Annotated in this window: 59 protein-coding genes, 1 tRNA gene and 1 pseudogene (1 of these 61 cut by a window edge); 28 read left to right on the top strand and 33 right to left on the bottom strand. The window is 64.4% G+C overall.

Annotated elements, in window-relative coordinates:
* The 4 genes from htpG to E4487_RS05355 all read right to left on the bottom strand — a co-directional run.
* Nucleotides 1–384, bottom strand: the 5' end (the start) of a protein-coding gene (gene htpG / locus E4487_RS05370) for a molecular chaperone HtpG (RefSeq protein WP_150609440.1). It extends 1,515 nt beyond the left edge of the window; 384 of the gene's 1,899 nt are visible here — the first part of the coding sequence; the start codon lies at nt 382–384; its stop codon lies off the left edge, out of view.
* Between the two features lie 85 nt (nt 385–469).
* Nucleotides 470–1,717, bottom strand: coding sequence for an MFS transporter (locus E4487_RS05365; RefSeq protein WP_175252861.1), 1,248 nt, complete (start codon nt 1,715–1,717; stop codon nt 470–472).
* A 74-nt stretch (nt 1,718–1,791) separates the two neighbouring features.
* The gene (locus E4487_RS05360; RefSeq protein WP_037051907.1) at nt 1,792–2,238 is read right to left on the bottom strand and encodes a PaaI family thioesterase; all 447 of its coding nucleotides are present in this window, start codon (nt 2,236–2,238) and stop codon (nt 1,792–1,794) included.
* On the bottom strand, nt 2,235–2,714 hold the full coding sequence (locus tag E4487_RS05355; RefSeq protein ID WP_037051900.1) for a PaaI family thioesterase: 480 nt from the start codon (nt 2,712–2,714) through the stop codon (nt 2,235–2,237). Before E4487_RS05355 ends, E4487_RS05360 begins: the two co-directional genes overlap by 4 nt.
* 303 nt (nt 2,715–3,017) lie before the next feature.
* On the opposite strand from E4487_RS05355, the gene E4487_RS05350 reads away from it, so the two are divergent.
* Nucleotides 3,018–3,314 (top strand): hypothetical protein, encoded by a 297-nt coding sequence (locus tag E4487_RS05350; RefSeq protein ID WP_134675933.1) that lies wholly within the window; start codon nt 3,018–3,020, stop codon nt 3,312–3,314.
* A 42-nt stretch (nt 3,315–3,356) separates the two neighbouring features.
* Here the strand turns inward: E4487_RS05350 and E4487_RS05345 are convergent, their stop codons facing one another.
* From E4487_RS05345 to sdhC, 12 genes are all read right to left on the bottom strand, one after another.
* Complete coding sequence (locus E4487_RS05345; RefSeq protein ID WP_037051896.1) at nt 3,357–3,752, bottom strand: MAPEG family protein; 396 nt, start codon at nt 3,750–3,752, stop codon at nt 3,357–3,359.
* Nucleotides 3,749–4,483, bottom strand: a complete 735-nt coding sequence (locus E4487_RS05340; RefSeq protein ID WP_037051894.1) for a DUF599 domain-containing protein — start codon at nt 4,481–4,483, stop codon at nt 3,749–3,751. Before E4487_RS05340 ends, E4487_RS05345 begins: the two co-directional genes overlap by 4 nt.
* A gap of 107 nt (nt 4,484–4,590) precedes the next feature.
* Entirely contained in the window at nt 4,591–5,904 is a 1,314-nt protein-coding gene (gene brnQ, locus E4487_RS05335; protein ID WP_037051891.1) for a branched-chain amino acid transport system II carrier protein, read from the bottom strand.
* Between the two features lie 328 nt (nt 5,905–6,232).
* Entirely contained in the window at nt 6,233–7,120 is an 888-nt protein-coding gene (sucD, locus tag E4487_RS05330; protein WP_037051890.1) for a succinate--CoA ligase subunit alpha, read from the bottom strand.
* Nucleotides 7,120–8,286 (bottom strand): ADP-forming succinate--CoA ligase subunit beta, encoded by a 1,167-nt coding sequence (gene sucC, locus E4487_RS05325; protein WP_037051889.1) that lies wholly within the window; start codon nt 8,284–8,286, stop codon nt 7,120–7,122. The genes sucD and sucC overlap by 1 nt, the downstream gene beginning before the upstream one ends.
* 242 nt (nt 8,287–8,528) lie before the next feature.
* On the bottom strand, nt 8,529–9,965 hold the full coding sequence (lpdA, locus tag E4487_RS05320; protein ID WP_037051888.1) for a dihydrolipoyl dehydrogenase: 1,437 nt from the start codon (nt 9,963–9,965) through the stop codon (nt 8,529–8,531).
* 66 nt (nt 9,966–10,031) lie between these two features.
* Entirely contained in the window at nt 10,032–11,261 is a 1,230-nt protein-coding gene (odhB, locus tag E4487_RS05315) for a 2-oxoglutarate dehydrogenase complex dihydrolipoyllysine-residue succinyltransferase (RefSeq protein ID WP_037051887.1), read from the bottom strand.
* Between the two features lie 65 nt (nt 11,262–11,326).
* Nucleotides 11,327–14,158 carry a 2-oxoglutarate dehydrogenase E1 component gene (locus tag E4487_RS05310; RefSeq protein WP_175252860.1) on the bottom strand — a complete coding sequence of 944 codons (2,832 nt, stop codon included), beginning with the start codon at nt 14,156–14,158 and terminating at the stop codon, nt 11,327–11,329.
* Nucleotides 14,159–14,408: 250 nt separating this feature from the next.
* Complete coding sequence (locus E4487_RS05305; RefSeq protein WP_037051885.1) at nt 14,409–15,116, bottom strand: succinate dehydrogenase iron-sulfur subunit; 708 nt, start codon at nt 15,114–15,116, stop codon at nt 14,409–14,411.
* 11 nt (nt 15,117–15,127) lie between these two features.
* Nucleotides 15,128–16,900 (bottom strand): succinate dehydrogenase flavoprotein subunit, encoded by a 1,773-nt coding sequence (gene sdhA / locus E4487_RS05300; RefSeq protein ID WP_037051884.1) that lies wholly within the window; start codon nt 16,898–16,900, stop codon nt 15,128–15,130.
* Nucleotides 16,901–16,903: 3 nt separating this feature from the next.
* Nucleotides 16,904–17,272, bottom strand: coding sequence for a succinate dehydrogenase, hydrophobic membrane anchor protein (sdhD, locus tag E4487_RS05295; protein WP_037051883.1), 369 nt, complete (start codon nt 17,270–17,272; stop codon nt 16,904–16,906).
* On the bottom strand, nt 17,266–17,640 hold the full coding sequence (sdhC, locus tag E4487_RS05290; RefSeq protein ID WP_037051882.1) for a succinate dehydrogenase, cytochrome b556 subunit: 375 nt from the start codon (nt 17,638–17,640) through the stop codon (nt 17,266–17,268). The genes sdhD and sdhC overlap by 7 nt, the downstream gene beginning before the upstream one ends.
* A 362-nt stretch (nt 17,641–18,002) precedes the next feature.
* Here sdhC and gltA point away from each other — a divergent pair, with 362 nt between their 5' ends.
* The gene (gltA, locus tag E4487_RS05285; protein WP_037051881.1) at nt 18,003–19,283 is read left to right on the top strand and encodes a citrate synthase; all 1,281 of its coding nucleotides are present in this window, start codon (nt 18,003–18,005) and stop codon (nt 19,281–19,283) included.
* 58 nt (nt 19,284–19,341) lie between these two features.
* Here gltA and E4487_RS05280 read toward each other — a convergent pair whose 3' ends face one another.
* The 3 genes from E4487_RS05280 to E4487_RS05270 form a co-directional block, all read right to left on the bottom strand.
* Complete coding sequence (locus E4487_RS05280) at nt 19,342–19,941, bottom strand: START domain-containing protein (RefSeq protein ID WP_175252859.1); 600 nt, start codon at nt 19,939–19,941, stop codon at nt 19,342–19,344.
* Between the two features lie 65 nt (nt 19,942–20,006).
* Nucleotides 20,007–20,258 carry a YkgJ family cysteine cluster protein gene (locus tag E4487_RS05275; RefSeq protein ID WP_037051879.1) on the bottom strand — a complete coding sequence of 84 codons (252 nt, stop codon included), beginning with the start codon at nt 20,256–20,258 and terminating at the stop codon, nt 20,007–20,009.
* A 74-nt stretch (nt 20,259–20,332) separates the two neighbouring features.
* Nucleotides 20,333–21,205, bottom strand: coding sequence for an NAD(P)-dependent oxidoreductase (locus E4487_RS05270; protein WP_037051878.1), 873 nt, complete (start codon nt 21,203–21,205; stop codon nt 20,333–20,335).
* A gap of 118 nt (nt 21,206–21,323) precedes the next feature.
* Between E4487_RS05270 and E4487_RS05265 the strand changes: the two genes are divergently transcribed.
* The 3 genes from E4487_RS05265 (at nt 21,324) to rhtA (ending at nt 23,215) form a co-directional block, all read left to right on the top strand.
* Nucleotides 21,324–21,872 (top strand): exonuclease domain-containing protein, encoded by a 549-nt coding sequence (locus E4487_RS05265; protein ID WP_037051877.1) that lies wholly within the window; start codon nt 21,324–21,326, stop codon nt 21,870–21,872.
* Between the two features lie 139 nt (nt 21,873–22,011).
* Nucleotides 22,012–22,293: a pyrimidine/purine nucleoside phosphorylase gene (locus tag E4487_RS05260; RefSeq protein ID WP_037051876.1), complete on the top strand. Its 282-nt coding sequence runs from the start codon at nt 22,012–22,014 to the stop codon at nt 22,291–22,293.
* A gap of 70 nt (nt 22,294–22,363) precedes the next feature.
* A complete protein-coding gene (gene rhtA / locus E4487_RS05255; protein WP_175252858.1) occupies nt 22,364–23,215 on the top strand; it encodes a threonine/homoserine exporter RhtA in 852 nt (283 codons plus the stop codon).
* On the opposite strand, the gene E4487_RS05250 is transcribed toward rhtA, so the two are convergent.
* The 5 genes and pseudogenes from E4487_RS05250 to E4487_RS05230 all read right to left on the bottom strand — a co-directional run bounded on the left by E4487_RS05250 (nt 23,212) and on the right by E4487_RS05230 (nt 27,507).
* Nucleotides 23,212–24,969, bottom strand: a complete 1,758-nt coding sequence (locus tag E4487_RS05250) for an ABC transporter transmembrane domain-containing protein (protein WP_175252857.1) — start codon at nt 24,967–24,969, stop codon at nt 23,212–23,214. The genes rhtA and E4487_RS05250 overlap by 4 nt on opposite strands.
* An 8-nt stretch (nt 24,970–24,977) precedes the next feature.
* Nucleotides 24,978–25,342: pseudogene (locus E4487_RS05245) on the bottom strand (DoxX-like family protein).
* A gap of 21 nt (nt 25,343–25,363) precedes the next feature.
* Nucleotides 25,364–25,798: a thiol-disulfide oxidoreductase DCC family protein gene (locus E4487_RS05240; RefSeq protein ID WP_047584302.1), complete on the bottom strand. Its 435-nt coding sequence runs from the start codon at nt 25,796–25,798 to the stop codon at nt 25,364–25,366.
* Complete coding sequence (locus E4487_RS05235) at nt 25,795–26,382, bottom strand: DUF1287 domain-containing protein (protein ID WP_175252856.1); 588 nt, start codon at nt 26,380–26,382, stop codon at nt 25,795–25,797. Before E4487_RS05235 ends, E4487_RS05240 begins: the two co-directional genes overlap by 4 nt.
* A 9-nt stretch (nt 26,383–26,391) precedes the next feature.
* Nucleotides 26,392–27,507: an ATP-NAD kinase family protein gene (locus E4487_RS05230; protein WP_175252855.1), complete on the bottom strand. Its 1,116-nt coding sequence runs from the start codon at nt 27,505–27,507 to the stop codon at nt 26,392–26,394.
* Nucleotides 27,508–27,654: 147 nt separating this feature from the next.
* On the opposite strand from E4487_RS05230, the gene E4487_RS05225 reads away from it, so the two are divergent.
* Entirely contained in the window at nt 27,655–27,828 is a 174-nt protein-coding gene (locus E4487_RS05225) for a PA1571 family protein (protein ID WP_175252854.1), read from the top strand.
* A gap of 37 nt (nt 27,829–27,865) precedes the next feature.
* Here E4487_RS05225 and msrB read toward each other — a convergent pair whose 3' ends face one another.
* Nucleotides 27,866–28,261, bottom strand: a complete 396-nt coding sequence (gene msrB / locus E4487_RS05220) for a peptide-methionine (R)-S-oxide reductase MsrB (RefSeq protein ID WP_037051870.1) — start codon at nt 28,259–28,261, stop codon at nt 27,866–27,868.
* 280 nt (nt 28,262–28,541) lie between these two features.
* Between msrB and E4487_RS05215 the strand changes: the two genes are divergently transcribed.
* The 3 genes from E4487_RS05215 to htpX all read left to right on the top strand — a co-directional run bounded on the left by E4487_RS05215 (nt 28,542) and on the right by htpX (nt 31,172).
* Entirely contained in the window at nt 28,542–29,753 is a 1,212-nt protein-coding gene (locus E4487_RS05215) for a pyridoxal phosphate-dependent aminotransferase (RefSeq protein WP_037051869.1), read from the top strand.
* A 6-nt stretch (nt 29,754–29,759) separates the two neighbouring features.
* Nucleotides 29,760–30,206 carry a hypothetical protein gene (locus tag E4487_RS05210; protein WP_037051868.1) on the top strand — a complete coding sequence of 149 codons (447 nt, stop codon included), beginning with the start codon at nt 29,760–29,762 and terminating at the stop codon, nt 30,204–30,206.
* Nucleotides 30,207–30,299: 93 nt separating this feature from the next.
* A complete protein-coding gene (gene htpX / locus E4487_RS05205; protein ID WP_037051867.1) occupies nt 30,300–31,172 on the top strand; it encodes a protease HtpX in 873 nt (290 codons plus the stop codon).
* A gap of 58 nt (nt 31,173–31,230) precedes the next feature.
* On the opposite strand, the gene E4487_RS05200 is transcribed toward htpX, so the two are convergent.
* Complete coding sequence (locus E4487_RS05200) at nt 31,231–31,887, bottom strand: thiopurine S-methyltransferase (protein ID WP_175252853.1); 657 nt, start codon at nt 31,885–31,887, stop codon at nt 31,231–31,233.
* Nucleotides 31,888–31,992: 105 nt separating this feature from the next.
* On the opposite strand from E4487_RS05200, the gene E4487_RS05195 reads away from it, so the two are divergent.
* Nucleotides 31,993–32,760: a class III extradiol ring-cleavage dioxygenase gene (locus E4487_RS05195; protein WP_175252852.1), complete on the top strand. Its 768-nt coding sequence runs from the start codon at nt 31,993–31,995 to the stop codon at nt 32,758–32,760.
* Here the strand turns inward: E4487_RS05195 and E4487_RS05190 are convergent.
* Nucleotides 32,757–33,341, bottom strand: coding sequence for a TetR/AcrR family transcriptional regulator (locus E4487_RS05190; protein ID WP_037051864.1), 585 nt, complete (start codon nt 33,339–33,341; stop codon nt 32,757–32,759). The two genes, E4487_RS05195 and E4487_RS05190, sit on opposite strands and share 4 nt — an antisense overlap.
* A 104-nt stretch (nt 33,342–33,445) precedes the next feature.
* On the opposite strand from E4487_RS05190, the gene E4487_RS05185 reads away from it, so the two are divergent.
* Nucleotides 33,446–33,883 (top strand): hotdog fold domain-containing protein, encoded by a 438-nt coding sequence (locus E4487_RS05185; RefSeq protein WP_134675943.1) that lies wholly within the window; start codon nt 33,446–33,448, stop codon nt 33,881–33,883.
* Nucleotides 33,884–33,922: 39 nt separating this feature from the next.
* Here the strand turns inward: E4487_RS05185 and E4487_RS05180 are convergent, their stop codons facing one another.
* A complete protein-coding gene (locus E4487_RS05180) occupies nt 33,923–34,912 on the bottom strand; it encodes a YhdH/YhfP family quinone oxidoreductase (protein ID WP_175252851.1) in 990 nt (329 codons plus the stop codon).
* Nucleotides 34,913–34,960: 48 nt separating this feature from the next.
* A complete protein-coding gene (gene sohB / locus E4487_RS05175) occupies nt 34,961–35,980 on the bottom strand; it encodes a protease SohB (RefSeq protein ID WP_037051861.1) in 1,020 nt (339 codons plus the stop codon).
* A 199-nt stretch (nt 35,981–36,179) separates the two neighbouring features.
* Between sohB and E4487_RS05170 the strand changes: the two genes are divergently transcribed.
* The 4 genes from E4487_RS05170 (at nt 36,180) to E4487_RS05155 (ending at nt 39,384) form a co-directional block, all read left to right on the top strand.
* Nucleotides 36,180–36,878 (top strand): histidine phosphatase family protein, encoded by a 699-nt coding sequence (locus E4487_RS05170; RefSeq protein ID WP_047589314.1) that lies wholly within the window; start codon nt 36,180–36,182, stop codon nt 36,876–36,878.
* Between the two features lie 57 nt (nt 36,879–36,935).
* Complete coding sequence (locus E4487_RS05165) at nt 36,936–37,247, top strand: SCP2 sterol-binding domain-containing protein (RefSeq protein ID WP_037051859.1); 312 nt, start codon at nt 36,936–36,938, stop codon at nt 37,245–37,247.
* 285 nt (nt 37,248–37,532) lie between these two features.
* Complete coding sequence (locus tag E4487_RS05160; protein ID WP_037051858.1) at nt 37,533–38,600, top strand: phosphotransferase family protein; 1,068 nt, start codon at nt 37,533–37,535, stop codon at nt 38,598–38,600.
* Between the two features lie 16 nt (nt 38,601–38,616).
* Nucleotides 38,617–39,384 (top strand): SDR family oxidoreductase, encoded by a 768-nt coding sequence (locus tag E4487_RS05155; protein ID WP_037051857.1) that lies wholly within the window; start codon nt 38,617–38,619, stop codon nt 39,382–39,384.
* 79 nt (nt 39,385–39,463) lie between these two features.
* On the opposite strand, the gene E4487_RS05150 is transcribed toward E4487_RS05155, so the two are convergent.
* The 3 genes from E4487_RS05150 to E4487_RS05140 form a co-directional block, all read right to left on the bottom strand.
* A complete protein-coding gene (locus tag E4487_RS05150; RefSeq protein WP_037051856.1) occupies nt 39,464–40,258 on the bottom strand; it encodes an ABC transporter permease in 795 nt (264 codons plus the stop codon).
* On the bottom strand, nt 40,255–41,187 hold the full coding sequence (locus E4487_RS05145; RefSeq protein WP_037051855.1) for an ABC transporter ATP-binding protein: 933 nt from the start codon (nt 41,185–41,187) through the stop codon (nt 40,255–40,257). Before E4487_RS05145 ends, E4487_RS05150 begins: the two co-directional genes overlap by 4 nt.
* 280 nt (nt 41,188–41,467) lie before the next feature.
* Complete coding sequence (locus tag E4487_RS05140) at nt 41,468–42,130, bottom strand: transglutaminase family protein (protein ID WP_175252850.1); 663 nt, start codon at nt 42,128–42,130, stop codon at nt 41,468–41,470.
* A 137-nt stretch (nt 42,131–42,267) separates the two neighbouring features.
* On the opposite strand from E4487_RS05140, the gene E4487_RS05135 reads away from it, so the two are divergent.
* From E4487_RS05135 to E4487_RS05075, 13 genes are all read left to right on the top strand, one after another.
* On the top strand, nt 42,268–44,715 hold the full coding sequence (locus E4487_RS05135; protein ID WP_175252849.1) for an acyl-CoA dehydrogenase: 2,448 nt from the start codon (nt 42,268–42,270) through the stop codon (nt 44,713–44,715).
* 94 nt (nt 44,716–44,809) lie between these two features.
* Nucleotides 44,810–45,220: a PA2817 family protein gene (locus E4487_RS05130; protein ID WP_134675946.1), complete on the top strand. Its 411-nt coding sequence runs from the start codon at nt 44,810–44,812 to the stop codon at nt 45,218–45,220.
* Between the two features lie 104 nt (nt 45,221–45,324).
* Nucleotides 45,325–45,873, top strand: a complete 549-nt coding sequence (locus tag E4487_RS05125; protein WP_047589322.1) for a DUF3365 domain-containing protein — start codon at nt 45,325–45,327, stop codon at nt 45,871–45,873.
* On the top strand, nt 45,870–46,154 hold the full coding sequence (locus E4487_RS05120; protein WP_037051846.1) for a metal-sensing transcriptional repressor: 285 nt from the start codon (nt 45,870–45,872) through the stop codon (nt 46,152–46,154). The genes E4487_RS05125 and E4487_RS05120 overlap by 4 nt, the downstream gene beginning before the upstream one ends.
* Nucleotides 46,155–46,349: 195 nt before the next feature.
* Complete coding sequence (locus E4487_RS05115) at nt 46,350–47,213, top strand: MBL fold metallo-hydrolase (protein WP_175252848.1); 864 nt, start codon at nt 46,350–46,352, stop codon at nt 47,211–47,213.
* Nucleotides 47,214–47,223: 10 nt separating this feature from the next.
* Nucleotides 47,224–48,963 (top strand): bifunctional protein tyrosine phosphatase family protein/NAD(P)/FAD-dependent oxidoreductase, encoded by a 1,740-nt coding sequence (locus tag E4487_RS05110; RefSeq protein ID WP_175252847.1) that lies wholly within the window; start codon nt 47,224–47,226, stop codon nt 48,961–48,963.
* Entirely contained in the window at nt 48,960–50,735 is a 1,776-nt protein-coding gene (locus tag E4487_RS05105) for a SulP family inorganic anion transporter (protein WP_175252846.1), read from the top strand. The genes E4487_RS05110 and E4487_RS05105 overlap by 4 nt, the downstream gene beginning before the upstream one ends.
* Nucleotides 50,732–51,112, top strand: coding sequence for a rhodanese-like domain-containing protein (locus E4487_RS05100; RefSeq protein ID WP_150609411.1), 381 nt, complete (start codon nt 50,732–50,734; stop codon nt 51,110–51,112). Before E4487_RS05105 ends, E4487_RS05100 begins: the two co-directional genes overlap by 4 nt.
* Before the next feature lie 174 nt (nt 51,113–51,286).
* Entirely contained in the window at nt 51,287–51,505 is a 219-nt protein-coding gene (gene cydP / locus E4487_RS05095; RefSeq protein WP_037051833.1) for a cytochrome oxidase putative small subunit CydP, read from the top strand.
* Nucleotides 51,502–53,067, top strand: a complete 1,566-nt coding sequence (locus tag E4487_RS05090) for a cytochrome ubiquinol oxidase subunit I (protein WP_150609409.1) — start codon at nt 51,502–51,504, stop codon at nt 53,065–53,067. The genes cydP and E4487_RS05090 overlap by 4 nt, the downstream gene beginning before the upstream one ends.
* A 10-nt stretch (nt 53,068–53,077) precedes the next feature.
* Nucleotides 53,078–54,217 (top strand): cytochrome d ubiquinol oxidase subunit II, encoded by a 1,140-nt coding sequence (gene cydB / locus E4487_RS05085; RefSeq protein WP_175252845.1) that lies wholly within the window; start codon nt 53,078–53,080, stop codon nt 54,215–54,217.
* A gap of 11 nt (nt 54,218–54,228) precedes the next feature.
* A complete protein-coding gene (cydX, locus tag E4487_RS05080; RefSeq protein ID WP_037051820.1) occupies nt 54,229–54,342 on the top strand; it encodes a cytochrome bd-I oxidase subunit CydX in 114 nt (37 codons plus the stop codon).
* Nucleotides 54,335–54,625 carry a cyd operon YbgE family protein gene (locus E4487_RS05075; protein WP_175252844.1) on the top strand — a complete coding sequence of 97 codons (291 nt, stop codon included), beginning with the start codon at nt 54,335–54,337 and terminating at the stop codon, nt 54,623–54,625. The genes cydX and E4487_RS05075 overlap by 8 nt, the downstream gene beginning before the upstream one ends.
* A 54-nt stretch (nt 54,626–54,679) precedes the next feature.
* Here the strand turns inward: E4487_RS05075 and E4487_RS05070 are convergent.
* Nucleotides 54,680–54,755 (bottom strand) — tRNA-Gly (locus E4487_RS05070).
* Nucleotides 54,756–54,757 lie beyond the last annotated feature (2 nt).

Below are 54,757 nucleotides of genomic sequence, written 5' to 3'. Positions count from 1 at the left end.
CACGCCGAACTGACCGATCAGATGCGAATCCTTCTTCTGGTCGCCGGACAGGTTCTTCAGGAAATCGGCGGTACCGGATTTGGCGATGGTACCCAGGTGCGCGATCACTTCATCGCGGTTCATGCCGATGCCGTTGTCTTCGAGGGTGACGGTCTTGGCGTCCTTGTCGAAGGACAGGCGAATCTTCAGCTCGGCGCCGCCTTCGAGCAGCTCGGGCTTGGCCAGCGCCTCGAAGCGCAGCTTGTCGGCGGCATCGGACGCGTTGGAGATCAACTCGCGAAGGAAGATTTCCTTGTTCGAGTACAGGGAATGGATCATCAGGTGAAGCAGCTGCTTCACCTCGGTCTGGAAGCCCAGGGTTTCTTTTTGAGTTTCCACACTCATGGTCTTCTAACTCCATCTGCAGGACAGGAACCGCTATCGCGGCGGATGTCCTGCAGATGGGGGCAACCTGATGGATTTCAAGGGCCTAGGGTTCCAGCAGCTCCAGGTTGCCGATCTCCTGTGGCTTGAAGCTGAAGCTGGCCTGCCCGCCGCCGCTGCCCAGTTGCTGGCTGATGCGGATACTGCCGTCGTCGTCGACGCCGACGAAGCGTCCCTCCACGGTGCCCCCGCTGGCGCGCTTGAGGCGCATGCTGAGGTTGCGGTACTGCTCCGGGTTGCGCTGCAGGCGTGCCAGGCTGAAGCGCTGACGACGATCGATACGCCGGCTGAGGCGCTCCTCCGTCGGGGTCGCCTCGGACGGCGGCGCGGCTTGCGCCACGGCGACCTTGGGCAGCACCGGGAAATGGTCGCCTTCGACACTCCAGCCCTGACTGGCGCTCTTGTGCAGGCGCAGCGCCAGGCGCTCGTCGCGCTGCTCGACCCGGGCCTCGACCTCCAGCTCCAGGCGGTCGCCGCCAAAGGTGAACGGCGGCAGCTTCAGGTCATGCACATCGCGGCTGGCGAAGCGTCGTTGCAGGTAGTCCTGCAGAACATGGGCAACGGTGTCGCGCGAGTCGAAACGCCTGTCGACCTGACCGTCGACATAGCGCAGGCGGTCACGATAGAGCTCGACACGACCACTCAGGCTGGTCTTGAAGCGCGGCGGCAGGACCAGGTGAAAGTCACCGACCAGACGATTCGGCGCCTGCGGCTGCAGATCCAGGTGCAGGGTGTAGCCTCGGCTCAGGCGCCGCGCCTCGGGCAGGTCCTGCTCCGGAAGCAGCCAGCTCAGTTCCACCTCCGGCAGATCGCCGCTGTCCTGCGGCAGAACGTCGATGCGCACGGGGCCCTCGACAGGCTGTGGCAAACGGATGCTCAGTTCGCGCAGGGCAAAGAAGTCGAGCCCCTCACGCAGGCTCAGCACGCCATCGATCAGCTCGCCCTGTTGCGGCCGAAACGCTTGGCCGTTGAGCTCGCCATCCAGGTCGATGGCCAGCTCGGCCGGCGCCTGGGCTGCGGGCTTCAGCCAGTCGAGGCGAACGATCGCGGCAAGCCGTTCGGCATCCTTGCTGGCGAGCAAGGTGAAACCGACCACCAGCGGGATCACCCCCAGGCCGATGAGCATCACGGCACTGCGTGCGCGCGCCCAATGGCGCACCACATAGATCAGGGTGAGCGGCGGCAGCAGGCTGCCCCACCCCCACAGCAGGCTCGTGGCGAAGGCCCGCATGACCAGCCAGACCAGACCGGCCAGCATCAACAGCAGACCACCGATTATCAGCAACGCATCCATCTACAGATTCCTTGTCATCATTTCGCTGCGCTACCGATCCGTTCCGTCATGCAAGCAATCACCTCGACAAGGGCTCAGGGCTCATCGACCTTGAAATGGGCACGGGCTGTGGCAATCGGCTCGGTCTGGCTTGTCTGCCAGGCATTGATCGCCACGTTGGCGACCCGTCGCCCCTGGCGCCAGACCTGGCACTGCGCGTAGGTGTCACGATAATGGCCGGCGCGCAGGTAATCTATCGAGAAGTCGATGATTTTCGGCAAATGTGGAATTCCCATGAACATCAGCAGATGCAGCATGGCGGCATGCTCCATGAACCCGGCGATCACGCCGCCATGCAGCGCCGGCAGTACCGGGTTGCCGATGCAGTCACGATTGGCCGGCAGGCGAAAGACCATGTCATCGCCCAGGCGCAGGCACTCGATCCCCAGCAGCTTGGCGTAGGGGATCAGGCTGATCAGCGGGTCGTAGTCGTTCTGCTGGTGCGCGCGTGCGACCAGCTGCTCCAGGTTGAGCTCGCTCATGCCGCACCACCCTGCTGAATGTCTTGTTTCAGCTCACCGCCACCCTGCGCGGCCTTGCCCATGCGCATGAAGGCGCCGACCACGTGGGCGATGGGCTGCTCGGGGTCATCCTGATAGGCGTAGCCACGGGTGAAGATGACGTTGGGCGTCACGCGATAGCACTCGGCGAAACCGAACACATCCTTGCCCGGCTCGGCGGGATGCATGTAGTCGATGCGCAGGTCCAGCGTCGGGCAGATCTCGAACTCGGGCAGCACGCACACGGTGGAAATGCCACAGGTGGTGTCCATCAGCGTGGTGATCGCCCCGCCATGGATGACGCCGGTATCCGGATTGCCGACGATGTGCGGCGCGTACGGCAGGCGCAGGGTCAGGCCCTTGCTGTCAGCGCGCTCGACCGCCATGCCGAGCACCTGACAATGACGCAATGCAGCAAGAAACCGCTGCGCGCGATCCTCAATCGACTGTTCACTCATATCTCTACTCCCGACCGCACCAGCAGCAATGCCTGGGGCACTCCTGACGTCCGCATGCGTTGGACAATGAATCGCAGCTGCCAGGCGCGTTTCCGGGCGGCGCCGGCGCGGCGCAACGGCCCGACACGCGCGCTGGCAGGCTGCAAAAAGGGCTGCGCATCATAGCGCCTCGAGGCGCTGCCTCACACCGGCGTCGTGCCAGCGAAACGAAAACGCAGGGAACTTGCGCAGTCGATCAAGGTTCAGAGTGGGTGTGCGCTCTTGGGGTCAACCCAGCCACCTATAACTCTCACACATGGAGTGATGACTGTGAACAAACCTCTGACTTATGCCCTTCTGCTTGCCACCGCCCTGGGTCTCGCCGCCTGCGAGAAAACCCCGGAAGACAAGATGGAGTCAGCCAAGGAGTCAGTCTCCGAAGCCATGGAGAATCTGGGCAATGCGGCCGAGGAAACCGGCGAAGCCATCGAGCAGAAAACCAACGAGGCCCTGGGCAACGAGCCCACCACCGGCGAGAAGATCGAGAATGCGGCCGACGACGCGGCCAACGCCCTCGAAGATGCCGGCAACAAGGCCAAGGACGCCGTGGACGGCGAATAAGCCTCAGGCACCTGCGAAAAGGCCCGCATTGCGGGCCTTTTTTCATTTCAATGCCGGGCTGATCATCAGCAGCAGGCTGCACGCCAGGCCCACGACCCAGACCAGGCTGCGCTGCCAGTGCAGGTCCCACCAGTAGAGCAGCAGGTACAGCACGCGACTGACGACGAAGGTCACCGCCAGCACGTCGACGAGCACGCCGTAGGTCTGGGTGACATGCGCCATCAACACGCCGACGGCGAACAGCGGGAAGGCCTCGATGCTGTTCAGGTGCCCGGCCAGCGCACGTGCGCCAAAGCCGGTAAGACGCGCCTGCTGCGCGCGCGGATGGTGGTTGTCGTAGCGACCACCACCCTCCTTGGCCATCGCCTTGGCGACCGGCGCCTTGGCGATGAAGATCAACAGGGCACTGATGAACACACACCAGAACGGCAGACTCATTCACTCTTCTCCTTGGCCACGTCCGTAGCCGGTGTTGGGGTATAGACCATCACTTCCAGTACATCCGAATGGAACTCGCGGCGGTAGAGGATCAGCACCACGCCGGTGGTCACCAGCATGAAGAACCAGGGGTTGATGAACCAGGCCAGCGTCGACATCCCGAAATAATAGGCACGCAGGCCGAAGTTGAACTGGTTCGCGGCCATCGAGATGACCCGCGCGGTGCGCTCGGCGAACGCCTTGCGCTCCTGCTCGGTGACATGGCGCTCCCCCACCATCGGCGCGGAACCGACCAGCACCGCAGCGAAGTTGTACTGACGCATGCACCAGCTGAAGGTGAAGAAGGCGTAGACGAAAATCACCCCCAGGCACAGCAGCTTGATCTCGGACAGGCCGCGGCTGGCCGGTTGCACGAAGGGAATGTCGGCCAGCAGCGAAAGGGCCCGGTCGGACGCGCCGAGCACGGTGAGGATACCGGCCAGGATGATCAGCGTGCTGGAGGCGAAGAACGACGCGTTGCGCTCCAGATTGCCGATCACGTTGGCATCGGCAATGCGGTTCTCGCGCAGCAGCATGCGGCGCATCCAGTCCTCGCGGTACAGGTGCAGCACGCTGGCGAGACAGGGCGTGGTCCGTCCCTTCCAGGACGCGTAGCGGGTGTAGCCGCCCCAGCACAGGACGAACCAGAGCACGGCGAGAAAGTGAGGCAGGTACGGGTAGCTGTCGAGCATGCCAACTCCTTGTATGACTGCCGCGGATTATAGCCAGAGCACCAGGCGACTTGTTCGACAAAAAGAAGGCCGCCTCGTGGGCGGCCTTGCTTTGACGGCGACGTGCCTCAGGCAGTGGCGCCCTGACGCAGACCGAGGATGCGGTCGAGCACCACGACCAGCGCCAGCGTGATCGCCACCGGCAGCAGCCAGCCCAGGCTCTGCCCTGCCAGCGGCAACTGGCCGAACCACGCCGGCACCTTGTCTGCCCACGGCGTGGCGGCGACGCCGTCGGCCACGCCGAAGATCAGCGTCACCGCCATCACCGGCACGAAAACCAGGGACTGCGAGAGCCACAGGCGGTTGGCCAGGCTCAGGGCGACCAGCACGATCGCCAGCGGATAGAGGCCGACCAGCACCGGGATGGAGAAGCTGATCAGCTGGGTCAGGCCCTGGTTGGCCACGATCAGGCTGAACAGGCCGAAAACGATCACCACGCTGCGATACGACACCGGCAGCAGCTTGCTGAAGAATTCGCCGCAAGCGGTCAGCAGGCCGACGGCGGTGGTCAGGCAGGCCAGGGTGATGACCACGGCCAGCAGCAGGCTGCCGGTGGTACCGAAGGTGTGCTGGACGTAGGTGGTCAGGACCTGCACGCCATTTTCCGCATCACCGGCGATGCCCTGGCTGGTGGCGCCGAGGTAAAACAGCGCCAGGTACACCAGCGACAGGCCGATGGCGGCGATCACCCCGGCGACGATCGAGTAGCGGGTCACCAGGGCGCCGTCGCTGACACCACGGTCACGGATGGCGCTGGCGATGACGATACCGAATACCAGGGCACCGAGGGTGTCCATGGTCAGGTAACCCTGGAGGAAACCCTGTACCAGGGGCGCCTCGCGATAGCTGTCGGCGACCACGCCGATCTCGCCTGCCGGCGCGAACAGCGCGGCACCGCCCAGTACCAGCAGCGCAGCCAGCAATACCGGGGTGATGAACTTGCCGATACGGTCGACCAGTTGCCCGGGGTTGAGCGAGAGGAACAGGACGGCAGCGAAATAGACCAGGGTGTAGATCAGCAGCGGCGTGCCTTCGTTGCCGGCGAACGGGGCGATGCCCATCTCGAACGACACCACCGCCGTGCGTGGCGTGGCGAACAACGGCCCGATGGCCAGGTACACCGCCACGGCCAGGATCGCACCGGCGACCTTGCCCAGCGGCGCGGTGAGCAGGTCCATGCCGCCGCCGACACGGGCCAGCGCCACGACGGTCAGCAGGGGCAGCCCGACACCGGTGAGGAGAAAACCGACTGCGGCAGGCAGCAGGTTGGCCCCGGCAGCCAGGCCGGCGCTGGGCGGAAAGATGATGTTGCCGGCGCCAAGGAACAGCGCAAATGTCATGAAGCCAAGGGCCAGGAGATCCGAGCCTTTCAAACGAGTCATAGAGGGGAATACCACGGGCAGGAAATCGAAGAGTTGCGGGGGTTTCCTCAGGGATCAGGGAAACGTCGCCCGAGCGTTTTGGCTCGAACCACTGCTGGTATCGCCAGGCGCTTGTGGCGCCACGGACACGATAAGCCGCGCATACTAGCGAAAACCGCGCAGCAGCAGCACAGTTGCCGGACGAGCTGTCGAACTGGCGTAACTGCCTGTCGCCTCAGCAACAGTTACCGTGCATTTCCATGCGGCTGCTCACGCCGCGCCGCACCAGAGCGGGCAGAAAAACAAAAAGGCCACCCGAAGGTGGCCTTTTTGCGAGCATCAGGAACGCTTAGGCGTTCTTGACTTCCCAACCGGTCAGCTCGGCCAGGGCCTTGCCGATGTCAGCCAGGGAACGCACGGTTTTCACACCCGCGTCCTGCAGTGCAGCGAACTTCTCGTCTGCAGTGCCCTTGCCGCCGGAGATGATGGCGCCAGCGTGGCCCATGCGCTTGCCGGGAGGAGCGGTCACACCTGCGATGTAGGAAACTACAGGTTTGGTGACGTTGGCCTTGATGTAGGCAGCCGCTTCTTCTTCAGCCGAACCGCCGATCTCACCGATCATGACGATCGCTTCGGTCTTCGGATCTTCCTGGAACAGCTTCAGGATGTCGATGAAGTTGGAGCCCGGGATGGGGTCACCGCCGATGCCCACGCAGGTGGACTGGCCGAAACCGGCGTCGGTGGTCTGCTTGACGGCTTCATAGGTCAGGGTGCCGGAACGCGACACGATGCCTACCTTGCCTGGCAGGTGGATGTGACCCGGCATGATGCCGATCTTGCACTCGCCGGGAGTGATCACGCCCGGGCAGTTCGGGCCGATCAGGGTAATGCCCAGCTCGTCGCAGATGACTTTGGCATCCAGCATGTCCAGGGTAGGAATGCCTTCGGTGATGCAGACGATCAGCTTGATGCCGCCGAATGCAGCTTCCAGGATCGAGTCCTTGCAGAACGGAGCCGGAACGTAGATGACCGAAGCGTCGGCGCCGGTGGCTTCGACGGCTTCTTTCACAGTGTTGAACACTGGCAGGCCCAGGTGGGTAGTACCACCTTTGCCCGGAGTCACGCCGCCAACCATCTTGGTGCCGTAGGCGATGGCTTGTTCGGAGTGGAAAGTACCCTGCGAGCCGGTGAAGCCCTGGCAGATGACTTTGGTGTCTTTATTGATCAGGACGCTCATTACTTGCCCTCCGCAGCTTTGACGACTTGCTGAGCAGCGTCGGTCAGGCTGGTTGCCGCGATGATGTTCAGGCCGCTTTCAGCCAGGACCTTGGCGCCCAGCTCGGCGTTGTTACCTTCCAGGCGGACGACCACCGGGATCTTCACGCCGACTTCTTTCACGGCGCCGATGATGCCTTCGGCAATCATGTCGCAACGAACGATACCGCCGAAGATGTTCACCAGAACGGCAGCAACGTTGCTGTCGGACAGGATGATCTTGAAGGCTTCGGTCACGCGCTCTTTGGTCGCGCCGCCACCTACGTCGAGGAAGTTGGCTGGCTTGCCGCCGTGCAGGTTGACGATGTCCATGGTACCCATGGCCAGGCCGGCACCGTTGACCATGCAGCCGATGTTGCCTTCCAGGGCCACGTAGTTCAGCTCGAAGCTGGCAGCGTGGGCTTCACGAGGATCGTCTTGCGACGGGTCGTGGAAGGTCTTCAGCTTCGGCTGACGGTACATGGCGTTAGCGTCGATGTTGATCTTCGCATCCAGGCAGTGCAGGTCGCCGTCGGCCTTGATGACCAGCGGGTTGACTTCCAGCAGAGCCAGATCGTGATCTTTGAACAGCTTGGCCAGACCTACGAAGATCTTGGCGAACTGAGCGACCTGCTTGCCTTCCAGGCCCAGCTGGAAAGCCAGCTCGCGACCCTGGTACGGCTGAGCGCCGACCAGCGGATCGACGGTGGCCTTGAGGATCTTCTCAGGGGTTTCGTGGGCCACTTTCTCGATGTCCACGCCACCTTCGGTGGACGCCATGAACACGATGCGACGGCTGGAGCGGTCCACTACAGCGCCCAGGTACAGTTCCTTGGCGATGTCGGTGCAGGATTCGACCAGGATTTTGCTGACCGGCTGACCATTGGCGTCAGTCTGGTAAGTCACCAGACGCTTGCCCAGCCAGTTGGCGGCGAAGGCTTTGGCGTCTTCCTTGCTCTTGACCAGTTTTACGCCACCGGCTTTACCGCGGCCACCGGCGTGGACCTGGGCCTTGACGACCCACTCGCTGCCACCGATTTTTTCGCAGGCTTCTGCGGCTTCTTCCGGGGTGTCTACCGCGAAGCCCTTGGATACAGGCAGGCCGTATTCAGCGAACAGCTGCTTACCCTGATACTCGTGAAGATTCATGCTTGTCTACCGTCTTCGTTTAGGTATTGCGCATTCGGCGCTGTACTTTTGATACCGCGCCACCTGTGACTGCCGAGGCAGTCCGCCGGGCATTCCGCTGCGAGTCGAGCTCGACGCGGGCCACCCGCCGTGGTTCTGCTTGCAAAAACCACCGCGACGATGAGGCGATTACGCGACGCCCCACCTACCACGGCGGCTTACAACAACTCGGGCGGCCGGCTACTGCCGACCACCTTTCACACTTAGCGCTTCTTGCGGTTGGCGATGTGGATCGCGCCACCGTTCACTGCCAGGGCCGCTTCGTGCAGCGCCTCGGACAGGGTCGGGTGCGAGAAGACCATCATGCCCAGGTCTTCGGCGCTGGTGCCGAATTCCATACCGATGGCGCCTTGCTGTACCAGCTCGGCAGCGCTTGGGCCGATCACGTGAACGCCCAGTACGCGGTCGGTGTTGGCATCGGCGATGACCTTGACCAGGCCGCCGGTGTCGTTGGCAGCCATGGCACGGCCGCTGGCAGCGAACGGGAAGGTACCGATGTTGATGGCAACGCCCTCACCTTTCAGCTGCTGCTCGGTCTTGCCGACCCATGCGATTTCCGGGTGGGTGTAGATGACCGACGGGATCAGGTCGTAGTTCATCTGCGCCTTGTGGCCGGCGATACGCTCGGCGACCATCACACCCTCTTCCGAGGCCTTGTGCGCGAGCATGGCGCCACGTACCACGTCACCGATGGCGTAGACGCCCGGCACGCTGGTTTCGCACTGATCGTTGACGTAGATGAAGCCACGCTCGTCCAGGTCCACGCCGCTGTCGGCGGCCAGCAGATCGGTGGTCACCGGGCGACGGCCCACGGCCACGATCAGCTTGTCGAAGACCATCTTCTGCTCGCCGTTGGCGTCGGTGAAGCTGACGGTGACCTGCTTCTTCTTGACTTCCGAACCGGTGACGCGAGCACCCAGGCGGATGTCCAGGCCCTGCTTGGTCAGGGTCTTCTGGGCTTCCTTGGCGATCTGCTCGTCAGCAGCGGCGAGGAACTTGTCCATCGCTTCGAGCACGGTGACTTCGGAACCCAGACGGGCCCATACCGAGCCCAGCTCCAGACCGATCACGCCAGCGCCGATGACGCCCAGCTTCTTCGGTACGCTCTGGAATTCCAGGGCGCCGGTGGAGTCGACGATGACGTCCTGATCGACCGGAGCCGGCGGAATCTCGACCGGCTTGGAGCCGGAAGCGATGATCACGTGGGCGCCTTCGACCACCTGGGTCTTGCCGTCGGTGCCGGTCACTTCGACCTGCTTGCCAGCCAGCAGCTTGCCGTGGCCTTCCAGCAGGGTCACGCCGTTGGCCTTGAACAGCGAGGCGATACCACCGGTCAGGTTCTTAACGATGGTGGCCTTGCGCCCGATCATCGCCGGAACGTCGATGGTCACGCCCTTGGCTTCGATGCCGTGAACGGCGAAACCTTCCTTCGCTTCGTGGTACTTCCAGGAGCTGTCCAGCAGCGCCTTGGAGGGGATGCAGCCGACGTTCAGGCAGGTGCCGCCGAGGGCGGTCTTGCCGTCCTTGCCCTGATATTTTTCGATACAGGCGGTCTTCAGACCGAGTTGCGCTGCTTTGATGGCGGCAACATAGCCACCAGGGCCGGCACCGATGACTACCACGTCGAATTTCTGGGTCATAACGTATTCCTTCTCGAATAAACCGGACGGCCCTGTAAACAGGGCCGCCGTGGAGGAGACTGGCTTTTAGATGTCCAGCAGCAGGCGAGCCGGGTCTTCAAGCAAGTTCTTGATGGTCACCAGGAAGGTCACGGCTTCCTTACCATCGATCAGGCGGTGGTCGTAAGACAGCGCCAGATACATCATCGGGCGGATCACCACCTGGCCGTTGATCGCCATCGGACGCTGGATGATGTTGTGCATACCCAGGATGGCGGCCTGCGGCGGGTTGACGATCGGAGTCGACATCATCGAACCGAAGGTACCACCGTTGGTGATGGTGAAGGTGCCGCCGGTCATTTCTTCGATCGCCAGCTTGCCGTCACGGGCCTTCTTGCCGAAGGTGGCAATGCCGTTCTCGATTTCAGCCAGGCTCATCAGCTCGGCGTTGCGCAGAACCGGGACCACCAGGCCACGGTCGCTGGATACGGCGACGCCGACGTCGGCATAGCCGTGGTAAACGATGTCGTTGCCGTCGATCGAGGCGTTGACCGCCGGGAAGCGCTTCAGCGCCTCGGTAGCCGCCTTGACGAAGAACGACATGAAGCCCAGGCGTACGCCGTTGTGGGACTTCTCGAACAGGTCCTTGTACTTCGAACGCAGCGCCATGACTTCGGTCATGTCGACTTCGTTGAAGGTGGTCAGCATGGCCATGGAAGACTGAGCTTCGACCAGACGCTCGGCGATCTTGGCGCGCAGGCGGGTCATCGGTACGCGCTTCTCGGTACGGTCGCCAGTGGCGACTACCGGAGCAGCAGCGGCCGGAGCGGCAGCCGGCTTGGCAGCAGCGGCCGGCGCGTTCTTCTTCGCTTCGACGGCGGCGACCACGTCTTCCTTGGTCACGCGGCCACCCTTGCCGGTGCCGGCGATGCTGTTCGGGTCGATGCCGTTCTCTTCGGCCAGCTTGCGCGCAGCCGGCGACAGGATCGCATCGTCACCGCCAGCAGCGGCCGGAGCAGCAGCCTGGGCAGGCGCAGCGGCAGCGGCCGGAGCGGCAGCCGGAGCAGCGGCGGCAGCGCCACCTTCGGTCAGTTTGCCCAGCAGCTCGTTGGACAGAACGGTGTCGCCTTCGTTCTTGATGACTTCAGCCAGGACACCATCGGCCTCGGCCAGGACTTCGATCACCACCTTGTCGGTTTCGATGTCGACGATCAGCTCATCGCGCTTGACCGCTTCGCCCGGCTTCTTGTGCCAGGTGGCCACGGTGCCGTCGGCAACCGATTCCGGGAAGGTTGGGGCTTTGATCTCGATAGCCATTGTATGCGTTTCCTTAAATTCGGTTTTACCGCCAGGTGGCACCTGCCACCTGGCGGATGAAGGCGTTAAACAGTAAAGGCGTCCTGCAGCAGTTTTTCCTGCTGCTCGGCGTGCATCGAGGCATAACCGCAAGCCGGCGCTGCCGAGGCATCACGACCGGCGTACTCGAGGAACAGGGCCTTCTTGTGCGCAGTGGCGACGCGACGCATGTGGTGCTGACTGCAGTACCAGGCGCCCTGGTTCATCGGTTCTTCCTGACACCAGACGATGTGCTTGAGGTTCTTGTACGGTGCCAGCGCCTCGGCCAGGTCCTCTTCCGGGAACGGGTAGAGCTGCTCGATACGCACGATGGCGATATCTTCGCGGCCCTCGGCACGACGCTTCTCCAGCAGGTCGTAGTAGACCTTGCCGCTGCACAGGACCAGACGCTCGACCTTCTTCGGATCCAGCCCATCGATCTCGCCGATGACGGTCTGGAAGGAGCCTTCGGCCAGATCGTCCAGGGTCGAGATGGCCAGCTTGTGGCGCAGCAGCGACTTCGGCGTCAGCACCACCAGCGGCTTGCGCAGCGGACGGATCACCTGGCGACGCAGCATGTGGTAGACCTGTGCCGGGGTGGTCGGTACGCAGACCTGCATGTTGTGCTCGGCGCACAGCTGCAGGTAACGCTCCAGACGCGCCGAGCTGTGCTCAGGCCCCTGCCCTTCGTAACCATGCGGCAGCAGGACGGTCAGGCCGCAGAGACGACCCCACTTGTGCTCGCCACTGGAGATGAACTGGTCGAATACCACCTGGGCACCGTTGGCGAAGTCGCCGAACTGGGCTTCCCAGATCACCAGCGCGTTCGGCGTGGTGGTGGCGTAGCCGTATTCGAAGGCCAGTACGGCTTCCTCGGAGAGGTAGGAGTCGTACAGCTCGAACTTCGGCTGACCGTCGTACAGGTTCTTCAGCGGAACGTAGGTCGCGGCGTCCTTCTGGTTGTGCAGCACCGCGTGGCGGTGTGAGAAGGTGCCACGGCCGATGTCCTGGCCGGTCATGCGGATCGGGTGACCTTCGACCAGCAGCGTGGCGTAGGCCATGGTCTCGGCGAAGCCCCAGTTGATCGGCAGGCCACCGGCGCCCATCTTCTGGCGATCCTCGAGAATCTTCGCGACCTGACGCTGGACGACGAAGCCTTCCGGGATTTCCAGCAGCTTGGAGGACAGATCCTGCAGGGTCTTGAGGTCGAAACGCGTGTCGTGACGCGCGGTCCAGGCGTGGCCCAGGTACGGACGCCAGTCGACGAACAGTTCCTTGTTGGGCTCCTTGACCAGGCTCTTGACCACGTGCTGACCGTTGTCCAGCGCGGTGCGGTACTCGTCGATCTTGGCCTGCACGTCGTCGTTGCTCTGCACGCCGGCCGCAATCAGGGCATCCGCGTACAGCTCACGGGTGGTGCGCTGCTTGGAGATCTGCTGGTACATCAGCGGCTGGGTGCCGTTCGGCTCGTCGGCCTCGTTGTGACCACGGCGGCGGTAGCAGACCAGGTCGATGACCACGTCACGCTTGTACTGCATGCGGTAGTCGACGGCCAGCTGGGTGACGAACAGCACCGCTTCCGGATCATCGCCGTTCACGTGGAAGATCGGCGCCTGGACCATCTTGGCCACGTCGGTGGCGTACTCGGTGGAGCGCGCATCCAGCGGGTTGCTGATGGTGAAGCCGACCTGGTTGTTGATCACGATGTGGATGGTGCCGCCAGTCTTGTAGCCGCGGGTCTGCGACATCTGGAAGGTTTCCATGACCACGCCCTGACCGGCGAAAGCCGCGTCACCGTGGATGGAGATCGGCAGGACCTTCTCACCACCGGCATCGCTGCGGCGATCCTGACGGGCACGTACCGAACCCTCGACCACCGGGGAAACGATTTCCAGGTGCGAGGGGTTGAATGCCAGCGCCAGGTGCACTTCGCCACCCTGGGTCATCACGTTGGACGAGAAACCCTGGTGGTACTTGACGTCACCGGAGGACAGGCCTTCGGTCTTCTTGCCTTCGAACTCGTCGAACAGGTCGCGCGGGTTCTTGCCGAAGGTGTTGACCAGGACGTTCAGACGGCCACGGTGGGCCATGCCGATGACGATTTCCTTGGTGCCGTAGGAACCGGAGCGCTGGATGATCTCATCCAGCAGCGGGATCAGGCTCTCGCCACCTTCCAGGCCGAAACGCTTGGTGCCCGGGTACTTGGTGCCCAGGTACTTCTCCAGGCCTTCGGCAGCGGTGACGCGCTCGAGCACGTGCGCCTGAACCTCGGCGGAAAACTGCGGGCGACCGCGTACGCTTTCCAGGCGCTGGGCGAACCAGTTGCGCTGACCGGAATCGACGATGTGGGTGAACTCGGCCCCGATGGTGCGACAATATGTCTGCTGCAGCGCATCGCGGATTTCGCGTAGCGTTGCTTCTTCTTTGCCGATGTACAGTTCGCCAGTACGGAACGTGGTATCCAGATCCGCATCGGTCAGACCGTAGTGATTGATCGACAGATCAGACGGCGCAGTGCGCACCCACAGACCCAGAGGGTCGAGCTGGGCGGCCTGATGGCCACGCATGCGGTAGGCCTGGATCAGACGCAGCACTTCCACCTGCTTTTTCTCGTGCTCGCTGCTGACGGCCCCGGCGGAAACCGGCTGGGCACGACGCGAATTCTTGGCGAGCAGGACGAAATGATCGCGAATGGTCGAATGCGATACGTCCGTTGCAGCGCTGCCGTCGGTCGGCAACTTCTGGAAGTAAGTGCGCCACTCTTCTGGCACAGCGTTGGGATCGTGCAGGTAGAGCTCGTAGAGCTCTTCCACGTAGGCAGCGTTGCCACCGGATAGGTGGGCACTGTCCCACATGCGCTGCATCACGCTTTCTTGCATGCTTGGTCACCCTCGGTAAGGGGACACCACCGGCGTGAAAACCGCATGGTCCGATCAGAAGTCATGATGCTGCGACTCGGATACAGCCACTTGGGTTCCCGCAGATAGCCCGGGTACCAGCCCGGATGCCCCTGCTGGTCGTCATGTTTTTCGAGTATGAACCGCGGCTTTGTGGGCTGCGGTTCTGGCTTTTGCTGCGAAACCGACCTGAGTCGGTCCCGCAGGTGTTACAGGTATAGCAACTTGCGAATCAGGTACCGCTCTGCAGCAGCATGTTGCGCACGTGACCGATGGCCTTGGTCGGGTTCAGGCCTTTCGGGCAAACGTTGACGCAGTTCATGATGCCGCGGCAGCGGAACACGCTGAACGGATCATCCAGGGACGCCAGACGCTCGGAGGTCTTGGTGTCGCGGCTGTCGGCCAGGAAACGATAGGCCTGCAGCAGCGCAGCGGGACCGAGGAACTTGTCCGGATTCCACCAGAACGACGGGCAGCTGGTCGAGCAGCAAGCGCACAGGATGCACTCGTACAGGCCGTCGAGCTTCTCACGCTCTTCCGGCGACTGCAGACGCTCGATGGCCGGAGCCGGCGTGTCATTCTGCAGGAACGGCTGCACTTTCTCGTACTGCTTGTAGAAGATGCTCATGTCGACGACCAGGTCACGAATGACCGGCAGCCCCGGCAGCGGACGGATCACCAGCTTGCCACCCTTCAGCCCCGCTGCGGACAGCGGAGTGATGCAGGCCAGACCGTTCTTGCCGTTGATGTTCATGCCGTCGGAGCCGCACACGCCTTCACGGCAGGAACGACGATAGGAGAAACCCTCGTCCTGTTCCTTGATCAGCGCCAGCACGTCCAGGACCATGATGTCCTTGCCGTTGGTGTCGATCTGGAAGTCCTGCATGAACGGAGCAGCGTCTTTCTCCGGGTTGTAGCGATAAACACTGACTTGCAACATATCAGTCACCCTTAATAAGTCCGAACCTTGGGTTCAAACGCCGGAACGGTCTTCGGCGCGAAGTTCACGTCACGCTTGGCTACGCGCTTCTCGCCTGGGAAGTACAGGGAGTGGCACAGCCAGTTCTGATCGTCGCGCTCTTCGAAGTCTTCACGAGCGTGGGCACCACGGGACTCCTTGCGAGCCTCGGCGGCAACCGCAGTCGCTTCGGCGACTTCGAGCAGGTTTTGCAGTTCCAGCGCCTCGATACGCGCAGTGTTGAACGCCTGGCTCTTGTCGGAGATCTTCACCGTCGCGATACGCTCGCGCAGGTCGGCCAGTTGTTGGATGCCCTTCTGCATGTATTCGCCGGTACGGAATACACCGAAGTAGTTCTGCATGCACTGTTGCAGCTCGCGCTTGAGCGGCGCGACCTCTTCACCGGTGCTGCGCTCGTTGACGCCGGCCAGACGGGCCAGCGACTGCTCGATGTCGGTTTCGCTGGCGCCACGCACCTCGACACCTTCCTTGAGCGCTTTTTCCAGGTGCAGGCCAGCCGCGCGGCCGAATACCACCAGGTCGAGCAGCGAGTTGCCGCCCAGACGGTTGGCACCGTGCACCGACACGCAGGCGACCTCGCCCACGGCGAACAGACCTTCGATGATGGTGTCCTTGCCGTTGGCGTCCTGAGTGATGGCCTGGCCATGGATGTTGGTGGCCACGCCGCCCATCATGTAGTGGCAGGTCGGGATCACCGGAACCGGGGCAACGACCGGGTCGACGTGCGCGAAGGTCTTGGACAGTTCGCAGATGCCCGGCAGACGGCTGTGCAGCACTTCTTCGCCGAGGTGATCGAGCTTCAGCAGTACGTGGTCCTTGTTCGGGCCCACACCGTTGCCGGCGATCACTTCCTTGACCATGGAACGGGCGACGACGTCACGACCGGCGAGGTCCTTGGCGTTCGGCGCATAGCGCTCCATGAAGCGCTCGCCATGGGCGTTGATCAGGTAACCACCCTCACCACGGCAGCCTTCGGTGACCAGTACACCAGCGCCGGCGATACCGGTCGGGTGGAACTGCCACATTTCGATGTCCTGCACCGGCACGCCGGCACGCAGGGCCATGCCCACGCCATCACCGGTGTTGATCAGTGCGTTGGTGGTGGAGGCGTAGATACGGCCAGCACCGCCAGTGGCCAGGACCACGGCCTTGGAGCGGATGTATACGGTCTCGCCGGTCTCGATGCAGATGGCGATGATGCCGACGATGGCGCCGTCCTGGTTCTTCACCAGGTCGACGGCGTACCACTCGTTGAGGAACGAGGTGCCAGCCTTCAGGTTGGCCTGGTACAGGGTGTGCAGCAGCGCGTGACCGGTACGGTCGGCAGCGGCGCAGGTACGAGCAGCCTGGGTCGGATTGTCCGGACCCTTGGACTGGCCGCCGAACGGACGCTGGTAGATGCGGCCCTGTTCGGTACGGGAGAACGGCAGGCCCATGTGCTCGAGCTCGAACACGGCTTCCGGACCAACGGAGCACATGTATTCGATGGCGTCCTGGTCACCGATGTAGTCGGAGCCCTTGACGGTGTCGTACATGTGCCAGCGCCAATCGTCGTTCGGGTCGGCCGAAGCGATGGCGCAGGTAATGCCACCCTGGGCGGAAACGGTGTGCGAGCGAGTCGGGAACACCTTGGTGACCACGGCAGTCTTGTGACCGCCCTGGGCCAGTTGCAGCGCAGCACGCATGCCGGCGCCGCCGCCACCTACGATGATGGCGTCATAGGAAAGAGTACGGATGCTAGACATGAATCAGAAACCCCACAGAATCTGCACGCCCCAGACGAACATCGCGAACATGGCGATGCCACACACGGCCTGGAACAGGAAACGCACACCAGTCGCCCACTTGCCCAGCGCCATCGGCGTCAGGTAGTCGGTGGAAATGGTCCACATGCCGACCCAGGCGTGCACGCTCAGTGCAACCAGCGCCAGCAGGCTGAAGATGCGCATCGCGGTACTGGAGAACAGGCCGTGCCATTCGGCGTAGCCCATGCCCGGATTGCAGATCACATAGCCCAGCAGGAACAGCGTGTAAGCCGCGAGAACGACCGCAGAAACGCGCTGAGCCATCCAGTCATAGAGGCCCGAACGCGAGAAGTTCGTGACATTAGTTACCATATCCATACCCCCAGCAGCACGATCACGACCGCAGCAACGGCGATGACGATTTTCGAGCCCAGCTTGCCGCCTTCCAGCGTCTCACCGATGCCCATGTCCATGATCAAGTGGCGCACACCGGCCACCAGGTGGTACAGCAGAGCGGACAGAAGACCCCAGATCACGAACTTGGCCAGCGGGCTGGTCAGGCATTCTTTCACCTGGGCGAAGCCCTCTTCGGACGCCAGCGACTTGTCGAGGCCGAACAGCAGAATGGCGATACCGACAAAGAGGATGACACCGGAGATACGGTGAAGAATGGACGTGTAAGCGGTGATTGGGAGCTTGATAGTCCTAAGGTCTAGGTTTACAGGTCGTTGGCTATTCACGGCTTTTTATCACACTGAGAGCCCCTAAACTTCAGGGCAAAGTTGTTGGGAAGTGCACTGGTCAGGTACCCATCACCCAAGGAGTGACGACCGCCATGATATGGCCGCAAAGCCCCTGGCGGTCGGGCGCAGAGTATAGACAGTTAGCAGACTAATGACAATGCAATGGCCTACCCCAAAAAGCGCATTGCAGCCTGCAAACAAATGGCGTAAATAGCGGCCTTTTTTCGCTGAAAATCCCGCCCAAACCCTTCTACTGCCTGGGTTCTCGCAAATTGACTTTCGAATTTATCCCACTATAGTGGTGCGGGCCCTGCGTGGGGGGCCGTCTGATGATTTCAAGCATAACTAGGAGGCCACATATGGCTGACAAAAAAGCGCAGTTGATCATCGAGGGCAATGCCCCCGTCGAACTGCCCGTTCTGACCGGCACTGTTGGTCCCGATGTAATCGATGTGCGGAGCCTGACCGCCACGGGTCGGTTCACATTTGATCCTGGTTTCATGTCGACCGCCTCTTGCGAGTCGAAGATCACCTATATCGACGGCGACAAAGGGATTCTGCTGCACCGCGGCTACCCCATCGAACAGCTCGCCGAGCAATCCGACTACCTGGAAACCTGCTACCTGCTGCTCAACGGCGAACTGCCGAGCAAGGAAGAGAAGGCCAAGTTCGTCAGCACCATCAAGAACCACACCATGGTTCACGAGCAGCTGAAGACCTTCTTCAACGGTTTCCGCCGTGACGCCCACCCGATGGCCATCATGTGTGGCGTGGTCGGCGCCCTGTCCGCCTTCTATCACGACTCGCTGGACATCAAGAACCCGCAGCACCGTGAAGTGTCCGCCATGCGCCTGGTCGCCAAGATGCCGACCATCGCCGCGATGACCTACAAGTACTCCATGGGCCAGCCCATGATGTACCCGCGTAACGACCTGAACTACGCGGAAAACTTCCTGCACATGATGTTCAACACCCCGTGCGAGATCAAACCGATCAGCCCGGTGCTGGCCAAGGCGATGGACAAGATCTTCATCCTCCACGCCGATCACGAACAGAATGCCTCCACCTCCACCGTACGCCTGGCTGGCTCCTCGGGCGCCAACCCGTTCGCCTGTATCGCAGCCGGCATCGCCGCGCTCTGGGGCCCGGCTCACGGCGGCGCCAACGAAGCCGTGCTGACCATGCTCGACGAGATCGGCAGCGTGGACAACATCGAGAAGTTCGTGGCCAAGGCCAAGGACAAGGATGACCCGTTCAAGCTGATGGGCTTCGGCCACCGCGTGTACAAGAACTTCGACCCGCGCGCCAAGGTCATGAAGCAGACCTGCGACGAGGTTCTGGCGGAGCTGGGCATCAACGATCCGCAGCTGGAGCTGGCCATGAAGCTGGAAGAGATCGCGCGCAACGATCCTTACTTCAAGGAGCGCAACCTCTACCCGAACGTGGACTTCTACTCGGGCATCATCCTCAAGGCCATCGGCATTCCGACCTCCATGTTCACCGTGATCTTCGCCCTGGCACGTACCGTGGGCTGGATCTCGCACTGGAAGGAAATGCTCTCCGGTCCGTACAAGATCGGCCGTCCGCGCCAGCTGTACACCGGCTACGAGCAGCGCGACCTGCCCGCCGACCGCGGCTGATCGATCGCTGCACGACAAGAAAGGCTGCCATCCGGCAGCCTTTTTTCATTCCCGCCCGTCAGCGCCCCTCGACCCGGGCACGCAAGCCCTGCAGGGTCTGCAACGGCGCGTCGACGACGAAGCTGTTGGCCAGCCACGAAGGCACGCTCCCGCCCGGCTCGGTATGCACCTCGTAGGTCACCTCTACCCTGCCCTCGCCCATTGGCTGCAGGTGCCACTGGCCGTCGACCCGCTGCACCCGCACGAAATCATCGTTTTCCGGCAGGCGCTGCGGCACCGCCTCCAGCACCCGCGTGACAGCGCCATCGGCATCCTTGCGCGTCGTGACCTCGATCACCGAGTCGCGCGCCTTGACCGGCCAGGGCATGTCGAAACGCGTGTACACCTCGCTCACCTCCCCCTCGTGCTTGAGCAGGCGCTGCTGCTGACAGCTGAATATCCAGGCACAGGAGCCGGCGACATCCTCCTGGGCGGCCTGCACGGCGGCCAGATCCCCCTTGATCGTCACCACGCCGCGATAGGCCTTGTACTTGGAACCCGGCACGTCGGCCAGATAGACGCGCACGCCATCCTCCTCACGCTCCAGCTGCCATTGCCTTTCGGCAGCCTGGGCGGCGGTTGCACACAGCATCACGGCCAACACGGACATACGGATCATCTTGGAACCTGTTCTCTGGGTAGTGTTTGCGTTTCGACCGCAGCAAGGGGAAACGGGTTCAGCCGTCAGACTGTCGCCTGCTCCAGCCAGCCGAGCATGCGAATGGCGCTGTCGCGACTGTCGCCGCAAAGCTCGACCTCGGCCTTGAACGCCGAGCAGACGGGCGGCCGCTCCGGCTTCCCGAACAGGGCACAGAGCGCATCGACGGACAGATGAATGCAGCGCACACCCGCCGGCTTGCCGTCGGGCATGCCAGGGATGGGCGAACTGATGGAGGGCGCGACGCAACAGGCGCCACAGCCGGCACGGCATTCCATGGGGAACCTCGACGAGGCAGAACGAACGGCGCGATGCTAATGAGCCGCGCGCCGTCAGTCGAGGGCTTTCGTGATCAGCGGTTACGCTGCAGGCGCGCCAGCAGGCTGGAGGTATCCCAGCGTCCACCGCCCATGGCCTGGACGTCGGCGTAGAACTGATCGACCAGCGCCGTCACCGGCAACTGCGCACCGTTGCGGCGCGACTCCTCGAGCAGGATCGACAGGTCCTTGCGCATCCAGTCGACGGCGAAGCCGAAATCGAATTCCCCGGCCAGCATGGTCTTGTAGCGGTTCTCCATCTGCCAGGACTGCGCGGCGCCCTTGCTGATCACATCGACCACCGCCTGACCATCGAGCCCGGCGCACTGCGCGAAGTTCAGCGCCTCGGCCAGGCCCTGCACCAGGCCGGCAATGCAGATCTGGTTGACCATCTTGCTCAGCTGCCCGCTGCCCGCAGGCCCCATCAGGCGCATCATCCGCGCGTAGCTCTGGATGACCGGCTCGGCCACCGCATAGGTCTCGGCCTCGCCGCCCACCATGACCGTCAGCACGCCATTGACCGCCCCCGCCTGGCCGCCGGAGACCGGCGCATCGAGAAAGCCCAGCCCGCTCTCGGCGGCCATGTTCGCCAGCTCGCGGGCGACATCGGCGGATGCCGTGGTGTGGTCGACCAGGATCGCCCCCGGCGACATCCCGGCGAAGGCGCCCTGCTCGCCCAGGATCACGCTGCGCAGATCGTCGTCGTTGCCCACGCAGCACATCACCAGCTCGGCGCCCAGCGCGGCCTCGCGCGGCGTCGGCGCCGCACTGCCGGCGTACTCGCCGAGCCACTGCTCGGCCTTGCCCGGCGAGCGGTTGTACACCGTCACCTGGTGACCGTTGCGGGCGAGATGCCCGGCCATCGGATACCCCATCACGCCCAAGCCGATAAACGCGACCTTAGCCATAGCAACCTCCTGCGGACATAGGCGGCAGAGCCTAACACGACGTTTGCCCTCGCCGGAAAGCCCTTCCATACTGCCAGCGGACCCGCTCGAACCGGGCATCGGACGCTAAGGAGTGCCAATGGGACATTGGTTGGTCATCGACCTGGAAGCCACGACCGACGAAGGCGGCTGGCCGGTGGAGGAAATGGAAATCATCGAGATCGGTGCCAGCCTGGTCGGAGCGGACGGCCATGAACGCGACCACTTCCAGCGCATCGTCAGGCCGCAACGACGCCCCTGCCTGACCGATTTCTGCCGCCAGCTCACCCACATCACCCAGGCGGACGTCGACAGCGCGGCGCCACTGCCCCAGGTCTGGGCGCAGTTCGAGCGCTGGCTGACGCAGCATGCGCCGCGCCTGGTCGGCTGGAGCAGCTGGGGCGACTACGACCGCCGCCAGCTGCACCAGGAATGGCGCCAGCACCAACTCCTCAGCCTGCTCGCCGACGTGCCCCACCTGAACCTCAAGCAGGCCTTCGCCAAGGCCCGCCAGCTGCAGCGCCCGGTAGGCCTGCACAGCGCCCTGCAACTGGCCGGCATGCAGTTTCAGGGGCAGCAGCACCGTGCGCTCGAGGATGCCCGCAACACCGCTCGCCTGCTGCCGCTGGTACTGCCCATCAAAGGGTGATGACGAAAAAAAGGCGCTTGGGCATACTGGCGCCCCTTTTGTGGCCATGCCCGCCGTGGCGGCCTGCCTTCGGGGCGGCGCCAGGCGACGTTGCAAATGGCTCCCAACAGTTTGTCCACCCACTTCCGAGGAATCGCAGATGTTCAAGGTCAACGAGTACTTCGACGGCACCGTCAAATCCATCGGCTTCAGCATGGCTGAAGGCCCGGCCACCCTCGGCGTCATGGCCCCGGGCGAATACGAGTTCGGTACCAGTCAGCTGGAAGTGATGCACGTCGTGGCCGGCGCCCTGACCGTCAAGCTGCCGGGCACCGACAGCTGGACCACCTTCGAGGCCGGCAGCCAGTTCACCGTCGAGGCCAACAGCAAGTTCCAGCTGAAGGTCGCCGTGGATACCGCGTACCTCTGCGAATACCGCTAAGCCGCAAGCCTCATGAAGAACCGGCCCCTGCGGCCGGTTTTTTCGTTGAACAGCACCAGGACACAGCCTCATGCCCCGCCCCGCCCTCCTTGTCCCCATCGCCCTGCTCGTGGTGGCCATGACCTCGATCCAGAGCGGCGCATCGCTGGCCAAGAACCTGTTCCCCCTGGTCGGCGCCGAAGGCACCACGGCCCTGCGCCTGGTGCTTGGCGCGATCATCCTGTCGCTGGTGATGCAGCCCTGGCGTGCCAGGCTGGATCTGCGCAAGTGTCACGCCCTGCTCGCCTACGGCCTGGCCCTCGGCGGCATGAACCTGTTGTTCTACATGTCGCTGCAGAGCATTCCCCTGGGCATCGCCGTCGCCCTGGAGTTCACCGGGCCGCTGGCCCTGGCGCTGTTCTCGTCGCGACGCCTGCTGGATTTCGTCTGGGTGATCCTGGCCATCGCCGGCCTGTGGCTGCTGCTGCCCACCGGCGCGACGCAGAGCGCCATCGACCCGCTCGGCGCGGGCCTGGCACTTGGCGCCGGGGTGTGCTGGTCGCTGTACATCATCTTCGGCCAGAAAGCCGGCGCGCAGCATGGCCGTCACACCGTCGCGCTGGGCACCTGGGTCGCCGCATTGCTGGTCCTGCCGGTCGGCCTGTGGCACGCCGGCGGCGACCTGTTCGACCTCGACCTGCTGCCCATCGCCCTCGGCGTGGCGGTGATGTCATCGGCGCTGCCGTACAGCCTGGAAATGATCGCCCTGACACGCATGCCCGCGCGCACCTTCAGCGTGCTGATGACCCTGGAGCCGGCGATCGCCGCGCTCTGTGGCTTGATCTTCCTCGGCGAGAAGCTGCTCTGGGGACAGTGGCTGGCCGTGGCGGCGATCATCATCGCCTCGACCGGCGCCGCCGCCACCATCAAGCCGCAGCGTTAACTGCCGAACTGCAACTCTGCCAGGCGCGCATACAGCGCGCTGCTGTCGATCAGCTCGGCATGCCGGCCAATGGCGGCCAGACGCCCGCGCTCGATCACCGCGATGCGGTCGGCCTGCTTCACCGTGGCCAGACGATGGGCGATCACCAGGGTCGTGCGCCCGGCCATCAGCGACGGCAACGCCTGCTGGATCAGGTGCTCGCTTTCGGCGTCCAGCGCACTGGTCGCCTCGTCCAGCAGCAGGATCGGCGCATCGGCGAGCAAGGCGCGGGCAATCGCCAGGCGCTGGCGCTGCCCACCGGACAAGCCCAGCCCCGCCTCGCCCAGATGAGTCTGGTAGCCCTGCGGCAGACGCTGGATGAACTCGTGCGCATGCGCGGCGCGCGCAGCGGCCTCGACCTCGGCCTGACTCGCATCCAGGCGGCCATAGCGGATGTTGTCTTCGATCGAACCGTAGAACAGCGCCGGATTCTGCGACACCAGCGCGAAGCAGGCACGCAGCTCACGTGGATCGAGCTGATCGATCGGCACCCCGTCGATGAGGATGCGGCCTTGCTGCGGGTCGAAGAAGCGCAGCAGCAGATCGAACAGGGTCGACTTGCCGGCCCCGGAGGGGCCCACCAGCGCCAGCGTCTCGCCTGCGGCCACCTGCAGGTCGACGCCGTCGATGGCATAGCTGTCCGCACGCGACGGATAGGCGAAGCGCACCCCCTGCAACTCGATGCGCCCCTGCACTGGCCGCTGCAGCGGCTGCGGCCGTTCCGGCGCCACGATGGCGTTGCGCGAACGCAGCAGCTCGCCGAGGCGCTCCGCCGCCCCGGCTGCACGCTGCAGCTCGCCGATCACCTCGCTCAGCGTACCGAAGGACGAGCCGACGATCAGGCTGTAGAACACGAAGGCCGCCAGCTCGCCACCGGAAATGCGCCCGGCGATGACATCCATGCCGCCGACCCAGAGCATCACCCCCACCGCGCCGAGCACCAGCACGATCACCACCGTGATCAGCCAGGAGCGCTGGGCGATGCGCTTGCGCGCGACATCGAAGGCCGCCTCGGCGGACTCGCCGAAACGCCGTTTGTCTTCATCCTGGTGGTTATAGGCCTGCACGGTCTTGATCTGCCCCAGCACCTCGCCGACGTAGCTGCCGACGTCGGCCACGCGATCCTGACTCTGCCGCGACAGTGCCCGCACGCGCCGGCCGAACAGCAGGATGGGCGCCACCACCAGCGGCAAGGCCAGCAGCACGATGCCGCTGAGCTTGGGGTTGGTGACCACCAGCAGGATGCTGCCGCCGATGAGCATGATCAGGTTGCGCAGCGCCATCGACAGCGATGAACCGATCACCGATTGCAGCAAGGTGGTGTCGGCGGTCAGCCGCGACTGGATCTCCGAACTGCGGTTGCTCTCGTAGAAACCGGGGTGCAGCTCGATCAGGTGATCGAACACCCGGCGGCGGATGTCGGCGACCACCCGCTCACCGATCCACGACACCAGGTAGAACCGCGTGTAGGTGCCGAACGCCAGTGCCAGTACCAGCACGAAGAACAGCAGCAGGGAATGCCGCAACGCGGCCGGGGACTGCGTGGCCAGGCCCTGGTCCACCAGCAGCTTGATGCCCTGGCCCATGGACAGGGTGATGGCCGCCGTGAACAACAGCGCCAGCAGTGCACCCAGCACGCGGCCGCGATACGGCGCGATGAAGCGCCAGGCCAGGCGGACGGCGCCACGCTGGCGAGAAGAAAGCATCGATGTCATGACAGGTCTCAGGAGTCAGCAGCCGAGGGCGCTTCGGCCAGCCAGGCCACTGCGCACAAGGCCAGCGCAGCCAGGTTGGTGGAAAGCGGGTTGAACGCCTGAAGCAACAGATGGGGGCTGAACAGCGCAACATCAAGCCGCAGCACCAGCAATACCGCGACAGCGACCCGCAGCGGCCAGCGCCGGCGACGCATCGTCAGCAGAACGATACCCGGAGTATTTCCCCCGCGCCGGCGATGCGGGCGATCAGTTCCGGCGCGAACAGCGGGTGCTGCGGGCGCCCATGGGCACCGATCATCGCCACCTCGTCAGGACTGAACCAGAGGAGCTTCGGCGCCAACCCATGCCAGATGAATACCAGTGCCAGGGCCAGGCGATCCGCGCCAGACGCGGCTCAGTCATGCAGGAAGCGTTCGCCATGGTCGGCCGTGGGCAGCAGGCAGACGTCATGCCGACCGAACAGGCGGTAGCGATTCAGCGCGATCCGGTCATAGCACCAGTCACGCAGCGGCCTGGGCACCAGGCGCAGCCAGCTCAACCCGCGCCATGGCCAGGGCAGCCTGGCGAGAATGCGCAGCAGCGCGGAGGAACGCAGGTGCAAGCCCTGCTCGTCGATCAGCGCCATGCTGTCGAAGTGATCGGTCGGCAGGCCGTACCAGGCCAGCAGCGCCTGGCCCTGTGCGGACTGCACCGAGGCCAGACGAAAGCGTCGTTCGGGGTCATGCCGGATGAGAAACTTCGCCCAGCCGTTGCACAACTTGCAGACACCGTCGAACAGCACGACGCGCTCTCCAGCGGCCAGCCCCGGCGGCAGATTCGACTGTGTCATCGCGCGGCACTCGCCTGTTGCGCCAGCGGGCGATAATGGCCGGTGATCCGAAAGGTGAACAGGATGTCCTCCTCCTGCGTGCCACGGCCGATGTTGTGCAGCACCAGCGGCACGCCGTCCGGTGCCCGACGGTCGCTGACGATGCCGATATGGGTGAGGCCACGCCCCAGATCCCAGGTGACGATGTCACCGGCCGCGTAGGCGGCTGGCTCCTGGCTGACCGGCAGGGACCAGCCCTGGCGCGCGAACCAGGTCATCAGGTTCGGCACGCGGCGATGGTCGATGTTGCTGTCCGCCCGCTTAAGCCCCCAGTGCTGCGGATACAGCGCGAAGTTGCCACGCATGTCGCGGTGCACCGCCTCCTGCAGGTCCAGCCCCTGCTCGCGCAACGCCCGGATCACCACATCGGTGCAGACCCCGGTGGCCATGGGCACATCGCCGCCCGGGTAGCTCAGGCGCCGGTACGCCGGGTCATAGCTCAGGGTCACACCCACCTGCTTGCGCGCATCCAGCACCAGCCGATCGGCCTCGATGGCCTGCGCGGCGAACGCCAGCGACCAGACCAGCAGCATCACTACCCGCATTTCGATCTCCTATCGACTCAGGGGATAAAGCAATTCTTCCTTGTAGCCCGCCCAGACCCGCACGGCATCGGGAAAGGCGTCGTCCAGCGTCACGTCGCCGCTGTCGACGAGCAGCGGGCGGCCTTCCAGCGTCGCCAGCTTGCGCTTGGTGGCGACCACCCGCAGGCGCTCCAGGCCGACTTCGCGCAGCACGCGCGGGCTGATCTGCTGATTGCCACGGCCGATGACATGCCCCTGGCCGCCGATGGCGGTCACCAGGATGTAGGCGGGATGGCCAGCGACCAGGGCGAACAGTTCGGCCTCGTTGACGTCGCGGGCGATCACCTGACCATTCTCGATCACGTCGACGCCCAGCAAGGTCGTTTCCAGCCCCAGGTTCTGCGCCAGGCCGTGCAGGGTCGAACCGGGGCCGAACACATAGCGCACGCCCGACTCCCACTCCGCTTCCAGCCAGGCAGCAAGGTCGGCCAGCACCAGCTCCTCGGACTCCATGCCGCCCTGCTTGACCGCCTGCACATAGCCGCCCTCCTGCGGCACGCACAGCTCGCCGTACCAGCGCGCGGTAACGCGCCCCTCACGCAGGGCGCTCTCGTCGATATCGCGCACCTCGCCACTGGCCAGGCGCACCAGGCCGCCCTCCACCAGGCGAGCGGTCAACTCGCCCGCCGCGCGCGGGCTGATGGCATAGACCCCGGACTGGATCTTCACCCCGGCCGGGATGCCCAGCACCGGCTGCCCGTCTCGCACCGCCGCGCAGACATCGCGCGCCGTCCCGTCACCCCCGGCGAAGAGGATCAGCGCCACACCGGCATCCTGCAGTTGCTGCACGGCGCGCCGGGTATCCTCGGCAGTGGTCGGCTGCGCACCCAGCGAGCCCAGCAGGCGGTGCTCGAAGCCCATCTGCGCCAGCAGATCGCCGCCCATGGCACCGGGATAGGTGACGAACTCGATACGCTCATGCAAGCCCTGCAACTGTTCGAGCGCGGTACGCGTACGCTGCGCCGCCTTGGCCTCGACACCCAGCGCCAGCGCCTGCTCGGCCATGCCATCGCTGCCCTTGAACGCAGCCGGACCGCCAAGCCCGGCCAATGGATTGATGATCAGCCCAACATGAAAACGCGACATGTATTCCTCGTTCCGCGCAGGCTGGCACGCAGCCTGCATTACCACTTTCGCACTGTGTTTCGTGACGGAATTCCGCCGTCGCAGCTGTCACCGCGCCTTCATCTGGACTTCCTAGAATGGCGCGCATTATTGATCAGGAGACAGGCCATGAGCTTGCACGACAACGCCGCCCAACGCCCCGACACATCGGCCCGGCAACTGCCGGTCGGGGGCTTCGTCATCGACGCCGAAGGCCGCGAGGTGCCCATCACCGAAGACATGATCCAGCGCGCCTGCAGCGAACTGGAAGAAAACCGCCAGGCCAGCGACAAGCCGGATTGAATCGCACGCCAGACAGGATCGAGCCTGGCGCGCAGGCTCAATCGCGCGGCACCAGCTTCAGCGACAGCGAGTTGATGCAGTAACGCAGCCCGGTAGGCCGTGGCCCATCGGGAAACACATGCCCCAGGTGGGCATCGCACTTGGCGCACTTGACCTCGATGCGATGCATGCCGTGGCTGAAATCATCGACGCTGGCGACCACCTCGTCGTTGACCGGCTGGAAATAGCTCGGCCAGCCACTGCCGGAATCGTACTTGGCAGCGGAATCGAACAGCGCCTCGCCGCAGCAGGCGCAATGGTAGATACCCGGCGTCTTGCTGTCATGGTACTCGCCAGTGAACGGCCGCTCCGTGCCCCCCAGGCGGCACACGTGAAATTGCTCCTGCGACAGCTCTTCGCGCCAGGTTTCCAGGGATTTGTCGACTTTATCCACGGGCTGCTTTCCTCCTCGACGATCAGGTGAACGGTGGCGACGGTGAATCTTCGTGATCACGGCCAGTCCAGGCGCAGTCCGCACGGCACTGCCGCCATCCTCCGCCTCGTTGCCAGGGTAGCAGGCATGAAAAAAGCCCGACTGGTACCTTTGCCGCGATCAGGTCGCCACGTATGATTCGACCCCAGTCTGTCACCCACGTTACAGGCTGCCAAGACTCACCCACGGGGAATCTCGGCAGCCTGAGCCGGTGGGTTCTTCATAGATCGGGATCCCATACATGCAGGTCAGCAAATCGAACAAGCTCGCCAACGTCTGCTACGACATCCGCGGGCCCGTGCTCAAGCACGCCAAACGCCTGGAAGAGGAAGGCCACCGCATCCTCAAGCTGAACATCGGCAACCCGGCACCGTTCGGTTTCGAAGCACCGGAAGAGATCCTCCAGGACGTCATCCGCAACCTGCCGACCGCACAGGGCTACAGCGATTCCAAGGGGTTGTTCAGCGCGCGCAAGGCGGTGATGCAGTACTACCAGCAGAAGCAGGTCGAAGGCGTCTCCATCGAGGACATCTACCTCGGCAACGGCGTCTCCGAACTGATCGTCATGGCCATGCAGGCCCTGCTCAACAACGGTGACGAAGTGCTGATCCCGGCGCCTGACTACCCGCTGTGGACCGCCGCCGTGGCGCTGTCCGGCGGCAAGCCGGTGCACTACCTGTGCGACGAACAGGCCGGCTGGTTCCCCGACATCGCCGACATGCGCGCCAAGATCACCCCGAACACCAAGGCGCTGGTACTGATCAACCCGAACAACCCGACCGGCGCGGTGTATTCGCGGGAAGTCCTGCAGGACATCGTCGAACTGGCCCGCCAGCACAACCTGGTGATCTTCTCCGACGAGATCTACGACAAGATTCTCTACGACGAAGCCGTGCACATCAGCACCGCCTCGCTGGCACCGGACGTGCTCTGCCTGACCTTCAACGGCCTGTCCAAGAGCTACCGCGTGGCGGGCTTCCGCTCCGGCTGGGTAGCTATCTCCGGGCCCAAGCACCGGGCACAGAGCTACATCGAGGGGCTCGACATCCTGGCCAACATGCGCCTGTGCGCCAATGTGCCGAGCCAGCATGCGATCCAGACCGCCCTCGGTGGCTACCAGAGCATCAACGACCTGGTGCTGCCCAACGGCCGTCTGCTGGAACAGCGCAACCGCGCCTGGGAGCTGCTCAACGACATCCCCGGCGTCAGTTGCGTCAAGCCCATGGGCGCGCTGTACGCATTCCCGAAGATCGACCCCAAGGTCTGCCCGATCCACAACGACGAGAAGTTCGTCCTCGACCTGCTGCTCTCGGAAAAGCTGCTGATCGTGCAGGGCACCGCCTTCAACTGGCCCTGGCCCGACCACTTCCGCGTGGTCACCCTGCCCCGTGTCGACGACCTGGAGCAGGCCATCGGCCGCATCGGCAACTTCCTCAAGGGCTACAGCCAGTAAACCGGCATGGACCTGCAGATAGACGATTTCTACAAGGACGCGGCCAGCGGCCTGCTCATGCTCTACCAGGCCTTCCCGCGCAAGATGGCGCTGTACGTGGAAGACCTGATAGGGCGTGAGGAGCCGGACGAGTTCGGCCTGCCCAGCAAACGCCATCAGGCCTGTCTCGGCGCACTGCTGTGGCTGGCCGAGGAAGGCTACCTGCGCTTCGAGTCGACCATCGCCTACGATGCGCTGGATCAGGCGGTGCTGACCGAGAAAGGCTTCCTGCGCCTGTCGCGCTCCATTCCCCACGCCCTGCGCGAAGGCGAAGTGCTGCCGCCGAGCGTGCGCCGCGTGCACGCAACGCTGGCCTTCCAGCTGCGCGAAGCCCTGGCGCAGCGCCACGGCGAGCGCACCGCACGGCTGACTCGCCTGCTGTTCGAGAGCACGCTGCACGGCCAAGAGACATAGTTTGAAATAGTCGCCGGTTGAAAGCCCCGGGGGCGCGCCCTTATATAGCCCGCATTACTCGTACGTCTTTCCCGTGAGGAGTCCGTTCACACCATGATGCGCATTATGTTGTTCCTGGCCACCAACCTGGCGGTCCTGGTTATCGCCAGCATCACTCTCAAACTGCTGGGCGTCGACCGCTTCACTGGCCAGAACCACGGCAGCCTGCTGATCTTCTGCGCTGTGTTCGGTTTCGCCGGCTCGCTGGTCTCGCTGTTCCTCTCCAAGTGGATGGCGAAGATGAGCACCGGCACGCAGATCATCACCCAGCCGCGCACCCGCCACGAACAGTGGCTGCTGCAGACCGTCGAGGAGCTGTCCCGCGAAGCCGGCATCAAGATGCCGGAAGTCGGCATCTTCCCGGCCTACGAGTCCAACGCCTTCGCCACCGGCTGGAACAAGAACGATGCGCTGGTCGCCGTCAGCCAGGGCCTGCTCGAGCGTTTCTCGCCGGATGAAGTACGCGCGGTGCTGGCCCACGAGATCGGCCACGTCGCCAACGGCGACATGGTCACCCTGGCGCTGATCCAGGGCGTGGTGAACACCTTCGTCATGTTCTTCGCACGCATCTTCGGCAACTTCGTCGACAAGGCGATCCTGAAGAACGAGGAAGGTCACGGCATCGGCTATTTTGTCGCGACCATCTTCGCCGAACTGGTACTGGGCATCCTGGCCAGCATCATCGTCATGTGGTTCTCGCGCAAGCGCGAGTACAAGGCCGACGAAGCCGGCGCCCGCCTGGCCGGTACCGGCGCGATGATCGCCGCCCTGCAGCGCCTGCGTGCCGAACAGGGCGTGCCGGTGCAGATGCCCGACAGCCTCACCGCCTTCGGCATCAACGGCGGCCTGAAGAATGGCCTCGCCGGCCTGCTGATGAGCCACCCGCCGCTGGAAGACCGCATCGAGGCGCTGCGCCGCCTCGGCTGATCGACAGCCGCAAAAGAAAAGGCGACCCCAGGGTCGCCTTTTTCATGCCGCGGCCGAATCAGCGCCGCGTGAGGTGGAACACCACCTCGTCCACCGCCTCGAGCTGGTTCTCGCTGAAGCGCGGATTGCCGCTCAGCACATCCTTGCGTTCGACCTCCTGCAGCGCCCAGCCCCCGCTGAAGAGGCGCTCGGCCTCGGCATCCTCGACCGAGAATGGCGGGCCATCCATGCGCTGCTGGTCGTAGGCCAGGGTCACCAGCAGCCCCTGACAGGCAGCCGGCAATATCGCCTGCAGGTGCGCGGCGTAGCGCTCGCGCATCTCGGCCGGCAAGGCGATCAGCGCCGCACGGTCATAGAACGCCTGGCAGCCGGCAACGTCCTCGCCAGTCAGGGCGAAGAAGTCGCCACAGAGGATCTGCAGGTTGCCGGCGGCATAGACCTTGTACGCACCGCGTTGCGAGATCTGCGGCTGCACATCGCGCTCGGCGAAGAAATCCTGCACGGCGCGCTCGGCCAGCTCCACGCCGATCACCGCATGCCCCTGCTCCGCCAGCCAGGCCAGGTCGAGGCTCTTGCCGCACAGCGGCACCAGCACCGTCGTCTGCGCCGGCAACCCCAGGGCAGACCAGTGACGACGCAGGTAGCCGTTGACCTTCTCCTGATGAAAACCAATCTGGCTACGCGCCCAACGATCCTGCCAGAACGCCTCGTGCATCAGAAACCCTCCATGAAATTCGATAGGAATACTCAATAATTTATACTGGAAGTCGATACTTCCAGCGCCGAAGATGGCCACATCCTACTTCAGGAGCCAAATTCCATGCTGCCTTCCCTGTACATTTCCCACGGTTCCCCCATGCTCGCCCTGGAGCCCGGCGCCAGCGGCCCGGCACTGGCGCGTCTGGCCGGCGAACTGCCGCGTCCGCAGGCCATCCTGGTGGTCTCCGCGCACTGGGAAAGTCGGCGCCTGCTGCTCACGGCGGGTGAACGACCGGAAACCTGGCACGACTTTGGTGGCTTTCCAGCAGCGCTCTACGCCGTGCAATACCCGGCACCCGGCGCTCCGCAGCTGGCCGAAGCGATCGCCCGGCAACTGGACGCCGCCGGCCTGCCGGCCGAGCTGGACGCACGCCGCCCCTTCGACCATGGCGCCTGGGTCCCGCTGTCACTGATGTATCCGGACGCGGACATCCCGCTGCTGCAACTGTCGCTGCCCAGCCAGCTCGGCCCCGAGCTGCAGACGCGCGTGGGCCGAGCGCTGGCGAGCTTGCGCGAGCAAGGCATACTGCTGATCGGTTCCGGCAGCATCACCCACAATCTCGGCGAACTGGACTGGCGGGCCGGGCCAGATGTCGTCACGCCCTGGGCCAAGGCGTTTCGCGACTGGATGGTGGAGCAACTCGAAGCCGGGGACGAGCAGGCGCTGCACCACTACCGCCAGCGGGCGCCAAGCGCCGTACGCAACCACCCCAGCGAAGAGCACCTGCTGCCGCTGTTCTTCGCCCGTGGCGCTGGCGGCAGCTTCTCCGTGGCGCACACAGGCTTCACCTACGGCGCACTGGGCATGGACATCTATCGCTTCGACTAGCCGCCATTCCTCACGCTGTCCCAGGCGATCTGCGCCAGCAGCTCGCGGCAATCGCGCAGCTCGCTGCGGGTCCGCCCAGCCAGCCAGTTGCGCGCCAGGTCCTGCGTCGGGCCGATCACCACCGAGGCGAAGCAGTCATCCGGCAATGCCTTGAACAGCCCCTGCTGACGGTATTCGGCCAGCGCCGCGAAAATCTGCGCGAAGTGCTCACGGTTGGCCTCGCGCAGCGCATCCCCCATCTCCCCCGCCTCGACCCGGCTGCGGCTGTGCAGAATGAAGCGCGCCCAGTCCGGATTGGCCACCACCCAGTCGATGTAGCTGGTCACCAGCAGCCTGACGCAGGCCTCGGCGCTGTCTGCGCTGGCGAAACCGCGCTGCAGCATTTGCGCGTACTGCGCGGTGCCGCTCATGTACAGCGCGGCGATGATCCGTTCCTTGTTGCCGAAGTGGTGGTACAGGCTGCCGATGCTCGCACCGGAGCGGTCACGGATCATCTCGATGGTGGTGCCATCGACCCCCTGCTCGGTGACGCAGGCCAGTGCGGCCTGGAGGATTTCGTCTTTGCGTGATGGACGGGCCATGCCGCTCCTTGCTGACTAGAATATTTTTCTAGAATAATTTTCTAACACTCGTATACTGCCTCGGCGCGCGCTCATCTTCAATCGCAGACACGCAGGAGAGAGTCATGAGTCAGATGTTGCAGATGTTCCAGCAGGCCGGCGCTGCCCAGTTCAGCGCGATGATCGGCCAGGTCGCCCCCTACTTCGCCAGCATCGCCCCGCAGATGGTCGAGTTGCGCCCCGGCTACGCCGAGGTGCATTTCGCCAAGCGTCGCGAAGTGCTGAACCATATCGGTACGGTGCACGCCATCGCCCTGTGCAATGCGGCGGAACTGGCCGCCGGCAGCATGACCGATGCCTCGATTGCCAGCGGTTGCCGCTGGATTCCCAAGGGCATGACGGTGGAATACCTGGCCAAGGCCGATGGCGACATCCGCACGGTGGCCGACGGCAGCGCGGTGGACTGGAGCCAGACCGGCGACATCAGCGTGCCGGTGATGGCCTACGTCGGCGACAAGCCGGTGTTCCGCGCCGAGATCACCATGTACGTCAGCCAGGCCTGAAAACACAAGGCCCGTCATCGACGGGCCTCGTGCCTGCATTCAGTCCAGTCGCACCAGGATACGGCCGACCATGCCGCCGGAAAGTATGCGCTCGATGGCTGCCGGCAACTCCGCCAGGCCAATTTCCTGGCACAGCGGCGCAAGGTCGAGTTTCCACTGCAGCGAGAGCTTGTCCCACATCGACGCCTTGACCACCAGTGGCAGCTCCACCGAGTCCACGCCCAGCAGGTTGACCCCACGCAGGATGAACGGCAGCACGTTGGCCTGGAAGCCAACGCCGGCCGTCAGCCCGCAGCAGGCCACACTGGCGCTGTGACGCAGCGACTTGACCACGTTGAACAGAATTTCGCCGCCCACGGTATCCACCGCTCCGGCCCAGCGCTCCTTGAGCAGCGGACGCTCCCCACCCTGCTGCAGCTCCTCGCGGCTGACGATCTCGTCGACCCCGAGCCCACGCAGGAAGTCACCCTGCTCGGCCTTGCCGGTCGCGGCGGCGACCCGGTAGCCCAGCTGCTTGAGCAGCACCACGGCAATGCTGCCAACGCCGCCCGTGGCGCCGGTGACCAGCACGGTGCCGGCCTCGGGAACCACACCGGCCTGCTCCAGCTTGTCCACGCACAGTGCGGCAGTCAGTCCGGCGGTGCCGAGGATCATCGCCTCGCGCAGCGGCAAGCCCTGCGGGCGCTTGATCGCCCAGGCAGCCGGCACGCGGATGTACTGGCCAAAACCGCCCGCCGTGTTCATGCCCAGGTCGTAGCCGGTAACGATCACCTCGTCGCCCACCGCGAACTCGGCCACGCCGGACGCCTCGACCACCCCGGCGGCGTCGATCCCCGGCGTATGCGGATACGCCTTGGTGACACCACGGTTGCCGCTGGCGGACAGTGCATCCTTGTAGTTGAGCGAGGAGTAGCGCACCCGGATCAACAGCTCGCCCTGCGGCAACTGTTCGACGTTGCGCCCGACCACTTCACGCTTGAAGGCGCCAGTGGCGTCTTCGCTGACCAGCAAGGCCTTGAACTCAGTCATCACCCTCTCCTCTTGTCATTGTTCGCGCTGTACGCCGTACACGAAGCGCTACCAGAAACGCTGCTGATTGAGACGACTCAACCAGGTCAGGACGAAGCGGTCCAGCGCCATGCTGGCAGCCAGGCCGACACGCTCCTGCAGGCTCTTCTTCTGAGCGAAGTGCAGATGGAACAGTTCAGCCTCGGCGGCACGCTCGGCCAGGTACTGGTCGCTGGTCTTCAGCTCATCCACCAGCAGCCGCTCCTGCGCCGCCATGCCCAGCCAGACCTCGCCGGTGGCGATGGCATCGATGTCCAGTTGCGGGCGATAGCGCGCGACGAAGCCCTTGAACAGCTCGTGCGTGGTTTCCAGGTCTTCCTGGAACTTCTCCCGGCCTTTCTCGGTGTTCTCGCCGAATACGGTCAGGGTACGCTTGTATTCGCCGGCGGTGAGCACTTCGAAGTCGATCTCGTGCTTCTTCAGCAGGCGGTGCACGTTCGGCAGCTGCGCCACCACGCCGATGGAGCCGAGGATGGCGAACGGCGCGCTGAGGATCTTCCCGCCGATGCAGGCCATCATGTAGCCGCCGCTGGCCGCCACCTTGTCCACGCATACCGTCAGCGGTATGCCGGCATCGCGGATACGCACCAGTTGCGAGGACGCCAGGCCGTAGCTGTGCACCATGCCACCCCCGCTTTCCAGGCGCAGCACCACCTCGTCATCGGCCTTGGCCATCGACAGCAGCGCCGTGACCTCGTGGCGCAGGTTCTCGGTGGCCGATGCCTTGATGTCGCCATCGAAGTCGAGCACGAACACCCGCGCCTTGCTCGAAGGCGCCTTCTTCTCCTGCTTGGCTGCCTTGGCCTCGGCCTTGCGCACGGTCTTGAGTTGATCCTTCGACAGCACGCTGTGCTCGAGACGCTCGCGCAGGTCCTTGTAGAAATCGTTGAGCTTCTGCACCTGCAACTGGCCGTTGCCGCGTCGCCCCTTGCCGCGCGTGGCAGCCACCACCAGCAACACCGCGACGATGGCGACCAGCACGGTCAGGGTCTTCGCCAGAAAGCTGGCGTATTCGCTAAGAAACTCCACGGATCCCCCTTGGGTAATACAGCGGCGCCTGGGCGCACAAAGGCCCAAGCATACCGGCGCGGCAACGGGTCGGCCAAGCGCGATGGCGGTTCAGGAATGCCATACAAGCATTTCAAACAAGCGTATGTTTTTTCATTGACAGCCCCCGAGCTTCCTCATAACCTCGCGAAACCTTCAACGTGCCGAGACCGATACGGACGTGGGCAGCATTTACCTGATTCGACATGGCCAGGCTTCATTCGGTGCAGACGACTACGATGTCCTGTCTCCCGTCGGTGTACGCCAGGCCGAAGTGCTGGGCGAGCACCTCGAGCAGCTCGGCATCGCCTTCGATCGCTGCGTCAGCGGCAGTCTGCGCCGCCAGCAGCATACGGCCACGTCGGCCCTGCAGCGCATGAGCAGTGCCCCGGCACTGGACATCGACGACGCCTTCAACGAGTTCGATGCCGACGCGGTGATCCGCAGCCTGCTGCCCGATCTGCTGCCCGAAGAACCCGAGGCGCTGCACATCCTGCGCAACGGCGCACAGAACCGTGCCGAGTTCCAGCGCCTGTTCGCCAAGCTGATCCAGCGCTGGGTATCGGGCGAGCACGACACGCCCGAGCTGCAAAGCTGGCAGGCCTATGTCGAGCAGGTCGCCGGCGGCCTGCAGCGGATTCTCGAACAGGCCCACAGCAAACAGAACATCGCCATCTTCACGTCCGGCGGCACCATCACCGCCCTGCTGCGCCTGATCACCGGCGTACCGGCAGAGAAGGCCTTCGACCTGAACTGGCAAATCGTCAACACCTCGCTCAGCCTGCTGAAATTCCGCGGCAGCGAGGTAAGTCTGGCTTCCTTCAACAGCCATGTGCATTTACAGCTGCTGAAGGCGCCGGAGCTCATCACCTACCGTTGAGCTCCAGCCCACTGCGGCCATCAGGCTGCGCGAAAAACCCGAGAAAAGGATAAGACCATGAGCGTTGCTGACATCGTCCAAACCATGCAATCCAAGTTCAACGCCAGCGCCGCTGCGGGCCTGGATCTGGTATTCCAGTTCAACATCGAAGATGGCGAGAACTACGCGCTGATCGTCAAGGATGGCACCTGCGCCATCGAACAAGGCGACAACCCGAACGCCAACGTGACCCTGATCATGGACAGCGAAACCCTCAAGGGCATCGTCAGCGGCGAAACCGACGGCATGCAGGCCTTCATGGCTGGCAAGCTGCGCGCCGAAGGCGACATGATGCTGGCGATGAAGCTGGGCGAACTGTTCCCGGTCTGATCGGCGAGCCGAGCGCAAGACACGAAAACCGGAGTCCTGGACTCCGGTTTTTTATTGCCCGGCATCCTCTGCGGACTGCCGCCAGGCGACGTCAAAAGCGTTCTCCTGAAATTTTTTCCACACCGGTGCACTGGCGAATGGCTCAGCGCGAAGATGACTGATCAGGCAGTTTGATCGTGGTGCAACACGCCCGCCTATAACGGCGCGTATTGCTTGTGACAGCCTGAGCGCAGCATTAGATTAGCCAATTATCTAGGGCACCCATCATAAGTAGAAGGGATAAGCATGGCGCTCACTGACCAGTCCACCCGTATCCGCTCAGGCGAAGAGCTCGACGCCAGCGTCATCGACGCCTACCTCAAGGCCAACATTCCCGGCCTGAGCGGCGAAGCCAGGATCAGCCAGTTCCCTGGCGGCGCTTCCAACCTGACCTACCTGATCGAGTACCCGCAGCAGGAGTTCGTCCTGCGTCGCCCGCCGTTCGGCCACAAGGCCAAGTCGGCGCACGACATGGGCCGCGAGTACCGCATCCTCAACCAGCTCAACGCAGGTTTCCCCTACTGCCCCAAAGCCTACGTGCACTGCACCGACGACGCGGTGATCGGCGCCGAGTTCTACGTCATGGAGCGCGTCAAGGGCATCATCCTGCGCTCCGAGATGCCGGCCGAGCTGAACTTCACCCCGGAGCAGACCAGTGCCCTGTGCAAGAGCTTCATCGACAAGCTGGTGGAGCTGCACAACGTCGATTACAACGCCTGCGGCCTGGGTGACCTGGGCAAGCCCGAGGGTTACGTCGAGCGTCAGATCAAGGGCTGGAGCGATCGCTACGAGAAAGCCCTGACCCCGGATGCGCCGACCTGGGAACCGGTCAAGGCCTGGCTGAACGACAAGATGCCGGCCGACCATCACAAGCCGGGCATCGTGCACAACGACTACCGCTTCGACAACGTCATCCTCGACCCGAACAACCCGATGCAGATCATCGGCGTGCTCGACTGGGAAATGACCACCATCGGCGACCCGCTGATGGACCTGGGCAACACCCTGGCCTACTGGATCGAAGCCGGCGACCCGGCGCCGGTGCAGCTGATGCGCCGCCAGCCGAGCAACGCCCCCGGCATGCTCACCCGCCAGCAGTTCGTCGACTACTACGCCGAGCAGGCCGGCATCGAGATCAACAGCTTCGATTTCTACTACACCTACGGCCTGTTCCGCCTGGCCGGCATCGTGCAGCAGATCTACTACCGCTTCTATCACGGCCAGACCCAGGACAAGCGCTTCGCCCAGTTCATCCACATGAACAAGCTGCTGGAACAGATGTGCCTGCAGGTCATCGGCAAATCCACTCTCTAACCCCGGGGTAACCACCATGTCCAAGACCCAACTGTTCGATCTCGACGGCAAGATCGCCTTCGTCTCCGGCGCCAGCCGTGGCATCGGCGAGGCCATCGCCAAGCTGCTGGCCCAGCAAGGTGCCCATGTGATCGTCTCCAGCCGCAAGATCGAAGGCTGCCAGGCCGTGGCCGACGCCATCGTCGCGGAAGGTGGCAAGGCCACCGCGATCGCCTGCCACATCGGCGAGATGGAGCAGATCACCAGCGTCTTCGCGCAGATCAAGGAGCAGTTCGGTCGCCTCGACATCCTGGTCAACAACGCCGCCACCAACCCGCAGTTCTGCAATGTGCTGGACACCGACCTGGGTGCCTTCCAGAAGACCGTGGACGTGAACATCCGTGGCTACTACTTCATGTCCATCGAAGGCGGCAAGCTGATGAAGGAGAACGGGGGTGGCAGCATCATCAATGTCGCCTCGATCAACGGCGTCTCCCCAGGCGAGTTCCAGGGCATCTACTCGGTGACCAAGGCTGCGGTGATCAGCATGACCAAGGTGTTCGCCAAGGAGTGCGCGCAGTTCGGCATTCGCTGCAACGCGCTGCTGCCGGGCCTGACCGACACCAAGTTCGCCTCGGCGCTGACCAAGAACGACGCCATTCTCAAGCACGCTCTGCAGCGCATCCCGCTCAAGCGTGTGGCCGACCCGAGCGAGATGGCCGGCGCCGTGCTGTACCTGGCCAGCGAAGCCTCCAGCTACACCACCGGTGTGGCCCTCAACGTGGACGGTGGCTTCCTCTCCTGAGGCCCTGGCCAGAATGAAAAAGGCACCCGATGGGTGCCTTTTTCGTTTCAGGACGACCAGCCACACGCACGGACCGGTTTCACTGACGCATCCCGCGACCACTGACCAGCAGGCGGATGCACAGCGTGTAGAGCGCCGCGGTGGCCAGCAGCATGAAACCGATGGCCACGCCGATACGGATGTCCGACACCCCGAGGATGCCGTAGCGGAAGGCGTTGACCATGTGCAGGATCGGGTTGCCCAGCGAAACCGCCTGCCAGAACGGCGGCAACAGGGTGATGGAATAGAACACCCCGCCCAGGTAGGTCAGCGGCGTCAGCACGAAGGTCGGAATGATCGAGATGTCGTCGAAGTTGCGTGCGTACACCGCATTGACGAAGCCACCGAGGGAGAAGATGGTCGCCGTCAGCAGCACCACCAGCACGGTCACGCCGAGGTGATGCACCTGCAGGTGGGTGAAGAACAGCGACAGCATGGTGACGATCACGCCCACCGCCAGCCCGCGCAGCACGCCCCCGACGACGAAGCCGATGAGGATGGTGTGCGGCGATACCGGCGACACCAGCAGCTCCTCGACGTTGCGCTGGAACTTGCTGCCGAAGAAGCTCGACACCACGTTGCCGTAGCTGTTGGTGATCACCGACATCATGATCAGCCCCGGGACGATGTACTCCATGTAGGTGAAACCGCCCATGTCGCCGATCTGCCGGCCGATCAGATTGCCGAAGATGACGAAGTACAGAACCATGGTGATCGCCGGCGGCAGCAGGGTCTGCGGCCAGATGCGCAGGAAGCGCCGCACCTCGCGGTGGACGATGGTACGCAGGGCCACCAGGTTGGCGGCGAATTCGCTGTTGAGGTACTGGGTATTCATTGCGCCACCTTGGCCAGGTTCTTTTCCACCAGGGAGACGAACAGCTCCTCCAGGCGATTGGTCTTGTTGCGCAGGCTGAGCACCTGCACCTGCTGCTGCGCCAGTTGCTGGAACAGGGCATTGAGGCCCTGGCTCTTCTCCACCTGCACCTCCAGGGTGTGGTGGTCGAGCAGGCGCGCCGGGTAGCCGACCAGGTCAGGCGCCTCGCGGTAGGAGTCCTGCAGGTCGAGCAGGAAGGTCTCGACGTGCAGCTTCTTCAGCAGGTCCTTCATGCTGCTCAGCTCGACGATGCGGCCGTGGTCGATGATGCCGATGTTGCGGCACAGCTGCTCGGCCTCCTCCAGATAGTGGGTGGTGAGGATGATGGTGATGCCCTGCTTGTTCAGGTCGGTGAGGAAGCTCCACATCGAGCGACGCAACTCGATGTCCACCCCGGCGGTGGGCTCGTCGAGGATCAGCAGGCGCGGCTGATGCACCAGCGCGCGGGCGATCATCAGGCGCCGCTTCATGCCACCGGACAGCTCGCGCGAGGCGACATCACGCTTCTCCCACAAGCCGAGCTGGGTCAGGTACTGCTCGGCACGCTCCTTGGCGATGGAGCGCGGAATGCCGTAGTAGCCGGCCTGGGTGACGACGATGTCGAACACCTTCTCGAACTGGTTGAAATTGAATTCCTGCGGCACCACGCCCAGGCAGCGCTTGAGCGCATAGGGCTCGCGGTCGAGGTCGTGGCCGAACACATTGACCGTACCGCTGCTCTTGTTCACCAGCGTGGAGAGAATGCCGATGGTGGTGGACTTGCCGGCGCCGTTGGGTCCGAGCAAGGCGAAGAAGTCTCCCTCGGCGACGTCCAGATCGATGCCGTGCAGGGCCTGGAAGCCGTTTCCGTAGGTCTTGGTCAACTGGCGAATGGTCAGGGCGGAGCTCATGAAGATGGGGTTTCCCGCGCGAGTGAGGTCGTTGAAGGCAGCTCTGAAAACATGGGCGAAGCAATCAGCACGATACCGACGGCGGCCCTGCGAGAACAGGCGAAAAGCGCTCGCAGCCGCGCTGCAGATCAGCCGGGCCAGCAAAGCGTTTTCAGAGATGCCTTGTTGATGAGGGCGAAGAGGCGTGATTGCAACCAGGTGTTTCCGCTCTTCGCAGGCATGCACCCTACCGACCCTGGCGTGCGGAGAAAAGGCCGTCGTGACGATCTTGACTATCGACTCAGTCGATAACACCCGCCTCGCGCTGCATGTCGCCGCTGGGTTGCTGCGCGCCCGGCTCGAACAGATGCGGGTAGCAGTGGCGCAGATGGCCGAAGAACAGCTGCTCGGGCAGGTCCTCGAACTGGCCGTGGTCCTGCAGGTATTCCATGTAGCGCTCGCCCTGCTCGTTGTAGGGGTGGAAGACGCTGTCACAGGTACCGTCGAACGCCAGCGGCGCCACCTTGAACACCCGGCACAGCGCCTCGTTGAACGCAGGCGTGGCCTTGACCCAGCGACCATCGAGGTACAGCTCGGTATAGCCATGCATGGCGAACACCTCGCTGCGCAACAGCTCCAGCAGACGCGGGGTGGACAGGTGATTGCGCACGTCGGCCAGGCCGATGCGCGTTGGAATGCCGCAGTGCCGGGCGCAGGCCGCGAGCAGGATGGCCTTCGGCACGCAATAGGACTCCCCCGCCAGCAGCGCATGGCTGGCCTTCAGCGTCTGTGCATCGAGGCTGAAGGCATAGGGGTTGTAGCGAATCTCGTCACGCACGGCGAGATAGAGTGCGACAACCTGACTGCGCGGTTCTCGTGACGCACCACGGTAACGTTCGGCGAACTCGATTACCCTCGGGTGGTCACTGTCAATGAAGCGGCCGGGACGTAGGTAGGTCTGCATGGGGGCTCCTGAAGTTCGTTTCAGTGTAAGCCTGCCGATTGCGCCAACTTAACGACGATCCGGCCAAGCTCACCGCCCTTGCCGCCATTTGTGGCTATGCTCGGGGCGTCGCCCGCTCGAATCATGGAGGAATGCAAATGCTCGTCATCTGGTTGCTGGTTCTGCTACTCGGGGTCGTCTATCTGGCCCATAGCCGTACCGCCGCCCTGCCCGCGCTGGGCATCACTGCCGCCTACCTGTTGGCCATGGCCCTGTTCAGCCCGGTGCCCGGCTGGCTGCAGCTGCTGCTGTGGATCGTCACCGGCGCGGTCGCTGCCTTCATCCTGCTCGGCGACCTCCGCCGGCAGCTGTTCACCAGCCCGCTGTTCGCCTGGTTCCAGCGCGTGCTGCCGCCCATGTCGAGCACCGAGCGCGACGCCATCGAAGCCGGCACCGTCTGGTGGGATGGCGAGCTGTTCAGCGGCAGACCGGACTGGGACAAGCTGCTGGCCTACCCCAAGGCCACGCTGAGCGAGGAAGAGCAGGCCTTCATCGACGGCCCCACCGAGGAACTCTGCGGCATGATCAGCGACTGGCAGGTCGGCCAGCAGCTGGACCTGCCGGAGAAAGCCTGGCAGCACATCAGGCAGCACGGTTTCTTCGCCCTGATCATTCCCAAGGAGTACGGCGGCAAGGGTTTCTCCGCCTACGCCCACTCGCAGGTGGCGATGAAACTGGCCACCCGCAGCGGTGACCTGGCCTCCACCGTGATGGTGCCCAACTCGCTCGGCCCTGCCGAGCTGCTGCTGCACTACGGCACCGACGCGCAGCGCCAGCACTACCTGCCGCGCCTGGCCAGCGGCGAGGACATCCCCTGCTTCGCCCTCACCGGCCCGCTGGCAGGCTCCGATGCCGGCGCAATGCCCGACACCGGGATCATCTGCAAGGGCCAGTGGAATGGCGAGGAAGTCATCGGCCTGCGCCTGAACTGGGAGAAGCGCTACATCACCCTGGGCCCGGTCGCCACCCTGCTCGGCCTGGCGTTCAAGGCCTATGACCCCGAGCACCTGCTGGGCGACCAGGAAGACCTCGGCATCAGCCTGGCCCTGGTGCCCACCGAGACCCCTGGCGTGGAAATCGGTCGCCGCCACCTGCCGCTGGGCGCCGCCTTCATGAACGGGCCCAACAGCGGCAAGGACGTGTTCATTCCGCTGGACTACCTGATCGGTGGCCAGGAGTACCTCGGCAAGGGCTGGATGATGCTGATGAACTGCCTGTCGGTCGGTCGTTCCATCTCGCTGCCGGCCGTCGGCACCGGCGCCGCCAAGTTCACCAGCCTGACCACCGGCCAGTACGCCCAGTTGCGCGAGCAGTTCAACGTGCCGCTGGCCGCCTTCGAAGGCATTCAGGAGGCCCTCGCGCGCATCGGCGGCAACGCCTGGCTGATGGACAGCGCGCGCATCCTCACCGCCAACGCCGTCGACCTGGGCGAGAAACCGTCGGTACTGTCGGCGATTCTCAAGTACCACCTCACCGAGCGCGGCCGCGAGTGCATCGGCCACGCCATGGACGTGCACGGCGGCAAGGGCATCATCATGGGCCCGAACAACTACCTGGCCCGCTCCTGGCAGGGCGCGCCGATCTTCATCACCGTCGAGGGCGCCAACATCCTCTCGCGCAACCTGATGATCTTCGGCCAGGGCGCCATCCGCTGCCATCCCTATGTGCTCAAGGAAATGGCCCTGGCAGACCGCGAGGACAAGGACCAGGCGCTGGCCGAATTCGACACGCTGCTGATGAACCATATCGGCTTCGCCGTGGGCAACGCCGCCAGCAGCTTGCTCCTGGGCCTGACCCTCAACCGCCTGGGCCAGGTTCCCGGCGACGACATCAGCCAGCCCTACTACCGTGCGCTCAACCGCCTGGCGGCTGCGTTCGCCCTGTGTGCCGACAGCAGCATGATGCTGCTCGGCGGCGACCTGAAGCGCCGCGAGCGCCTCTCGGCACGCCTCGGCGATGTGCTCAGCCACCTGTATCTGGGCTCGGCGGCGCTCAAGCGCTATCACGACCTGGACTACCCGGAGGCCCTGCGGCCGCTCCTGCACTGGGCCATGGAGGAAAACCTGTACCACGCCGAGCAGGCCCTCGATGAGTTGCTGGGCAACTTCCCCAACCGCCTGTTCGGCTGCCTGCTCAAGGTACTGGTGTTCCCGCTGGGCCGCCGCCATCAGGGGCCGAGCGACGAACTGGATGGCGAAGTCGCCGCGATCATCGGCCGCCAGGCCGGCGACCCGGCCCTGGAGTCGGTACTGGAAGGCTGCTATCGCCCGCAGGCCGACCAGGATTCGGTCGGCGCCCTGCAGCATGCGCTGAACCTGGTGCACGCCAGCCACGATGCCCGCAAGCGCCTGCACCAGGCGCTCAAGGATGGCAGCCTGCAACCGGCCCCCGGCCAGGACGCCATCGAAGCGGCGATTGCCGCCGGCATTCTCGACGGCGAGCAGGGCCAGCGCCTGCAGGATGCCGAAGCGGCGCGGCGCCGCGTGATCGACGTCGACGACTTCGCCAAGGAAGAGCTCAAGCTCGGTCGCGGCAAGGTGCGCTGACAGCAGCCGGCACCAGGCCGGCAATCACCCGGACGGGACAGCGGGCGCCAGGAACTCTATACTCCTGCGCCCGTTTTACCCTTCAGGAAATCGCATCATGGCCAGCCATCTCGAACACCACCTCGCCCTGCTCAACCACCTGCGCGGCATCCTCGTCGCCCTGGGCGAAGCCGAACAGGTGCTCGACGACAGCCACGCCCTGTTCCTCGAACGTTACGACGAACTGCTCGCCGAACTGCCGCGTGACCCGGTCTCCAGTCAGTACCTGGGCCAGGACCTGATCAGCCAGGTGTTCAACCGCTACCCGCAGATCGCCCACCTGGTGCCGCGCGACCTGCTGTGGTTCTTCGGCGGCGATTGCCTGCACTTCATGCCGGACGAGGAAATTGCCCTGTACCAGACGCTCGATGAACGTCGCTTCGCCGCCGAAGAGAACGGCGAGCCGTTCGACTGGCACCAGGAAAAGCAACTGCTGACCCTGCCCACCGACGGCGCCCGGCACTGATCCGCACCGGAATGCACCACGAGTCGTCATGTCGCAGGTCGTGGCGATGACAGCGCGCAGGTTTCGTGCATAAATACCCCCACCAGTATTTATGAGGATCGATCATGCGCACCCTGCTGCTCGCCGCCCTGCTTACCAGCGACACCCTGTATGCCGCCACGCCCTGGCAGGAGGACGCGGCGAAGCAGATACCTGCGTTCGCCGAACAGCTGCTCGGCACCGTGCGCCAGGCCATCGCCGATGGCGGGCCGGGTGCAGCGGTCCAGGCCTGCCATGCACTGGCGCCGCAGATCGCCAGCGAACACAGCCGGCAGGCCTGGCAGATCGGCCGCACGTCACTGAAGGTACGCAACCCGGACAACGCCCCCGATGCCTGGGAGCGCCGCGTACTGCAGGATTTTGCCGCCGCAGCCGCCAGCGGCACGCCCGTCGCGCAGCTGCGTCATGCCGAGGAAGTCGACGGGCAATACCGCTACATGCAGGCCATTGCCGTCGGCGAGCCTTGCCTGGCGTGCCACGGTGCGACGATCAGGACAGAGGTAGAGAATGCGATTGACCAGTACTATCCGCATGATCAGGCCCGCGGCTACCAGCTTGGCGAACTGCGCGGCGCCTTCACCCTGAGTCGCCCCATCGCACAGGACACGCCATGACCGAACCCACCGACCTGCACGCACGCATGCTCGAGCAGCAACAAGCGATGCTCAAACGCCTGGCCCGGGTCGAGGGCCAGATACGCGGCATCCAGGCGATGATCAGGCGCGGCGAAGATTGCGCCGCCATTGCCCAGCAGTTCTCGGCGGCGCGCAGTGCGCTGGACAAGTCCTATCGGCTGATGCTCACCTGCCTCATCGAAGAGGCCATGCTCGACCCGGAGCAGGACACCGAAGCGTCACTGCAGCGCGTGCGCGAGATCTTCACCAAGTACACCTGATCACCCCTCTCCGGCGTGCGTTCGAGTCCGCCGGATCTGGCCAAAGCCAAGTCATTCAACGACTTGCAGGACGGTTATGGCCGTCCTGAACAAGGCCACCCTCGCTTATTCCATATCAATCTATGCATAGAACCAAAACACAGTTAAGCTCTTTCTTAACTAAATACTCCCACGGGTATGAGAAGGAGCCTGGTCATGCAGCCCGATGTCGTCGAATTCTTCGATCCTGCCACCTACACCTACAGCTATGTGGTCATTGACCCAGCCTCGCAGCATTGCGCGATCATCGACTCGGTGCTGGACTACGATGCCGCCTCCGGGCGCACCTCGCACGCCAGCGCCGAGCGCATCGTCGCCTTCGTCAGGGCACGCGACCTGCACGTCGAGTGGCTGCTGGAAACCCACGTGCACGCCGACCACCTCTCCGCCGCGCCCTATCTCAAACGCGAACTGGGCGGCCAGTTGGCCATCGGTGAAAACATCAGGGTGGTGCAGAACACCTTCGGCAAGCTGTTCAACGCCGGCAGCGAGTTCGCCACCGACGGCAGCCAGTTCGACCGCCTGCTTCGCGATGGTGACGAGTTCCGCATCGGCGAGCTGCGTGGCCGGGCCCTGCACACCCCTGGCCATACCCCGGCCTGTATGACTTACCTGATCGGCGACGCCGGCTTCGTCGGCGACACGCTGTTCATGCCGGACTACGGCACCGCGCGCTGCGACTTCCCCGGCGGCGATGCCCATGTGCTGTTCCAGTCGATCCAGAAGCTCTTCGCCCTGCCCGACGACACCCGCCTGTTCATGTGCCACGACTACAAGGCAGCGGGCCGCGACGATTTCCGCAACCAGACCACGGTCGCCGAACAGCGCGCGCACAACGTGCACGTTCACCAGGGCATCGCCGAGGCCGATTTCGTCGCCATGCGGCGCGAGCGCGACGCCACCCTGGGCATGCCCAACCTGATCCTGCCCTCGGTACAGGTCAACATGCGCGCCGGTCAGCTGCCGCCGGCCGAAGGCAACGGCACCCGCTACCTGAAGATCCCTCTCGACGTGCTCTGAGGTCATCACCATGGAATCGCTCAAGCGCCTGACCCCGTTCATCGCCGTGGCAGCCCAGTTGCAGCCGGCAGACATGGGCATGCTCGCCGCTGCCGGTTTTCGCAGCGTCATCAACAATCGCCCCGACGGCGAAGAGCAGGGCCAGCCCGGCTCCGCCGAACTGGCGGCCGCCGCCCAGGCCAATGGCCTGGAGTACTACCACCTGCCCGTGGTTTCCGGACAGATCGGCGATGCCGACGTCAGCGCCTTCAATGCCCTGCTGACACAGGCGCGCGGCCCGCTGCTGGCGTTCTGCCGAAGCGGCACTCGCTCGACCAGCCTGTGGGCACTGAGCGAGGCCCACCACCTCGACCCGCAGGTGCTGCTCAGCACCGCAGGCGAGCACGGTTACGACCTCAGTGGGCTGGCGCCACGCCTGCAGCAACGCTGGCAGCAGGCGCCGCTGCCCCAGGCGCAGTCCGCCAGTACGCCCACCCAGCGCTACGACGTGGTCGTGGTCGGAGGCGGCGCGGCGGGCTGTGCGGTGACTGCCAGCCTGTTCAAGCGCAACCCCGAGCTGCGCATCGCGGTGATCGAACCGCGTGAGCAGCACTACTACCAGCCGGGCTGGACCCTGGTGGGTGCGGGCGTGTTCGACCGAGCCCGCACCGAGCGCCCGATGGCGCGCTGCATTCCCCATGGCGCGCACTGGATCCACGCGGCGGTGGCCGGTTTCGAGCCGGAGCAGCAACGGGTGGTGCTGGAAGACGGCAACCGGATCAGCTATCGCGCCCTGGTCGTGTGCCCCGGCCTCAGCCTGCACTGGGATGGCATCGAAGGTCTCAGGGAGACGCTGGGCAAGAACGGCGTGACCTCCAACTACCAGTTCGAACTGGCGCCCTATACCTGGCAACAGGTACAGAACCTGCGCGAGGGCCGCGCCCTGTTCACCCAGCCGGCCATGCCGATCAAATGCGCGGGAGCGCCGCAGAAGGCCATGTACCTGTCGTGCGACTGGTGGCTCAAGCAGGCGGTGCTGGCGCAGATCGACGTCGAGTTCTGCTCGGCAGGCGCGGTGCTGTTCGGCGTCGCGGCCTTCGTTCCGCCGCTGATGCAGTACGTCGAGCGCTATGGCGCACAGCTCAACTTCAATACCGATCTGATTGCCGTCGATGGCCCCGCCAGACGGGCCTGGTTCCGGCAGACCGATGCCAATGGCGAAAGCCGGACGATCGAAAAGACCTTCGACTTCCTGCATGCCGTCCCACCCCAGCGCGCCCCCGAGTTCATCCGCCAGAGCCCGCTGGCGGGTGCCGATGGCTGGCTCGAGGCCGATCACGAAACCCTGCGCCACCCGCGCTTCGGCAACGTCTTCAGCCTGGGCGACGTTTGCGCGGCGCCCAATGCGAAAACCGCAGCCGCCGTGCGCAAGCAGGCCCCGGTCGTCGCCGAGAACGTGCTGGCGCTGCTCGCTGGCCGAGGCCCACAGGCGATCTATGACGGCTACGGCTCCTGCCCGCTGACGGTGGAGCGCGGCAAGGTGGTGCTGGCCGAGTTCGGCTATGGCGGCAAGCTGCTGCCGACCTTCCCCCTGGACCCGACCGTGCCGCGCCGCCTGGCCTGGGACCTGAAGGTGAAGATGATGCCTGGCATCTACTTCGACCTGATGCTCCGGGGGCGCGAGTGGCTGGCAGAACCCAGGCATCTGCCGCATCAGCCCCTGGCGGTGGAGGCAGCCGCAGCGTGTGACTTCGACAAGGAGCAGAAATGAAGCCGAGCCACTGGCTGCCCTGTCTGCAATGGGGGCGCACGTACAACCGCGCCAGCGCCTCGCAGGATGGACTGGCCGCGGTGATCGTCACGCTGATGCTGATCCCGCAGAGCCTGGCCTACGCCATGCTCGCGGGCCTGCCGCCGGTGACCGGCCTGTACGCCAGTATCCTGCCGCTGCTGGCCTATGCCGTGTTCGGCACCAGCCGCACCCTGGCCGTCGGCCCGGTGGCCGTGGTTTCGCTGATGACCGCCGCCAGCCTGGCACCGCTGTTCCCTGCCGGCAGCCCCGAATACATCGGCGCCGCGATGCTGCTGGCCTTGCTCTCGGGCCTGCTGCTGGCCGCGATGGCCATGCTGCGCCTGGGTTTCGTCGCCAACTTCCTCAGTCATCCGGTGGTTTCCGGCTTCATCAGCGCCTCCGGCATCCTCATCGCCGTCGGCCAGCTCAAGCACCTGCTGGGCGTCTCCGCCTCCGGCGAGAACCTGCTGCAGCTGCTGCCAGAGCTGCTGCAGGCACTGCCGCAGACGCACTGGCCCACGCTGATCATCGGCCTGCTCAGCCTCGCCTGGCTGGGATGGGCCAGGGGTTACCTCAAGCAGACGCTGCAACGCCTCGGGCTGTCGGCGCAGCTGGCCGGCAACCTGGCCAAGGCCGGGCCGGTGCTGGCCATCGTCGTCGCGATCATCGCGGTCAGCCTGCTGCACCTGCAGCAGGCCGGGGTCAAGGTCGTCGGCAGCGTGCCCCAGGGCCTGCCCGGCCTGACACTGCCGACGCTGAACCTGGAGCTGGCCGTGCAGCTGCTGCCGGCCGCGCTGCTGATCAGCCTGGTGGGCTTCGTCGAGTCGGTCTCCGTCGGCCAGACGCTGGCGGCGAAACGCCGCCAGCGCATCCAGCCGGACAACGAGTTGCTCGGCCTGGGAGCGGCGAACCTTTCCGCAGCCTTCAGCGGCGGCTTTCCCGTCACCGGCGGCTTCGCTCGCTCGGTGGTCAATTACGATGCCGGGGCGCAAACCCCCATGGCCGGCGTGTTCACCGCCATCGGCATCGGCGTCAGCGTGATGCTGCTGACGCCCCTGCTGCACGACCTGCCGCAAGCGGTGCTGGCAGCCACCATCATCGTCGCGGTGCTCAGCCTGGTGGACCTGCGATCGCTGCGCCATACCTGGCGCTACTCGCGCCAGGATGGCGCAGCGCAGGCCGCGACCCTGTTCGGCGTGCTGCTGATCGGTGTCGAAGCCGGCATCCTCATCGGCGTCGGCCTGTCGCTGCTGCTGTTTCTCTGGCGCACCAGCCAGCCGCACATGGCTGTGGTCGGCCAGGTACCGGGCAGCGAGCACTTTCGCAACGTCGAGCGCTTCGCCGTGGTCGAGTCACCCAGCGTGCTGTCGCTGCGTGTCGACGAGAGCCTGTACTTCCCCAATGCCCGCTATCTGGAAGACCGTATCGGCGAGCTGATCGCCAGCCGCCCGCAGGTGCGTCACCTGGTGCTGATGTGTCCGGGCGTCAACCTGATCGACGCCAGCGCCCTGGACTCGCTGCACGCCATCGTCGAGCGCCTGCATGCGGCCGGCGTGCAGCTGCACCTGTCCGAGGTCAAGGGACCGGTGATGGATCAGCTGCGCCGCTCCGACTTCCTCGAACGCTTCGCCGGCCAGGTATTCATCAGCCAGTTCCAGGCGCTCAAGCACCTGGCGCCGCAGCTGACCCGGGAGACCCTGGAACGTGCCGATACTCCCTACCCCATACGCGACGAAAGGAACGTTTCATGAAGAGCGCACATGACCTGGTGGCCGCCGCCAGGAGCCGCATCGACGAAGTCGATCTGCCGCAGGCTGACGCGGCCATCCAGGCTGCCGACCTGCTGATCGACGTGCGAGAGGCGGACGAATTCAGCGCGGCGCACATTCCCGGCGCCGTCCACATCCCTCGCGGGCTGCTGGAGTTCAGGCTGAGCAACGACCCGCAACTGGCCAACCGCGACCTCAGGCTGGTGCTCTACTGCAAGAACAGTGGACGCTCGGCGCTGGCCGCCGACGCCCTGCGGGAAATGGGCTACCGCCAGGTGCTTTCCCTGGCAGGTGGTATCGATGCCTGGCAGGCCGCCGGACGCGACGTGCTCGCCCCCAGCCTGCCGGAATTCGACTGAAACGGCCCGTGACCGGCAACGTCTGTCACCGTCGGCAGGCTAATCGCGGTTCTACTGACCTGCATCAATCCCCGGCACTTCTATACTCCCCCAGGTAATCAGTAACATTAGGACACACACTGCCAGCGAGCGTCGCCCGCTCAGGGCCGCCCGCTGCCAGCAAGGAGCTCCTGGATGTCCGAACGCCAACCCTCCGCCTCCGTATGGCGCATCCCGCTCGTACGCGAGATCGCCGTGATCCTGCTGATCAAGCTGACCCTGCTGCTGAGCATCAAGGCCATCTGGTTCAACGAGCCGACCGTCCCCGGCGACGGCCAGCAACGCGTCGAGGCCCACCTGTTCGGCCCCGCTACCACCCCCTCTTCAATACCCACCGAGGAGAAACCGAGATGATCTCGGAATCAGTCGTCGACCTGTCACGCCTGCAGTTCGCCATGACAGCGATGTATCACTTCATCTTCGTCCCCCTGACCCTGGGCCTGGCCTTCCTGCTGGCGATCATGGAGTCGGTCTACGTGATGACCGGCAAGCAGGTCTATCAGGACATGGTCAAGTTCTGGGGCAAGCTGTTCGGCATCAACTTCGCCCTGGGCGTCACCACCGGACTGACCATGGAGTTCCAGTTCGGCACCAACTGGGCCTACTACAGCCACTACGTCGGTGACATCTTCGGCGCGCCACTGGCCATCGAAGGGCTGATGGCCTTCTTCCTCGAATCCACCTTCATCGGCCTGTTCTTCTTCGGCTGGGATCGCCTGTCCAGGCTGCAGCACCTGACCGTGACCTGGCTGGTGGCACTGGGTTCGAACCTCTCGGCGCTGTGGATCCTGATCGCCAACGGCTGGATGCAGAACCCGGTCGGCGCCGAGTTCAACTTCGAGACCATGCGCATGGAGCTGACCGACTTCGGCGCCCTGCTGTTCAACCCGGTGGCCCAGGTCAAGTTCGTGCACACCGTGGCGGCCGGCTACGTCACCGGTTCGATCTTCGTCCTGGCGATCTCCAGCTACTACCTGCTGAAAAAGCGCGACCAGGGCTTCGCCCGCCGCTCCTTCGCCATCGCTTCGGCCTTCGGCCTGGCCTCGATCCTCTCGGTGATCGTCCTGGGCGACGAATCCGGCTACGAGATCGGTGACGTGCAGAAGACCAAGCTGGCCGCCATCGAAGCCGAGTGGGACACCCACCCGGCACCGGCTGGCTTCACCCTGTTCGGCCTGCCCAACCAGCAGGAGCAGCGCACCGACTATGCGGTGAAGATTCCCTACGTGCTGGGCCTGATCGCCACCCGCTCGCTGGATGAAGAGGTCAAGGGCATCAAGGACCTGCTCATCGAGCACGAGGCACGCATCCGTACCGGCATGAGCGCCTACGCGCTGCTGGAGCGCCTGCGCGGCGGCGACAAGTCGGCAGAGACCATCGCCGCCTTCAACGAGGTCAAGAACGACCTGGGCTACGGTCTGCTGCTGAAGAAGTACACGCCGAACGTGGTCGATGCCAGCGAAGCGCAGATCAGGCAGGCGGCGCTGGACACCATCCCCAACGTGTTCAGCCTGTTCTGGACCTTCCGCATCATGGTCGCCTGCGGCTTCCTCATGCTGGCGCTGTTCGCCTGCGCCTTCTGGGCCTCGGCGAAGAAGAACGAGGAAAGCAAACCCTGGCTGCTGAAATGGGCGCTGTGGAGCCTGCCCCTGCCGTGGATCGCCGCGCAGACCGGCTGGTACGTGGCCGAGCATGGTCGCCAGCCCTGGTCGATCGGCGAGGTGCTGCCGACCCACCTGTCCGCCTCCAGTCTGTCGACCGGCGACATCTGGGGCTCGCTGACGGCGCTGATCGCCTTCTACAGCCTGCTGCTGGTGGTGGAGATGTACCTGATGATCAAGTTCGCCCGCCTCGGCCCCTCCAGCCTGCACAGCGGACGCTACCACTTCGAGCAACAGCAGCCGGCCCACGCCTGAGGACTTCGTCATGTTCGACTACGAAACACTGAAACTCGTGTGGTGGGTGCTGATCGGCGTGCTGCTGATCGGCTTCGCCCTGACCGATGGCTTCGACATGGGCGCCATGGCGCTGATGCCCTTCGTGGGCAGGACCGACAACGAACGCCGCGTCGCCATCAACACCATCGCCCCGCACTGGGACGGCAACCAGGTATGGTTCATCACCGCCGGCGGCGCGCTGTTCGCCGCCTGGCCAATGGTCTACGCGGTGGCCTTCTCCGGGCTGTACTGGGCGATGCTGCTGGTGCTGTTCGCCCTGTTCTGCCGGCCCGTCGGCTTCGACTACCGCAGCAAGGTCGGCGACCCGCGCTGGCGCAGCGCCTGGGACTGGGCCCTGTTCGTCGGCGGCGCGGTGCCTGCGCTGGTATTCGGCGTGGCCTTCGGCAACCTCTTCCTCGGCCTGCCCTTCCAGCTCGACGACATGATGCGTTCGACCTACCACGGCTCCTTCTTCGCCCTGCTCAACCCGTTCGCGCTGCTCTGCGGCGTGGTCAGCCTGAGCATGCTCTGCGCCCATGGCGGCGCCTGGCTGATGCTGCGCACCGAGGGTGACCTGGCAGCACGTTCGCGCCGCGCCACCTACCTCTGTGCACTGCTATTCCTGGTTGGCTTCCTTCTCGCTGGCAGCTGGCTGGCCATGGGCATCGAAGGCATGACCCTGGCCAGCGCCGTGGATGCCGGCGCCGCCCTGAACCCGCTGAACAAGCAGGTGATCGCCGACAACGCTGGCTGGCTCGGCAACTATGCCCGTTACCCGGTGACCCTGGTCGCCCCCGTGCTGGCCGTGCTCGGCGCCCTGCTGGCGATTCTCGCCAGCACCTGGCGACGCGCCGGCCTGGCCTTCGCCGGCAGCAGCCTGATGATAGTCGGGGCCATCTGCACCGCAGGCTTCGCCCTGTTCCCCTTCGTCTTCCCCTCGAGCCTCGATCCGGCCTCCAGCCTGACCTTGTGGGACGCGGTATCGAGTCGCAAGACCCTGGGCATCATGTTCGTCGTCGCCTGCATCTTCGTTCCGCTGATCCTCGTCTACACCCTGTGGGGCTACGTGAAGATGTGGGGCAAGCTCAACGAGCAGAGCATCGAAGCCAACCCCCACGGCCTGTATTGAGGAGAAACGCGATGTGGTACTTCACCTGGATTCTTGGCGTGCTGCTGGCCTGCAGCTTCGGCATCATCAACGCCCTGTGGCTGGAAACCACTCAGGACCTCGACACCGAGAGCGAGCATGAGTGAACTTGCCCTGAGCGAGCGTGCACCACTGCGCGCGCTCTCCTGGCTGCTGGCGGTGCCCATGGCGCTGGTGCTGCTGATCCATCCCGGCGCCATGCTCGACAGCCAGGGAGGCTACAGCCATTCGCTGCTGATGCTGGTGATGTGGGGCGTGTCCTGCGCCTTCATCCACGGCGTCGGCTTCACGCCGCGCCTGCGGCTCTGGCGCACGCTGTTCTCGCCCTGGCTGGGCTGGGGCCTGTGCGGGCTGGGCTATGCCCTGCTGGGCATGGCACAAGCGACCTGAAGGCAAATCGCAGAAACGAAAACGCCGCTCGAATGAGCGGCGTTTTCGTTTATTTGGAGCGGGAAACGAGACTCGAACTCGCGACCCCGACCTTGGCAAGGTCGTGCTCTACCAACTGAGCTATTCCCGCGG

This window comes from Pseudomonas sp. BMW13, from assembly GCF_013357275.1.
Lineage (GTDB): Bacteria > Pseudomonadota > Gammaproteobacteria > Pseudomonadales > Pseudomonadaceae > Aquipseudomonas > Aquipseudomonas khazarica.
This window is presented reverse-complemented; position numbering and strand designations above follow the sequence as displayed.

What these genes read in the sequence shown, in the direction of transcription:
- E4487_RS05365 (WP_175252861.1), bottom strand. Translation starts at nt 1,717, where the DNA reads ATGGATGCGTTGCTGATAATCGGTGGTCTGCTGTTGATGCTGGCCGGT.
- E4487_RS05360 (WP_037051907.1), bottom strand. Translation starts at nt 2,238, where the DNA reads ATGAGCGAGCTCAACCTGGAGCAGCTGGTCGCACGCGCGCACCAGCAG.
- E4487_RS05355 (WP_037051900.1), bottom strand. Translation starts at nt 2,714, where the DNA reads ATGAGTGAACAGTCGATTGAGGATCGCGCGCAGCGGTTTCTTGCTGCA.
- E4487_RS05350 (WP_134675933.1), top strand. Translation starts at nt 3,018, where the DNA reads ATGACTGTGAACAAACCTCTGACTTATGCCCTTCTGCTTGCCACCGCC.
- E4487_RS05345 (WP_037051896.1), bottom strand. Translation starts at nt 3,752, where the DNA reads ATGAGTCTGCCGTTCTGGTGTGTGTTCATCAGTGCCCTGTTGATCTTC.
- E4487_RS05340 (WP_037051894.1), bottom strand. Translation starts at nt 4,483, where the DNA reads ATGCTCGACAGCTACCCGTACCTGCCTCACTTTCTCGCCGTGCTCTGG.
- brnQ (WP_037051891.1), bottom strand. Translation starts at nt 5,904, where the DNA reads ATGACTCGTTTGAAAGGCTCGGATCTCCTGGCCCTTGGCTTCATGACA.
- sucD (WP_037051890.1), bottom strand. Translation starts at nt 7,120, where the DNA reads ATGAGCGTCCTGATCAATAAAGACACCAAAGTCATCTGCCAGGGCTTC.
- sucC (WP_037051889.1), bottom strand. Translation starts at nt 8,286, where the DNA reads ATGAATCTTCACGAGTATCAGGGTAAGCAGCTGTTCGCTGAATACGGC.
- lpdA (WP_037051888.1), bottom strand. Translation starts at nt 9,965, where the DNA reads ATGACCCAGAAATTCGACGTGGTAGTCATCGGTGCCGGCCCTGGTGGC.
- odhB (WP_037051887.1), bottom strand. Translation starts at nt 11,261, where the DNA reads ATGGCTATCGAGATCAAAGCCCCAACCTTCCCGGAATCGGTTGCCGAC.
- E4487_RS05310 (WP_175252860.1), bottom strand. Translation starts at nt 14,158, where the DNA reads ATGCAAGAAAGCGTGATGCAGCGCATGTGGGACAGTGCCCACCTATCC.
- E4487_RS05305 (WP_037051885.1), bottom strand. Translation starts at nt 15,116, where the DNA reads ATGTTGCAAGTCAGTGTTTATCGCTACAACCCGGAGAAAGACGCTGCT.
- sdhA (WP_037051884.1), bottom strand. Translation starts at nt 16,900, where the DNA reads ATGTCTAGCATCCGTACTCTTTCCTATGACGCCATCATCGTAGGTGGC.
- sdhD (WP_037051883.1), bottom strand. Translation starts at nt 17,272, where the DNA reads ATGGTAACTAATGTCACGAACTTCTCGCGTTCGGGCCTCTATGACTGG.
- gltA (WP_037051881.1), top strand. Translation starts at nt 18,003, where the DNA reads ATGGCTGACAAAAAAGCGCAGTTGATCATCGAGGGCAATGCCCCCGTC.
- E4487_RS05280 (WP_175252859.1), bottom strand. Translation starts at nt 19,941, where the DNA reads ATGATCCGTATGTCCGTGTTGGCCGTGATGCTGTGTGCAACCGCCGCC.
- E4487_RS05275 (WP_037051879.1), bottom strand. Translation starts at nt 20,258, where the DNA reads ATGGAATGCCGTGCCGGCTGTGGCGCCTGTTGCGTCGCGCCCTCCATC.
- E4487_RS05270 (WP_037051878.1), bottom strand. Translation starts at nt 21,205, where the DNA reads ATGGCTAAGGTCGCGTTTATCGGCTTGGGCGTGATGGGGTATCCGATG.
- E4487_RS05265 (WP_037051877.1), top strand. Translation starts at nt 21,324, where the DNA reads ATGGGACATTGGTTGGTCATCGACCTGGAAGCCACGACCGACGAAGGC.
- E4487_RS05260 (WP_037051876.1), top strand. Translation starts at nt 22,012, where the DNA reads ATGTTCAAGGTCAACGAGTACTTCGACGGCACCGTCAAATCCATCGGC.
- rhtA (WP_175252858.1), top strand. Translation starts at nt 22,364, where the DNA reads ATGCCCCGCCCCGCCCTCCTTGTCCCCATCGCCCTGCTCGTGGTGGCC.
- E4487_RS05250 (WP_175252857.1), bottom strand. Translation starts at nt 24,969, where the DNA reads ATGACATCGATGCTTTCTTCTCGCCAGCGTGGCGCCGTCCGCCTGGCC.
- E4487_RS05240 (WP_047584302.1), bottom strand. Translation starts at nt 25,798, where the DNA reads ATGACACAGTCGAATCTGCCGCCGGGGCTGGCCGCTGGAGAGCGCGTC.
- E4487_RS05235 (WP_175252856.1), bottom strand. Translation starts at nt 26,382, where the DNA reads ATGCGGGTAGTGATGCTGCTGGTCTGGTCGCTGGCGTTCGCCGCGCAG.
- E4487_RS05230 (WP_175252855.1), bottom strand. Translation starts at nt 27,507, where the DNA reads ATGTCGCGTTTTCATGTTGGGCTGATCATCAATCCATTGGCCGGGCTT.
- E4487_RS05225 (WP_175252854.1), top strand. Translation starts at nt 27,655, where the DNA reads ATGAGCTTGCACGACAACGCCGCCCAACGCCCCGACACATCGGCCCGG.
- E4487_RS05215 (WP_037051869.1), top strand. Translation starts at nt 28,542, where the DNA reads ATGCAGGTCAGCAAATCGAACAAGCTCGCCAACGTCTGCTACGACATC.
- E4487_RS05210 (WP_037051868.1), top strand. Translation starts at nt 29,760, where the DNA reads ATGGACCTGCAGATAGACGATTTCTACAAGGACGCGGCCAGCGGCCTG.
- htpX (WP_037051867.1), top strand. Translation starts at nt 30,300, where the DNA reads ATGATGCGCATTATGTTGTTCCTGGCCACCAACCTGGCGGTCCTGGTT.
- E4487_RS05200 (WP_175252853.1), bottom strand. Translation starts at nt 31,887, where the DNA reads ATGCACGAGGCGTTCTGGCAGGATCGTTGGGCGCGTAGCCAGATTGGT.
- E4487_RS05195 (WP_175252852.1), top strand. Translation starts at nt 31,993, where the DNA reads ATGCTGCCTTCCCTGTACATTTCCCACGGTTCCCCCATGCTCGCCCTG.
- E4487_RS05190 (WP_037051864.1), bottom strand. Translation starts at nt 33,341, where the DNA reads ATGGCCCGTCCATCACGCAAAGACGAAATCCTCCAGGCCGCACTGGCC.
- E4487_RS05185 (WP_134675943.1), top strand. Translation starts at nt 33,446, where the DNA reads ATGAGTCAGATGTTGCAGATGTTCCAGCAGGCCGGCGCTGCCCAGTTC.
- E4487_RS05180 (WP_175252851.1), bottom strand. Translation starts at nt 34,912, where the DNA reads ATGACTGAGTTCAAGGCCTTGCTGGTCAGCGAAGACGCCACTGGCGCC.
- E4487_RS05165 (WP_037051859.1), top strand. Translation starts at nt 36,936, where the DNA reads ATGAGCGTTGCTGACATCGTCCAAACCATGCAATCCAAGTTCAACGCC.
- E4487_RS05160 (WP_037051858.1), top strand. Translation starts at nt 37,533, where the DNA reads ATGGCGCTCACTGACCAGTCCACCCGTATCCGCTCAGGCGAAGAGCTC.
- E4487_RS05155 (WP_037051857.1), top strand. Translation starts at nt 38,617, where the DNA reads ATGTCCAAGACCCAACTGTTCGATCTCGACGGCAAGATCGCCTTCGTC.
- E4487_RS05150 (WP_037051856.1), bottom strand. Translation starts at nt 40,258, where the DNA reads ATGAATACCCAGTACCTCAACAGCGAATTCGCCGCCAACCTGGTGGCC.
- E4487_RS05145 (WP_037051855.1), bottom strand. Translation starts at nt 41,187, where the DNA reads ATGAGCTCCGCCCTGACCATTCGCCAGTTGACCAAGACCTACGGAAAC.
- E4487_RS05140 (WP_175252850.1), bottom strand. Translation starts at nt 42,130, where the DNA reads ATGCAGACCTACCTACGTCCCGGCCGCTTCATTGACAGTGACCACCCG.
- E4487_RS05135 (WP_175252849.1), top strand. Translation starts at nt 42,268, where the DNA reads ATGCTCGTCATCTGGTTGCTGGTTCTGCTACTCGGGGTCGTCTATCTG.
- E4487_RS05125 (WP_047589322.1), top strand. Translation starts at nt 45,325, where the DNA reads ATGCGCACCCTGCTGCTCGCCGCCCTGCTTACCAGCGACACCCTGTAT.
- E4487_RS05120 (WP_037051846.1), top strand. Translation starts at nt 45,870, where the DNA reads ATGACCGAACCCACCGACCTGCACGCACGCATGCTCGAGCAGCAACAA.
- E4487_RS05115 (WP_175252848.1), top strand. Translation starts at nt 46,350, where the DNA reads ATGCAGCCCGATGTCGTCGAATTCTTCGATCCTGCCACCTACACCTAC.
- E4487_RS05110 (WP_175252847.1), top strand. Translation starts at nt 47,224, where the DNA reads ATGGAATCGCTCAAGCGCCTGACCCCGTTCATCGCCGTGGCAGCCCAG.
- E4487_RS05105 (WP_175252846.1), top strand. Translation starts at nt 48,960, where the DNA reads ATGAAGCCGAGCCACTGGCTGCCCTGTCTGCAATGGGGGCGCACGTAC.
- E4487_RS05100 (WP_150609411.1), top strand. Translation starts at nt 50,732, where the DNA reads ATGAAGAGCGCACATGACCTGGTGGCCGCCGCCAGGAGCCGCATCGAC.
- cydP (WP_037051833.1), top strand. Translation starts at nt 51,287, where the DNA reads ATGTCCGAACGCCAACCCTCCGCCTCCGTATGGCGCATCCCGCTCGTA.
- E4487_RS05090 (WP_150609409.1), top strand. Translation starts at nt 51,502, where the DNA reads ATGATCTCGGAATCAGTCGTCGACCTGTCACGCCTGCAGTTCGCCATG.
- cydB (WP_175252845.1), top strand. Translation starts at nt 53,078, where the DNA reads ATGTTCGACTACGAAACACTGAAACTCGTGTGGTGGGTGCTGATCGGC.
- cydX (WP_037051820.1), top strand. Translation starts at nt 54,229, where the DNA reads ATGTGGTACTTCACCTGGATTCTTGGCGTGCTGCTGGCCTGCAGCTTC.
- E4487_RS05075 (WP_175252844.1), top strand. Translation starts at nt 54,335, where the DNA reads ATGAGTGAACTTGCCCTGAGCGAGCGTGCACCACTGCGCGCGCTCTCC.